The 57671-nt window shown below is 39.5% G+C and carries 53 protein-coding genes, 1 tRNA gene and 2 pseudogenes (1 of these 56 running past the window's edge); 27 read left to right on the forward strand and 29 right to left on the reverse strand.

Annotation, left to right across the window (positions count from 1 at the left end):
- Nucleotides 1–60: 60 nt before the first annotated feature.
- Nucleotides 61–441, forward strand: coding sequence for a winged helix-turn-helix transcriptional regulator (locus EGS71_RS08870; protein WP_001001259.1), 381 nt, complete (start codon nt 61–63; stop codon nt 439–441).
- A gap of 49 nt (nt 442–490) precedes the next feature.
- Here the strand turns inward: EGS71_RS08870 and EGS71_RS08875 are convergent, their stop codons facing one another.
- The 7 genes from EGS71_RS08875 to rplU form a co-directional block, all read right to left on the reverse strand.
- Nucleotides 491–964, reverse strand: a complete 474-nt coding sequence (locus EGS71_RS08875; protein ID WP_000582207.1) for a tRNA (cytidine(34)-2'-O)-methyltransferase — start codon at nt 962–964, stop codon at nt 491–493.
- Between the two features lie 76 nt (nt 965–1040).
- On the reverse strand, nt 1041–2414 hold the full coding sequence (cysG, locus tag EGS71_RS08880) for a siroheme synthase CysG (protein ID WP_000350922.1): 1374 nt from the start codon (nt 2412–2414) through the stop codon (nt 1041–1043).
- Nucleotides 2415–2481: 67 nt separating this feature from the next.
- Nucleotides 2482–3753 (reverse strand): serine--tRNA ligase, encoded by a 1272-nt coding sequence (serS, locus tag EGS71_RS08885; protein WP_000566834.1) that lies wholly within the window; start codon nt 3751–3753, stop codon nt 2482–2484.
- A 118-nt stretch (nt 3754–3871) separates the two neighbouring features.
- Nucleotides 3872–4660 (reverse strand): RsiV family protein, encoded by a 789-nt coding sequence (locus EGS71_RS08890; protein WP_001177768.1) that lies wholly within the window; start codon nt 4658–4660, stop codon nt 3872–3874.
- A 127-nt stretch (nt 4661–4787) separates the two neighbouring features.
- The gene (gene lolA, locus EGS71_RS08895) at nt 4788–5483 is read right to left on the reverse strand and encodes an outer membrane lipoprotein chaperone LolA (RefSeq protein ID WP_001056757.1); all 696 of its coding nucleotides are present in this window, start codon (nt 5481–5483) and stop codon (nt 4788–4790) included.
- A gap of 240 nt (nt 5484–5723) precedes the next feature.
- Nucleotides 5724–5981 carry a 50S ribosomal protein L27 gene (gene rpmA, locus EGS71_RS08900; protein ID WP_000201632.1) on the reverse strand — a complete coding sequence of 86 codons (258 nt, stop codon included), beginning with the start codon at nt 5979–5981 and terminating at the stop codon, nt 5724–5726.
- Between the two features lie 18 nt (nt 5982–5999).
- Entirely contained in the window at nt 6000–6311 is a 312-nt protein-coding gene (rplU, locus tag EGS71_RS08905) for a 50S ribosomal protein L21 (protein ID WP_000271409.1), read from the reverse strand.
- A gap of 96 nt (nt 6312–6407) precedes the next feature.
- Between rplU and EGS71_RS08910 the strand changes: the two genes are divergently transcribed.
- From EGS71_RS08910 to EGS71_RS08965, 12 genes and pseudogenes are all read left to right on the forward strand, one after another.
- Complete coding sequence (locus EGS71_RS08910) at nt 6408–6707, forward strand: hypothetical protein (protein ID WP_000667114.1); 300 nt, start codon at nt 6408–6410, stop codon at nt 6705–6707.
- A 47-nt stretch (nt 6708–6754) separates the two neighbouring features.
- On the forward strand, nt 6755–7732 hold the full coding sequence (gene sdsA / locus EGS71_RS08915) for an All-trans-nonaprenyl-diphosphate synthase (protein WP_000234081.1): 978 nt from the start codon (nt 6755–6757) through the stop codon (nt 7730–7732).
- A 14-nt stretch (nt 7733–7746) separates the two neighbouring features.
- A complete protein-coding gene (locus EGS71_RS08920) occupies nt 7747–9807 on the forward strand; it encodes a site-specific recombinase (RefSeq protein WP_000547886.1) in 2061 nt (686 codons plus the stop codon).
- Nucleotides 9808–9991: 184 nt separating this feature from the next.
- The gene (locus EGS71_RS08925) at nt 9992–10618 is read left to right on the forward strand and encodes a phosphatase PAP2 family protein (protein WP_002004370.1); all 627 of its coding nucleotides are present in this window, start codon (nt 9992–9994) and stop codon (nt 10616–10618) included.
- Between the two features lie 24 nt (nt 10619–10642).
- Complete coding sequence (gene adeI, locus EGS71_RS08930) at nt 10643–11893, forward strand: multidrug efflux RND transporter periplasmic adaptor subunit AdeI (RefSeq protein WP_000986590.1); 1251 nt, start codon at nt 10643–10645, stop codon at nt 11891–11893.
- A 12-nt stretch (nt 11894–11905) separates the two neighbouring features.
- Nucleotides 11906–15082 (forward strand): multidrug efflux RND transporter permease subunit AdeJ, encoded by a 3177-nt coding sequence (adeJ, locus tag EGS71_RS08935; RefSeq protein ID WP_000046678.1) that lies wholly within the window; start codon nt 11906–11908, stop codon nt 15080–15082.
- Nucleotides 15082–16536, forward strand: coding sequence for a multidrug efflux RND transporter outer membrane channel subunit AdeK (adeK, locus tag EGS71_RS08940; RefSeq protein WP_001174793.1), 1455 nt, complete (start codon nt 15082–15084; stop codon nt 16534–16536). The genes adeJ and adeK overlap by 1 nt, the downstream gene beginning before the upstream one ends.
- 184 nt (nt 16537–16720) lie before the next feature.
- Complete coding sequence (locus EGS71_RS08945; RefSeq protein WP_001055589.1) at nt 16721–17104, forward strand: transposase; 384 nt, start codon at nt 16721–16723, stop codon at nt 17102–17104.
- Nucleotides 17101–17436, forward strand: a complete 336-nt coding sequence (gene tnpB / locus EGS71_RS08950; protein WP_000619347.1) for an IS66 family insertion sequence element accessory protein TnpB — start codon at nt 17101–17103, stop codon at nt 17434–17436. The genes EGS71_RS08945 and tnpB (EGS71_RS08950) overlap by 4 nt, the downstream gene beginning before the upstream one ends.
- A gap of 74 nt (nt 17437–17510) precedes the next feature.
- A pseudogene (locus EGS71_RS08955) lies at nt 17511–19093 on the forward strand (IS66-like element ISAba25 family transposase).
- A gap of 50 nt (nt 19094–19143) precedes the next feature.
- A complete protein-coding gene (locus EGS71_RS08960; protein ID WP_000927245.1) occupies nt 19144–19494 on the forward strand; it encodes a YbjQ family protein in 351 nt (116 codons plus the stop codon).
- Nucleotides 19495–19501: 7 nt separating this feature from the next.
- Complete coding sequence (locus EGS71_RS08965; protein ID WP_000369287.1) at nt 19502–19936, forward strand: YbjQ family protein; 435 nt, start codon at nt 19502–19504, stop codon at nt 19934–19936.
- Here EGS71_RS08965 and EGS71_RS08970 read toward each other — a convergent pair.
- From EGS71_RS08970 to EGS71_RS08980, 3 genes are read right to left on the reverse strand one after another with little or no spacing between them, the layout of a single operon-like run.
- Complete coding sequence (locus tag EGS71_RS08970) at nt 19933–20367, reverse strand: nuclear transport factor 2 family protein (protein WP_000371762.1); 435 nt, start codon at nt 20365–20367, stop codon at nt 19933–19935. The genes EGS71_RS08965 and EGS71_RS08970 overlap by 4 nt on opposite strands.
- A 54-nt stretch (nt 20368–20421) precedes the next feature.
- Nucleotides 20422–21228, reverse strand: coding sequence for an SDR family NAD(P)-dependent oxidoreductase (locus EGS71_RS08975; protein ID WP_001086059.1), 807 nt, complete (start codon nt 21226–21228; stop codon nt 20422–20424).
- A 25-nt stretch (nt 21229–21253) separates the two neighbouring features.
- Nucleotides 21254–21931, reverse strand: coding sequence for a hypothetical protein (locus EGS71_RS08980; protein WP_000120765.1), 678 nt, complete (start codon nt 21929–21931; stop codon nt 21254–21256).
- Between the two features lie 196 nt (nt 21932–22127).
- Between EGS71_RS08980 and EGS71_RS08985 the strand changes: the two genes are divergently transcribed.
- Nucleotides 22128–25007 carry a valine--tRNA ligase gene (locus tag EGS71_RS08985; RefSeq protein ID WP_000128727.1) on the forward strand — a complete coding sequence of 960 codons (2880 nt, stop codon included), beginning with the start codon at nt 22128–22130 and terminating at the stop codon, nt 25005–25007.
- A 65-nt stretch (nt 25008–25072) separates the two neighbouring features.
- Here EGS71_RS08985 and EGS71_RS08990 read toward each other — a convergent pair whose 3' ends face one another.
- From EGS71_RS08990 to EGS71_RS09000, 3 genes are all read right to left on the reverse strand, one after another.
- Nucleotides 25073–25651 carry a class I SAM-dependent methyltransferase gene (locus EGS71_RS08990; protein ID WP_001003048.1) on the reverse strand — a complete coding sequence of 193 codons (579 nt, stop codon included), beginning with the start codon at nt 25649–25651 and terminating at the stop codon, nt 25073–25075.
- A 137-nt stretch (nt 25652–25788) separates the two neighbouring features.
- On the reverse strand, nt 25789–26805 hold the full coding sequence (locus EGS71_RS08995; protein ID WP_000006927.1) for a molecular chaperone DnaJ: 1017 nt from the start codon (nt 26803–26805) through the stop codon (nt 25789–25791).
- A gap of 95 nt (nt 26806–26900) precedes the next feature.
- Nucleotides 26901–27806, reverse strand: a complete 906-nt coding sequence (locus EGS71_RS09000) for an AEC family transporter (protein WP_001084916.1) — start codon at nt 27804–27806, stop codon at nt 26901–26903.
- A 116-nt stretch (nt 27807–27922) separates the two neighbouring features.
- Here EGS71_RS09000 and EGS71_RS09005 point away from each other — a divergent pair, with 116 nt between their 5' ends.
- The 3 genes from EGS71_RS09005 (at nt 27923) to EGS71_RS09020 (ending at nt 31150) form a co-directional block, all read left to right on the forward strand.
- Entirely contained in the window at nt 27923–28807 is an 885-nt protein-coding gene (locus tag EGS71_RS09005; protein WP_000144732.1) for a LysR family transcriptional regulator, read from the forward strand.
- Nucleotides 28808–29111: 304 nt separating this feature from the next.
- Nucleotides 29112–30299, forward strand: coding sequence for an ammonium transporter (locus EGS71_RS09015; RefSeq protein ID WP_002010839.1), 1188 nt, complete (start codon nt 29112–29114; stop codon nt 30297–30299).
- A gap of 152 nt (nt 30300–30451) precedes the next feature.
- Nucleotides 30452–31150 carry a phosphatase PAP2 family protein gene (locus tag EGS71_RS09020; RefSeq protein WP_000184466.1) on the forward strand — a complete coding sequence of 233 codons (699 nt, stop codon included), beginning with the start codon at nt 30452–30454 and terminating at the stop codon, nt 31148–31150.
- Here EGS71_RS09020 and EGS71_RS09025 read toward each other — a convergent pair.
- The 8 genes and pseudogenes from EGS71_RS09025 to EGS71_RS09060 form a co-directional block, all read right to left on the reverse strand.
- A pseudogene (locus EGS71_RS09025) lies at nt 31151–32484 on the reverse strand (sensor histidine kinase). It abuts the gene before it with no gap.
- Nucleotides 32485–32509: 25 nt separating this feature from the next.
- Nucleotides 32510–33184 carry a response regulator transcription factor gene (locus tag EGS71_RS09030; RefSeq protein WP_000161505.1) on the reverse strand — a complete coding sequence of 225 codons (675 nt, stop codon included), beginning with the start codon at nt 33182–33184 and terminating at the stop codon, nt 32510–32512.
- 14 nt (nt 33185–33198) lie between these two features.
- Nucleotides 33199–34848, reverse strand: a complete 1650-nt coding sequence (locus tag EGS71_RS09035) for a phosphoethanolamine transferase (protein WP_002015859.1) — start codon at nt 34846–34848, stop codon at nt 33199–33201.
- Nucleotides 34849–35027: 179 nt separating this feature from the next.
- Nucleotides 35028–36332 carry a DcaP family trimeric outer membrane transporter gene (locus tag EGS71_RS09040; protein ID WP_000362908.1) on the reverse strand — a complete coding sequence of 435 codons (1305 nt, stop codon included), beginning with the start codon at nt 36330–36332 and terminating at the stop codon, nt 35028–35030.
- A 237-nt stretch (nt 36333–36569) separates the two neighbouring features.
- Nucleotides 36570–38153 carry an IS66-like element ISAba25 family transposase gene (locus EGS71_RS09045; protein WP_001094424.1) on the reverse strand — a complete coding sequence of 528 codons (1584 nt, stop codon included), beginning with the start codon at nt 38151–38153 and terminating at the stop codon, nt 36570–36572.
- A gap of 74 nt (nt 38154–38227) precedes the next feature.
- Complete coding sequence (gene tnpB / locus EGS71_RS09050) at nt 38228–38563, reverse strand: IS66 family insertion sequence element accessory protein TnpB (protein WP_000619347.1); 336 nt, start codon at nt 38561–38563, stop codon at nt 38228–38230.
- Nucleotides 38560–38943, reverse strand: a complete 384-nt coding sequence (locus EGS71_RS09055; RefSeq protein WP_001055589.1) for a transposase — start codon at nt 38941–38943, stop codon at nt 38560–38562. Before EGS71_RS09055 ends, tnpB (EGS71_RS09050) begins: the two co-directional genes overlap by 4 nt.
- Before the next feature lie 433 nt (nt 38944–39376).
- Nucleotides 39377–40624, reverse strand: a complete 1248-nt coding sequence (locus EGS71_RS09060; protein ID WP_000489717.1) for an MFS transporter — start codon at nt 40622–40624, stop codon at nt 39377–39379.
- A gap of 127 nt (nt 40625–40751) precedes the next feature.
- Here EGS71_RS09060 and EGS71_RS09065 point away from each other — a divergent pair, with 127 nt between their 5' ends.
- The 4 genes from EGS71_RS09065 to EGS71_RS09080 all read left to right on the forward strand — a co-directional run bounded on the left by EGS71_RS09065 (nt 40752) and on the right by EGS71_RS09080 (nt 43813).
- Complete coding sequence (locus EGS71_RS09065; protein ID WP_000434846.1) at nt 40752–41378, forward strand: lysophospholipid acyltransferase family protein; 627 nt, start codon at nt 40752–40754, stop codon at nt 41376–41378.
- A gap of 67 nt (nt 41379–41445) precedes the next feature.
- On the forward strand, nt 41446–42363 hold the full coding sequence (locus tag EGS71_RS09070; RefSeq protein ID WP_000684978.1) for a patatin-like phospholipase family protein: 918 nt from the start codon (nt 41446–41448) through the stop codon (nt 42361–42363).
- 105 nt (nt 42364–42468) lie between these two features.
- A complete protein-coding gene (locus tag EGS71_RS09075; protein ID WP_000397558.1) occupies nt 42469–42930 on the forward strand; it encodes an NfeD family protein in 462 nt (153 codons plus the stop codon).
- 28 nt (nt 42931–42958) lie between these two features.
- Nucleotides 42959–43813 (forward strand): SPFH domain-containing protein, encoded by an 855-nt coding sequence (locus EGS71_RS09080; RefSeq protein ID WP_001143937.1) that lies wholly within the window; start codon nt 42959–42961, stop codon nt 43811–43813.
- A gap of 68 nt (nt 43814–43881) precedes the next feature.
- Here EGS71_RS09080 and EGS71_RS09085 read toward each other — a convergent pair whose 3' ends face one another.
- From EGS71_RS09085 to prpF, 3 genes are all read right to left on the reverse strand, one after another.
- Nucleotides 43882–44250: an MmcQ/YjbR family DNA-binding protein gene (locus tag EGS71_RS09085; protein WP_001012948.1), complete on the reverse strand. Its 369-nt coding sequence runs from the start codon at nt 44248–44250 to the stop codon at nt 43882–43884.
- A 59-nt stretch (nt 44251–44309) separates the two neighbouring features.
- A complete protein-coding gene (locus EGS71_RS09090; protein WP_000097119.1) occupies nt 44310–45221 on the reverse strand; it encodes a polyprenyl synthetase family protein in 912 nt (303 codons plus the stop codon).
- A gap of 158 nt (nt 45222–45379) precedes the next feature.
- Nucleotides 45380–46567, reverse strand: coding sequence for a 2-methylaconitate cis-trans isomerase PrpF (gene prpF, locus EGS71_RS09095; RefSeq protein WP_000011480.1), 1188 nt, complete (start codon nt 46565–46567; stop codon nt 45380–45382).
- A gap of 379 nt (nt 46568–46946) precedes the next feature.
- On the opposite strand from prpF, the gene EGS71_RS09100 reads away from it, so the two are divergent.
- A complete protein-coding gene (locus EGS71_RS09100; protein WP_002014084.1) occupies nt 46947–48302 on the forward strand; it encodes an amino acid permease in 1356 nt (451 codons plus the stop codon).
- 76 nt (nt 48303–48378) lie between these two features.
- Nucleotides 48379–48451: transfer RNA gene (locus tag EGS71_RS09105), tRNA-Arg, on the forward strand.
- A gap of 13 nt (nt 48452–48464) precedes the next feature.
- Here EGS71_RS09105 and hchA read toward each other — a convergent pair.
- The 4 genes from hchA to EGS71_RS09125 form a co-directional block, all read right to left on the reverse strand.
- Nucleotides 48465–49340, reverse strand: a complete 876-nt coding sequence (hchA, locus tag EGS71_RS09110) for a glyoxalase III HchA (protein ID WP_001095770.1) — start codon at nt 49338–49340, stop codon at nt 48465–48467.
- Between the two features lie 202 nt (nt 49341–49542).
- Nucleotides 49543–50541, reverse strand: coding sequence for an NAD(P)H-quinone oxidoreductase (locus tag EGS71_RS09115; RefSeq protein ID WP_001053072.1), 999 nt, complete (start codon nt 50539–50541; stop codon nt 49543–49545).
- Nucleotides 50542–50587: 46 nt separating this feature from the next.
- On the reverse strand, nt 50588–51481 hold the full coding sequence (locus tag EGS71_RS09120; RefSeq protein ID WP_001186879.1) for an AraC family transcriptional regulator: 894 nt from the start codon (nt 51479–51481) through the stop codon (nt 50588–50590).
- A gap of 158 nt (nt 51482–51639) precedes the next feature.
- Nucleotides 51640–52458, reverse strand: coding sequence for an undecaprenyl-diphosphate phosphatase (locus tag EGS71_RS09125; RefSeq protein WP_000426931.1), 819 nt, complete (start codon nt 52456–52458; stop codon nt 51640–51642).
- 355 nt (nt 52459–52813) lie between these two features.
- On the opposite strand from EGS71_RS09125, the gene EGS71_RS09130 reads away from it, so the two are divergent.
- A complete protein-coding gene (locus EGS71_RS09130; RefSeq protein ID WP_000799167.1) occupies nt 52814–53614 on the forward strand; it encodes a PaaX family transcriptional regulator C-terminal domain-containing protein in 801 nt (266 codons plus the stop codon).
- 106 nt (nt 53615–53720) lie between these two features.
- Nucleotides 53721–54713, forward strand: coding sequence for a fatty acid desaturase family protein (locus tag EGS71_RS09135; RefSeq protein ID WP_000993896.1), 993 nt, complete (start codon nt 53721–53723; stop codon nt 54711–54713).
- 42 nt (nt 54714–54755) lie between these two features.
- Here the strand turns inward: EGS71_RS09135 and EGS71_RS09140 are convergent, their stop codons facing one another.
- Nucleotides 54756–55790, reverse strand: a complete 1035-nt coding sequence (locus EGS71_RS09140; protein WP_000187145.1) for an AraC family transcriptional regulator — start codon at nt 55788–55790, stop codon at nt 54756–54758.
- Nucleotides 55791–55953: 163 nt separating this feature from the next.
- Between EGS71_RS09140 and EGS71_RS09145 the strand changes: the two genes are divergently transcribed.
- Both EGS71_RS09145 and EGS71_RS09150 read left to right on the forward strand, forming a co-directional pair.
- Nucleotides 55954–56652 carry an NAD(P)H-dependent oxidoreductase gene (locus EGS71_RS09145; protein WP_001023269.1) on the forward strand — a complete coding sequence of 233 codons (699 nt, stop codon included), beginning with the start codon at nt 55954–55956 and terminating at the stop codon, nt 56650–56652.
- Nucleotides 56653–57250: 598 nt separating this feature from the next.
- Nucleotides 57251–57671: the 5' portion of an OmpP1/FadL family transporter gene (locus EGS71_RS09150; RefSeq protein ID WP_000768267.1), read on the forward strand. It continues 1010 nt past the right edge of the window; 421 of the gene's 1431 nt are visible here — the first part of the coding sequence; it begins with the start codon at nt 57251–57253; its stop codon lies beyond the right edge, outside the window.

Here is a 57671-nt window from a genome sequence, read left to right on the forward strand (position 1 = left end):
TGTCAATTAGTTACCATTTGGTAACTATCCTATTTTTTTAGAAAAGAGAGGGTAAATTAGATGAATGAATGTCTAAAATATAATATTTTTCAACAACATTGCCCTGCTCGACTGTTTTTTGAAAAAATTGCAGACAAATGGGTTTTACTCATCTTAAATATTCTTGAGCATGAAACTCAGCACTTCAACTTACTTAAAAAAAATATTGAAGGGATTTCACCTAAAGTCTTGTCTCAGAAGTTAAAAATGTTAGAGAGAGACGGTTTTATCGAACGAAAAATTCAGGATACTTCCCCTATTCGTGTCGATTATTCCCTCACGCCACTTGGGCAAAATGTAGCTGCTATGGCATATCAGTTAAAAGAGTGGGCTGAAACTAATATTGAGCAAGTTTTAGCAGCCCAAATCATCTATGACGAAAAGATACTAGAACAAGCTTAAATAAAAATAAGGCCACTAAGGGCCTTATTTTTATTTAGAACTTAAGAAATTAACCTAATTTTTTAAAGCCTTGCTGACGCCATGCTTCATATACGATCACGGCAGTTGCATTAGATAAGTTTAAACTTCTTGAGTTTTCTGCCATTGGTAAACGAATCCATTGTTCTTGAGGGAACATCAGACGAACATGTTCAGGCAAGCCGCGTGTTTCTGGCCCCATCAATAAAGCCACAGGTCTATTTAAATCAACTGTATGAGGCGTAGCAGAACCTTTCGTAGTTAAAGGAAAAACATGCTCAACACCTTTTGCTTTTAGGTCCGCAAGACAAAGCTCTATGTTGTCCCAAATTTGCATTCTTGCCCATTCATGATAATCAAGCCCTGCGCGTTTAAGCTTTTTATCATCAAGTTCAAAACCTAAAGGCTTAACTAAATGCAATTGAGCGCCTGTATTCGCGCATAGACGAATAATATTACCTGTGTTAGCAGGAATCTCAGGCTCGTATAGAACAACATGAATCACTTAATTACTCACTTAAATTACTTATTGGTTAGCTCAGGCAATAATTACATCTCTTTTGCAGATATCAATAAGCCTACTAATTCCACTGTAACTGTTCACGCAAACGTACAACCTCACCAATAATTGTGAGTGTCGGCGCATGAATTTGATGTTCTGTCACTTTAGATGCAATATCAGCAAGTGACCCCACCACAACCTTCTGTTCAGGTGTCGTACCCTTTGAAATTAATGCAACTGGCATATCTGGACGTTGTCCATGCGCAATCAGCTGCTCACAAATACGCTCTAATCCCACCAACCCCATATACAGTACTAATGTCTGGTTTTCGTATACCAGCTCATTCCACGGTAACTCAGGAGAACCTTCTTTTAGATGGCCTGTAAGAAAGCGGACACTCTGGGCATAATCACGATGGGTAAGCGGAATACCTGCATAAGCTGAACAACCTGACGCAGCAGTAATACCGGGAACAACTTGAAATGGGACGCCAGCTTGGAATAATTCTTGGATCTCTTCGCCACCACGGCCAAAAATAAAAGGGTCTCCCCCTTTTAAACGACAAACACGTTTACCTTTTTTCGCGTAGTCAACCAATAATGCATTAATACCTTCTTGAGGAACACTATGGTTAGAACGCGCTTTACCAACATATATTTTTGTTGCGTCTCGACGGCACAATTCTAAAATAGGTGCAGAAACAAGACGGTCATAAATGACCACATCAGCTTGCTGCATTAAACGTAAAGCTTTTAAAGTAATGAGTTCAGGATCACCTGGACCTGCACCCACCAAATAAACCTCGCCTTTAGGTGCTTTCCACTCCTGCAGTGCTTGTTCAAGCATGCTATCGGCAACATCTAGATTGTCATTAAAAACTTGTTCTTTTAAGGGGCTTGCATACAAGTTTTCCCAAAATATACGGCGCTCATCTGGATTAGAAATTTTTTCCTTAACCTGATTGCGCCATTTTCCTGAAAACTCAGCTAACTTGCCCATGCCGTGTGGAATAGAGGTTTCTAACTGCGTACGGATTTGACGAGATAGAACAGGAGATGTTCCATTTGAAGCCACTGAAACAATTAATGGAGATCGATCAATAATCGCAGGCACCATAAAACGGCAATGTGGAATATCATCGACGCTATTTACAAGTAAATTGCGCGCTTCACACTGCTCAAAAACTGTTTTATTTACTTCTGCATCATTGGTCGCTGCAATAACTAAACGATAGGGTGTACTTAAAAACTTTTCAGCAAAAGCTTCAATAAACGACACGCCGCCTGTTGTTGTAATTAATTGCAGAAGCTGATCTTCAATTGCAGGAGCAACAACATCAATTATTGCTCCTGCCTTAGCCAATAAGGTTGCCTTGCGTAAAGCAATATGCCCTCCGCCCACAATCAGACAACGTTGCTGTTGCAACTTCAAAGAGATTGGAAAAATATCCACCTTAAACCTCTACATCAATCATCTGACTATGTTTAAGCAAAAACCGTGCACAATTTAGATGCAAAGCTTAATCAATAAACGTTGCACCACCCATATATGGGCGTAATACTTCTGGAATCTCAATTGAACCGTCTTCGCGTTGGTAATTTTCCATTACTGCAAGTAAAGTACGCCCTACAGCAAGGCCTGAACCATTTAGAGTGTGCACCAATTCGGTCTTCTTCTGATCCATACGGTAGCGTGCTTTCATACGACGTGCCTGGAAATCACCCATATTAGAGCAGCTTGAAATTTCACGGTAAGTATTTTGACTTGGAACCCAAACTTCTAAATCATAAGTTTTAGTCGCACCAAAGCCCATATCACCACCACAGAGCAAAATTTTGCGGTAAGGCAAACCAAGCGCCTGTAAAATGCCCTCAGCATGTGCAGTAAGCTCTTCAAGTGCCTGCATAGATGTTTCAGGCTTAACGATTTGCACCATTTCAACTTTATCAAATTGGTGCTGACGAATTAAACCACGTGTATCACGACCATAAGAACCTGCTTCACTACGGAAACATGGTGTATGAGCCGCATATTTTAATGGTAAGCGATCTGCATCAATAATTTCATCACGGACAAAGTTAGTGACTGGAACTTCTGCTGTAGGGATGAGGTAGTATTCTTTTTCGCCTTGAAGTTTAAATAAATCTTCTTCAAATTTTGGTAACTGACCTGTCCCACGTAATGAATCAGCATTTACCAAATAAGGCACATACGCTTCGGTATAACCATTCTTTAAAGTATGGGTATCGAGCATGAACTGAGTTAAAGCACGTTGTAGACGAGCTAAAGGGCCCTTCAACACACTAAAACGTGAGCCCGTGAGTTTAGTGGCAGTTTCAAACTCTAATCCGCCCATCCACTCGCCTAAATCAGTATGATCTTTGATTTCAAAATCGAACTGACGAGGTGTACCCCATTTTGAGATTTCAACGTTATCATTTTCATCTTTACCAGCTGGTACAGATTCGTCCGGCAAGTTAGGAATGCTAAGCGCTTTTTGCTCAATCTCGTTTTGTAGCTCTGATAAAGCAACTTCGGCAGCTTTAATTTCATCACCAATGGCTTGCATACGTGCCATGATTTCAGAAGCATCGCCACCGGATTTTTTAATCTGACCCACTTGTTTAGCACCGGCATTTCGCTCTGCCTGTAACTTTTCAGTTTTTGATTGCAAGTCTTTACGGCGAGTCTCTAAAGATGCCCATTCTTGAACATCTAACTGAACACCACGTTTTGCCAAAGCTGCATTAACGACTTCAATATTATTTCTGAGTAACTTAGGGTCGATCATAATCAATCATAATATGGGTAAAAAACTGGCTATAGTGTAAGCCCTTAACACTAAAAAATATAGTGATCATCTTCATAACGAATAGCTTTCACACAATTCTTAGAATAGATCTTATATTTTATAAGTTATAGTTCGGTACACTCGGTAAATACTCAGGTTTAATATATTTAGCTGCTTCAAAATATGGCAAGGTTAATTCAGACATACCTTCTGCATAAGAAGCTAATTCATAAATTGGATAGACAAAAACAATCCCATTTGCACCATAGTAGAAATTATCACTTAATTGCAGTTTTTCACGGCTAATATTGTGCTCTTGAAGCCAATTAGTATTTGCATCAAAAAGCGCATCAACTAACTGTTTTTCAACATCTGGCTTAATAAGTTCTTCAACGGTAATGTGCTTTTTATTTAGCAAGTCAAAATTTACAAACTCTTGATGTGACATACCATGTGCTGCCCCCGCAGAGTATGAATATGTCTGGAATGCAAAGGTTGCAAGGTTATAATTTTGCCCTAAATAACGGACATAGATTGCACTCTGACTTGAGCTCGGCTCCCCTTCCGGTACCTCAACAGGTTTATCAGCCAAATTTGCAAAAGCATTCGGGTCTGCTTTCTTTATACGGTTCGTAAAATAATCATTAATCCATTTTTGATTGGTTTGTACGGTCTGAAAATCATATTCAGTGCAGCCGTCTTCAAGACAAACTTTAGGTTTTGGCAGCTTTACCGGAACAACTTTTGCTTGAATGACAGGGACTTCAGCTTGCTTTTGCTCTTTTACTGAAGCACTAGAAGCCGGTTGTTCATCTTTAGCCGTAGATTTTGGCTGACAACCGCTCACCGCAACCATGGCAGCTAACATTGGAAGAATGAAAATAATTTTTTTATCGTAAAGTTGCATGTTAATCCCCGTAAACTCACTCCTACCACTATACAAAGCGTAAGTTTAAGACGGGGTTAAAAAATGTATCTAGGCTTGATATATAAAAAGAAAGCCATCGTAAAGATGGCTTTCTAAATAATCAGGCTTATTGATCAATAATATCGGTACCTTTCGGAGGCGTAAAATTGAAAGTTGAAGCCGGAATTGAGGCATTTACTTTAACATTCTTGAAACGAACATAAGTCGTTTGACCTAAAGAATCTTGCAATACCATGAGTGTAGGTGCTTTGTTGGCACCAAAACTAATCGTTAAGCTTTGGAAAGCTCCATCTTCTTTTTTAGGGAATAAAGTGAAATATAACTTAGATTTATCTGGCTGAGTTACTCGGTAAGACTTCATGATTTGGTTAGTATTACCAGAAAGTAATAAAGCCGGTGTATCAGCGACCTGATCATCTAGGCTTTGGCGCACAGCCTGTTGTAGATCAGGGTCATAAATCCAGACTGTTTTTCCACTTGTTACAATAGTTTGCTTAGAGGGACTTACAGTTTCCCAATAAAATTTCCCCGGACGTTCAACTTTCATTGAACCTTTAAATGTCTGGTTCATATGCTGAGCACTTAAGCCTTTTTTCTGTGCTACAGTTTTTGTATTCGCTTTCGTTGTCTGTTCAAAATCGGCAGTCAAACGCTGTAAGCCTGATAACTGATTTACCAGGTTCCCAATTGCCTGTTGCTCCGGTGCTGCTACGGGTGCAGCGAACGCTGTAGTACTCATTACAGGAGCAAGCACTGAGGCGCTGAGTGTAATAGCACACATGGTTTTACGAAGCATATTCATGTCATCACCTTTTTAGTTGCTGTAAGATAACTTGCTAGCCTTTCAATTAATCCAGCTAAACAAGCTCTTCATTCAAGACTTATATTAACCGACAAACTTTGTGCTAATCATTGAGAAAATAAGATATTTTGTTATGTTATTCATGTTGTTTGTAGAATTTCATTCATCATCATGAAGACAATATTGATGTATTTCCATAAAAAAAGCCCACAAAATGTGGGCTTTTTCTTAAGCTAAAACTTAAACAGTTTCAACTTTTACGTAGCGACGGCCAAATTGACCTTTCACTTCGAATTTTACTACGCCGTCAGCAGTAGCAAATAAAGTATGGTCACGGCCCATACCAACATTTGCACCAGCGTGGAATTCAGTACCACGTTGACGAACGATGATGTTACCAGCAGTTACAGTTTGACCACCGTAAACTTTAACACCTAACATTTTTGGGTTTGAATCACGACCGTTCTTCGTCGATCCACCGGCTTTTTTAGTTGCCATGTCTCTTACTCCTCGTGATTAGCCTGAAATACCAGTAATTTTCAACTCAGTGAACCATTGACGGTGACCTTGTTGTTTACGGTAGTGTTTACGACGACGCATTTTGATGATGCGGATTTTGTCGTGACGACCATGACCAATCACTTCTGCAGTTACTTTAGCGCCAGCTACAACTGGAGCACCGATTTGAATGTTGTCACCGTTTACAACCATTAATACATCATCAAATGTAATAGTTGCGCCAGATTCAGCCTTCAATAATTCAACTTTAAGGGTTTCACCCTCAACTACACGGTGCTGTTTACCACCGCTTTGGATTACTGCGTACATAACGTACTCCAATCAGCCCGTGTCGTCGTGCCGATAAAGGGATATATCGATCTTAAAACGAACGCCACTGGGGTTATACAAGGCGACAGATTTTAAGTGAAATTTGATCAAACGACAAGTGCTTTATCTTTAACTAAGCAACAGAAGCTATCATTCTTACATAATAAAAATAGCTTCAATTTGATTTTAGTACTTTTCATTGATTCTGAATGGAATTTAAAATACAGTTCCAGACACAACTTGCAACAAGAACAAGCTGTATTCATGTTGACGTTATTAAAATTTATTGTTTTGTCGGAAACACATGGTTTTGCCGAAATAAAAAACAAAAAACTCTTCATGAACATACAAATGATTAATATCAATTGCTTGTTTCCCTGTTTAATGCACTTTTAATTGATACACTAACGCCACTTATCTACCAATACGGGGTTTTTCTTCATATGGTCATCGATTTTAAGCAAGACATTCTCGCTCCTGTTGCTACAGACTTTGCTGCGATGGATCACTTGATTAATGAAGGAATTAGCTCAAAAGTCGGCTTGGTCATGTCAGTGAGTAAACATGTAGTTGAAGCTGGCGGAAAACGTATGCGCCCAATCATGTGTTTACTTGCAGCACGCGCTTGCGGCCTCGACAATATGCAAAATGCACAGCGTCTGGCAGCTATTATTGAAATGCTTCATACCGCAACTTTAGTGCATGATGATGTAGTTGATGAATCTGGACTTCGCCGTGGTCGTCCTACTGCAAATGCAACATGGAACAATCAAACGGCCGTATTGGTTGGTGACTTCCTTATTGCCCGCGCTTTTGACCTTTTGGTTGATTTAAACAACATGACCTTATTAAAAGACTTCTCAACAGGTACATGTGAAATTGCTGAAGGTGAGGTATTACAACTCCAATCTCAGCATCAACCGGATACAACCGAAGAAACATATTTAAAAATTATTCACGGGAAAACTTCTCGTTTATTTGAACTTGCAACCGAAGGTGCGGCTATTTTGGCTGGGCAAGAAGCTTACCGCGAACCTTTAAGATTATTTGCAGGCCATTTCGGAAATGCATTCCAGATTATTGACGATATTTTAGACTACACTTCAGATGCTGAAACATTAGGTAAAAATATTGGTGATGATTTAATGGAAGGTAAACCGACTTTACCGTTAATTTCAGCATTAGCACATTCAACCGGTGAAGAGCATGCCATTATTAGACGCAGTATTGCGACTGGTGGTGTTGACCAATTACCTAAAGTGATTGAAATTGTGCAAAAGTCTGGTGCTTTAGACTATTGCCAGCGCCGTGCCCAAGAAGAAACAGAAGCAGCACTGCAAGCCTTATCAATCTTGCCTGATACACCTTATCGTCAAGCGTTGATTAATTTAACTCGGCTTGCATTACATCGAATACAGTAGATATTATTTTGCCTATGCATATAAATTTTTCAGAACATTTTTTTAAAATCCAGAAACAGCTTGAAAACCCTCAAGCTGTTATTGACGAAAATATTCTCATTGACCTAGTCAATGCTTTACGGCCATCCGATCCTCAAGATACGGATGAAATAGAGCAAAAAATACAAGCTTTTATTGATAGTCTATTACTTACTCCTACCGCTCCAGCTCTTTTACAAACCTTTTTATTACGCCTCATTAATCAATATAAGCAAGTCAGCTTATATGCAGATAGTGGTATTTTGTCTTTAGATGGCTTCTGGAACCAGCTTGGGCAAAGACTTGGCGGTCACTTTCTGCCACTTATTGAAGATGCAAGTCAGCTTAAAATTCTGATTGGAAAAATTTTCTATTTAGAAAGTGATTCAATCTGGTTAAACAATGTCGATGACAAGGATTGGGCAACTTTGTTCGGACTTATTGGGCAAAGTAACAGTAATGTCGATGAAAAGCATGCCATTCAGCGAGAAATGATTAAGGCAATTACTGTCTTATCTTACCGTATTAGTGGTATCGGTCTTTATCCTGAATTTATTAATGCTCAACCTGAATTAACCGAATATGAATCGCCATTTTTGGTACAAAACCGTGAAATTATTGAGTTTATAGAGAAGTACAAAAAACAGGATATTTCTAGCAACGACATTGCTGTGCTTCCACCTCCTGATGCCTCTCAAGCATTTGTAATGCTAGAGCAGTGTCGAGACGTCGTTTTAAAAATACGCCGAGCGACCAAAAGAATCGGTGTAAGTTTAAGTTTGACCTATCTTTTGTCTTTACTTGAACAGTGTTTAGATCGGATTGAATTATTACTCTATCTAGTTGTAGACGATAGCGAGGGACGTTACGTTTCTTTAGGAAACTTAATTTCAGACTTAACTAAAGCACATTATAGTGAAAAAAGCGTCCGCTCGTTACTCAGCACGACCAGTGAGCTTATTGCCTTTCAAGTCACAGAAAATGCAAGCCGTACTGGTGAACACTATGTAAGTACAGACACTAAAGGCTTTTGGGGCATGTATAAAGCCGCTGCTGGTGCAGGTGTGATTATTGCCTGTATGGCCTCATTAAAAATTCTTGCTGCACGTATGACGATGGCTCCGCTCATGCAAGCCTTTACGTTCAGTATGAACTATTCACTGGGCTTTATTCTGATTCATGTATTGCACTTTACTGTTGCAACAAAACAACCCGCAATGACAGCTGCCGCACTTGCAGCCACAGTTCAGCAACGTAAAGGCTCTAAAACGGCACAAATTGCAGAATTAGCCGCACTTATTATCAATATTATTCGAACTCAGTTTATTGCTATTTTGGGTAATATCTCGATTGCAATTCCTACTGCTGCTCTTATTACCTTTGCTTGGCAGTTCTATCTTGATGAGCCTTTATTAACTCATACCAAGGCAACTTATCTATTACATAGCCTAAACCCTTTTACCTCATTAGCCGTTCCGCATGCAGCGATTGCTGGGGTGTGTTTGTTTTTATCTGGCCTAATTGCGGGCTACTTCGACAACATGGCAGTTTATAGAAAAGTAGGACCCCGTTTAAAAGCACATCGACGTTTAAGAAACTTATTTGGGCAAGAACGCCTGAACCGTTTTGCAGAATATATTGAACGTAATTTAGGGGCGCTCGCAGGTAATTTCCTATTTGGCGTAATGTTAGGAAGTATGGGAACAATTGGCTTTATTTTGGGCCTACCTCTAGATATTCGTCACATTGCCTTTGCGTCAGCGAACTTCATTCAAGGTTTAATGACTATTAATGGTAGTCCTGATATTGGCTTGATTATAGTTTCATTTTTAGGCGTACTCTGTATTGGTCTCACCAACTTATTTGTGAGTTTCACACTCACTATTATTGTGGCATTACGTGCACGTCGAGTTCGCTTTGAACAATGGAAGCCATTAGCCAAACTGGTCATGACCCATTTTCTTACCCGACCAAGTGACTTCTTCTGGCCACCGAAACAGCCTCTAGAATTAGAAGAAAATGCCCAAGCCAATAGTGGAAAAAAAGCAGAACATTAAATGTTTTGCTTTGTACACAAAATGTGATGTCCGTCAATTTTGTTGTGATTGTTTTTCCAAATGTTAAAAAAATTTCAAAATGAATTTACGATGATCTATCAGGCTTGAAAAAAAGTGTACTGGCAAGTACACTTTCAACGGCGTTCAATAGTGAAAAACTATATGAATAAGCAAAGGTGTGTTTATGCCCTATCTATTGCTTTGTATTGGTTGCGTTTTTTTAGGATTAGGTGTTCTTGGTCTTTTTGTACCAAGTCTTCAATCTTTGGACTTGCTCACCGTTCAAACATTGAGTCACCATCGTTTAGATTATCTTAATACTATAACCACCTTTCTTGCACGCGTAGGCGGCATGCCTTTTGTATGTTTTTTATCCTTTCTAGTATGTATATATTTAGCATGGTATAAAAAATATATTACTGTTATTTTCATTAGCTTGGGAGTTATTGGCAGTATCACCATGGGTTGGCTGCTCAAGTGGTGTGTTAACCGGCCTAGACCTCCTGAGGCATATCATATTGTTGAAAGTTACGGTGCATCGTTCCCAAGTGCACATAGTGTTTATGCATCAACACTGGCTTGTCTGGCAATGATTATGTTATGCCATAAGCACAACATTAACTCTCCTTATATTGTTTTGATCTCCTGTCTTTGGTTTGTGTGTATGGGGCTTTCAAGAATATATGCAGGAGTTCATTTCCCAACAGACGTACTCGCTGGTTGGGGCATTGGTTTTATTTGGATTGCACTGCTTTGGCTCTGGTTATTACAAACACAAAGTAGGTTAAGTAGAAAACAAATATATTTTTAGATTTTATCTAAACGAGGTGGAACAATGATGTCGGCTAAGCTTTGGGCACCAGCCCTTACTGCTTGCGCATTAGCAACAAGTATCGCGCTTGTTGGTTGTAGCAAAGGCTCCGATGAGAAACAGCAAGCTGCTGCTGCTCAGAAAATGCCGCCTGCAGAAGTAGGTGTTATTGTTGCTCAACCACAAAGTGTTGAACAAAGCGTTGAGCTTTCAGGCCGTACTTCAGCATATCAAATTTCTGAAGTTCGTCCTCAAACAAGTGGCGTGATTTTAAAACGTTTATTTGCTGAAGGAAGCTATGTTCGTGAAGGTCAGGCGCTTTATGAGCTCGACTCTAGAACGAACCGTGCAACGTTAGAAAATGCAAAAGCATCACTCCTACAACAACAGGCAAATCTAGCTTCACTACGTACCAAGTTAAATCGTTATAAACAACTTGTTTCTAGTAATGCTGTGTCTAAACAGGAATATGATGACTTACTTGGTCAAGTCAATGTTGCAGAAGCACAAGTTGCAGCAGCTAAGGCTCAAGTAACAAATGCAAATGTAGATCTTGGTTATTCTACAATTCGCTCTCCTATTTCTGGCCAATCTGGTCGTTCTTCAGTAACGGCTGGTGCTTTGGTTACTGCAAACCAGACTGACCCGTTGGTAACGATTCAACAGTTAGATCCTATCTATGTTGATATTAATCAGTCTAGTGCTGAGTTATTGCGTTTACGTCAGCAACTAAGCAAAGGCAGTTTAAATAACAGTAACAACACGAAAGTAAAATTAAAGCTTGAAGATGGTTCTACCTATCCAATCGAAGGGCAACTTGCTTTCTCTGACGCTTCTGTAAACCAAGATACAGGAACAATTACATTACGTGCCGTATTCTCTAACCCGAATCATTTATTGCTTCCGGGTATGTATACCACTGCGCAAATTGTTCAGGGCGTTGTTCCAAATGCTTACCTGATTCCTCAAGCTGCCATTACTCGTTTACCTACAGGACAAGCTGTAGCGATGCTTGTTAATGCTAAAGGGGTTGTTGAGAGCCGTCCTGTTGAAACCTCTGGTGTTCAAGGACAAAACTGGATTGTGACTAACGGCTTAAAAGCCGGCGATAAAGTGATTGTTGATGGTGTTGCCAAAGTTAAAGAAGGGCAAGAAGTATCGGCAAAACCTTATCAAGCTCAACCAACAAACTCTCAAGGTGCAGCACCAAATGCTGCGAAACCGGCTCAATCAGGTAAACCTCAAGCAGAACAGAAAGCAGCTTCAAATGCATAAGGGGTAGATTGAATGGCACAATTTTTTATTCATCGCCCCATATTTGCGTGGGTGATTGCATTAGTCATTATGTTGGCGGGTATTCTTACGCTAACAAAAATGCCTATTGCACAATATCCAACGATTGCACCACCAACCGTAACGATTGCTGCGACTTATCCTGGTGCATCGGCTGAAACAGTTGAAAATACTGTAACCCAGATCATTGAACAACAAATGAATGGTCTTGATGGCTTACGTTATATTTCATCTAACAGTGCTGGTAATGGTCAGGCATCTATTCAATTAAACTTTGAACAAGGTGTTGACCCTGATATTGCACAGGTTCAAGTTCAAAACAAATTGCAATCTGCAACTGCGCTTTTACCTGAAGATGTACAACGTCAAGGTGTAACAGTTACTAAATCTGGTGCGAGCTTCTTGCAAGTTATTGCATTCTATTCACCAGATAACAACCTGTCAGACTCTGACATTAAAGACTATGTAAACTCGTCAATTAAAGAACCGCTTAGCCGTGTTGCCGGTGTTGGTGAGGTACAGGTCTTTGGTGGCTCATACGCAATGCGTATTTGGCTTGATCCAGCTAAATTAACAAGCTATCAACTTACGCCTAGTGATATTGCAACTGCCTTACAAGCGCAGAACTCGCAAGTTGCTGTAGGTCAGTTAGGTGGTGCTCCGGCTGTACAAGGTCAAGTTCTTAACGCAACAGTAAATGCACAAAGCTTATTGCAGACTCCTGAACAGTTTAAAAATATCTTCTTAAAGAACACAGCATCAGGTGCTGAGGTTCGATTAAAAGATGTTGCTCGCGTAGAATTAGGTTCGGATAACTATCAATTCGATTCGAAGTTTAACGGTAAACCGGCAGCTGGTCTTGCAATTAAAATTGCAACAGGCGCTAATGCACTCGACACAGCCGAAGCAGTTGAACAACGTTTATCTGAACTACGTAAGAACTATCCAACAGGTCTTGCAGATAAACTGGCTTATGACACGACTCCATTTATCCGTCTTTCAATTGAAAGTGTAGTACACACATTAATTGAAGCCGTGATTTTGGTATTCATTGTCATGTTCCTATTCTTACAAAACTGGCGTGCAACGATTATTCCAACGCTTGCAGTTCCAGTAGTTGTATTAGGTACATTTGCGGTCATTAATATCTTTGGCTTCTCAATTAACACCTTAACCATGTTCGCTATGGTATTGGCAATCGGTCTTCTGGTCGATGACGCCATTGTTGTAGTCGAAAACGTTGAACGTGTGATGAGTGAAGACCATACCGATCCGGTTACGGCCACTTCTCGCTCAATGCAGCAGATTTCTGGTGCGTTAGTAGGTATTACCAGCGTATTGACAGCGGTATTCGTACCAATGGCTTTCTTTGGTGGTACAACAGGTGTAATTTACCGCCAGTTCTCGATTACTCTTGTAACTGCAATGGTTCTGTCGTTAATTGTAGCGTTGACGTTCACACCGGCACTTTGTGCAACTATCTTGAAACAGCATGATCCTAATAAAGAACCAAGCAATAATATCTTTGCGCGTTTCTTTAGAAGCTTTAACAATGGTTTTGACCGCATGTCGCATAGCTACCAAAATGGTGTTAGCCGCATGCTTAAAGGCAAAATCTTCTCTGGCGTGCTCTATGCTGTTGTAGTTGCCCTTTTAGTCTTCTTGTTCCAAAAACTCCCGTCTTCATTCTTACCAGAAGAAGATCAGGGTGTGGTCATGACACTTGTACAATTACCACCAAATGCAACGCTTGACCGTACCGGTAAAGTGATTGATACCATGACTAACTTCTTTATGAATGAAAAAGATACCGTGGAATCTATTTTCACTGTTTCTGGTTTCTCATTCACAGGTGTTGGTCAAAACGCGGGTATTGGCTTCGTTAAGTTGAAAGACTGGAGCAAACGTACGACACCAGAAACTCAAATTGGTTCATTGATTCAGCGTGGTATGGCATTAAATATGATCATTAAAGATGCATCATACGTTATGCCATTACAGCTTCCAGCAATGCCTGAACTTGGTGTAACTGCCGGATTTAACTTGCAGCTTAAAGATTCAAGTGGTCAAGGCCATGAGAAACTGATTGCAGCTCGTAACACGATTTTAGGTTTGGCATCACAAGATAAACGTCTTGTAGGTGTGCGTCCAAACGGTCAGGAAGATACTCCTCAATATCAAATTAATGTAGATCAGGCTCAAGCTGGTGCTATGGGCGTTAGTATTGCCGAAATCAACAATACAATGCGTATTGCATGGGGTGGCTCATACATTAACGATTTCGTTGACCGTGGTCGTGTGAAAAAAGTTTATGTTCAAGGTGATGCGGGCAGCCGTATGATGCCTGAAGACTTAAACAAATGGTATGTACGTAATAACAAAGGTGAGATGGTTCCATTCTCGGCGTTTGCTACAGGCGAATGGACGTATGGTTCTCCACGTCTCGAACGTTATAACGGTGTGTCATCAGTTAACATTCAAGGTACACCTGCACCTGGCGTGAGCTCTGGTGATGCCATGAAAGCAATGGAAGAAATTATTGGTAAGTTACCATCTATGGGCTTACAAGGTTTCGACTATGAATGGACTGGCTTATCACTTGAAGAACGTGAGTCTGGTGCTCAAGCGCCGTTCTTATACGCACTTTCATTGTTAATCGTATTCCTTTGCTTGGCTGCACTATATGAAAGCTGGTCAATTCCGTTCTCGGTTTTACTTGTGGTACCACTTGGTGTCATTGGTGCAATCGTATTGACCTACTTGGGCATGATTATTAAAGGAGATCCAAATCTCTCAAATAACATTTACTTCCAAGTAGCGATTATTGCGGTTATCGGTCTTTCTGCAAAAAATGCGATCTTGATTGTTGAATTCGCAAAAGAATTGCAGGAAAAAGGTGAAGATCTACTTGATGCAACCTTACATGCTGCAAAAATGCGTTTACGTCCAATTATCATGACCACCCTTGCCTTCGGTTTCGGTGTACTTCCACTTGCACTTTCAACAGGTGCCGGTGCAGGAAGTCAGCACTCTGTAGGCTTTGGTGTACTTGGTGGCGTACTCAGCGCGACGTTCTTAGGTATCTTCTTTATCCCTGTATTCTATGTGTGGATTCGTAGTATCTTTAAGTACAAACCAAAAACCATAAACACTCAGGAGCATAAATCGTGATGCAAAAAGTATGGTCTATTTCAGGTCGTAGCATTGCGGTATCTGCACTTGCGCTTGCTTTGGCAGCTTGTCAAAGCATGCGCGGCCCAGAACCAGTCGTGAAAACCGATATACCACAAAGCTATGCATATAACAGCGCTTCTGGTACGTCTATTGCTGAACAGGGTTATAAACAGTTCTTTGCTGACCCGCGTTTGCTTGAAGTGATTGATTTGGCTCTTGCCAATAACCGTGACTTACGTACAGCAACGCTCAATATTGAACGTGCTCAACAGCAATATCAGATTACACAGAACAACCAGCTTCCAACAATCGGTGCAAGTGGTAGTGCAATTCGTCAGGTTTCTCAAAGCCGTGATCCGAATAACCCCTACTCTACTTATCAAGTAGGTTTGGGTGTAACTGCTTATGAGCTAGATTTCTGGGGTCGTGTTCGTAGCCTTAAAGATGCTGCTTTAGATAGTTATCTTGCAACACAAAGTGCTCGTGATTCGACTCAAATCAGTCTGATTAGCCAAGTTGCTCAAGCATGGTTAAATTATTCGTTTGCAACAGCAAACTTAAGACTGGCAGAACAAACGCTTAAAGCACAGTTAGATTCTTACAATCTCAACAAAAAACGTTTTGATGTAGGTATCGACAGTGAAGTTCCATTACGTCAAGCACAGATTTCTGTAGAAACTGCGCGTAATGATGTAGCGAACTACAAAACTCAAATTGCTCAAGCACAAAACTTGTTGAACTTACTTGTAGGCCAACCTGTTCCACAAAACTTGTTACCTACACAACCTGTAAAACGCATTGCTCAACAAAATGTGTTTACTGCCGGTTTACCAAGTGACTTGTTAAATAACCGTCCGGATGTAAAAGCTGCTGAATACAACTTAAGCGCTGCGGGTGCGAATATTGGTGCTGCAAAAGCACGTTTATTCCCAACCATTAGCTTAACGGGTTCGGCTGGTTATGCATCAACTGACTTAAGTGATCTATTTAAGTCTGGTGGTTTTGTATGGTCAGTTGGTCCAAGCTTAGATTTACCAATCTTTGACTGGGGTACACGTCGTGCCAATGTAAAAATTTCTGAAACTGATCAGAAAATTGCATTGTCTGATTATGAAAAATCAGTTCAATCTGCGTTCCGTGAAGTTAATGACGCGCTTGCAACTCGTGCCAACATTGGCGAGCGTTTAACAGCTCAGCAACGTCTAGTAGAAGCAACTAACCGCAACTACACACTTTCAAATGCCCGCTTCCGTGCTGGTATTGATAGTTACTTGACTGTTCTTGATGCACAGCGTTCTTCATATGCAGCTGAACAAGGTTTGTTATTGCTTCAACAAGCAAACTTAAACAACCAAATCGAGTTATACAAAACTCTAGGTGGTGGTTTAAAAGCAAATACTTCAGATACAGTGGTTCACCAACCATCTAGTGCTGAACTTAAAAAGCAATAAGTTTTAAATCACTTTCTTATAAAAGCTCACTTCGGTGGGCTTTTTTATTGCAACTCATCTGAATATTTTTTATCTTGAAAGCTAAAGAAATTTAGATTGTAAGCATCCGGCTAACACAGCCTTACCAAGCGGTCCTATAAGCCTTAATTTAGTTCCCACCTAAAAACAAGTGGGGACTTAATCCATGAACATGGATATATATTCAGCAACACCTCCTGTTGCTAAAAAACGCAGAACATACAGCAAAGAATTCAAACTCAGTATTGTCAATGCCTGTAAAAATCCTAATACCTCGATCGCTTCGGTCGCACTGCAACATAGTATTAATGCCAACCTTGTCAGTCGTTGGATCAGGATCTTCAGCCATCATGAGGGTGCCGTGCAGGATCCTACTCATGTGAATCCAGCATTTATTGCTTTGCCTTACACTGCTGCAATCAGCCAACCTATTGATGAGAGGATCACGTTGTGTATCACCGTGCCTCATACGAATAATGATATTCAGCTAAAATGGCAGACATCAGAAATACCTGCCTTGGCAGAATTACTCAAGGCACTGGCAACATGATCCGTATCAATGAAATTTGGCTCTCTACCCAGCCCATGGATATGCGAGCAGGAATGGATACTGTCATGGCTCAGGTGGTGAGAGCCTTTGGCTACATCAAACCGCATTGCGCCTACCTGTTCTGTAATAAACGTGGTCATCGTATGAAAGTGTTGGTACATGATGGACTGGGCATCTGGCTGTGTGCCCGGCGTTTGGAACAGGGTAAATTTCACTGGGCTCAAGTTCACCAAGGTGAAACCGTGGCCCTCAGCCCGGAACAGTTACAGGCATTAATCCAAGGTTTGCCCTGGCAGAGAATTGGATTGCAGCAAGTGGTGAATATGCTCTAAACCAAGCTCGACCATTCTGCCATCCTCCAAACGTTCTATTTCATTCTCTTCATGACCTCAGGCATACTGCGGTCATGAATACGCTGCCTGACTTAAGCCAACTGACCCATGAACAACTGCTGGAATTCACCAGACAGTTGGCGATGCAGCATCAGTCTCTAGCACAATCAAACCAACAATTGGATGCCAAAGTTCAACATCTTTCTATTCTCAATCAAAATACGAGCATGAACTGGCGCTGTTTAAAAAGCACAAATTCGCCCAAAAGAATGAACACTTAACGGCAAAACAAATCCACCTATGGGATGAAGCGGTTGAAGAAGATATTGCTGCTGTTGATCTGGAATTAGAACGATTAAATGCAGATAAAACCGATGCAGCGACACAGAAAGCCAAAACCAATAAACCTAAACGTCGACCACTGCCAGATCATCTACACACCATCCGTATTGAGCATGAACCTGCATCAACCCAATGCACTTGTGGATGCCAACTCCGTCGTATCGGCGAAGATGTCAGTGAGAAACTGCATTTCAGACCGGCACAGTTCTATAAGGAACAGCATGTGCGTGGTAAATGGGTCTGTGATCAGTGTGACACTCTGACTCAGCAAGCGATGCCCGCCTATGTGATTGATAAAGGCATTGCTTCACCTGAATTGCTCAGCCATGTGCTGGTATCGAAGTATGCCGATCATTTGCCGCTGTACCGTCAACGTCTGATCTATCAGCGGGCGGGAATCGAACTTTCTAGATCAACTTTATCTGACTGGATAGGTCGCTGCGGTGTAGAACTGGAACCTCTGGCCAATGCCTTAAAAGAGGTGGTGCTGCAACAGCGGGTGCTGCATGCAGATGAAACACCGGTCACCATCATGCGGATGGGTGAGAATGAGAAAAAACCGAAGAAAGGTTATGTCTGGGCCTATGCCACCACACAGTACAATCCAGTTCAGGCGGTGATCTATGACTTTCAGGATAGTCGTTCAGGCCAGCATGCTGCAGAGTTCTTGAAAGGCTGGCAGGGCAATCTAGTCTGTGATGATTACAGTGGTTATAAAGCACGCTTTAAATCAGGCCAGGTCATAGAGGTCGGCTGCATGGCCCATGCACGTCGTAAATTCCATGAACTGCATGTGACCGGGAAAAGTCAGGTCGCTGAACAGGCATTGGTGCTGATTCAGAAACTGTATGCGATAGAAGCAGAACTCAGGAAAAAGACCGATGGTACAGCGGAAGACCGCCGCGAATACCGACAACAGCATAGTCAACCAGTGATGCAACAACTATATGAATGGCTCAACCAACATCATCTGACAGTGCCATCGAGTTCTCCCACCGCCAAGGCCATCAATTACACTCTGAAGCGTTGGCCAGCCTTAAGCCGCTATCTGGATGATGGCAATCTACCGATATGCAACAATTGGGTAGAGAATCAGATGCGTCCCTGGGCGTTGGGGCGCAAGAACTGGCTGTTTGCAGGTTCGCTGCGCAGTGGTCAGCGAGCGGCAAACATCATGACTTTAATCCAGTCAGCAAAGCTGAATGGGCTGGATCCGTATGCCTATTTAAGTGATGTGCTGAAAAGGTTACCGACACATAAAGTGACCCAGATTGAAGAGTTACTGCCGCACTGCTGGAAACCTAAATCGAATTAAAAAATAGGTATGGGATTCAGCGGACGCTTACTTTAGATTGATAAAAAACAATGTTATTAAGTAATTTAGAAAGTGTTCCAGGCCACCAAATTTTAAAGCAGCTTGATGTTGTTTACGGGAGTACCGTCCGTAGTAAGCATGTGGGTCGCGACTTGATGGCAAGTTTAAAGAATATTGTAGGTGGTGAACTTACTGGTTATACCGAATTATTAGAAGAATCTCGCCAAGAGGCTATGCAACGTATGATTGTAAAAGCCCAGCAACTTGGTGCCAATGCAATTGTGGGTATTCGTTTTTCTACCTCAAATATTGCCCAAGGTGCTTCTGAGTTATTCGTATATGGCACAGCAGTGGTTGTGCAGCCTCAAGCACCTCATCTGCCCGATCCATTTAATGCATAGGTAGAAAATGGACAATCTTATTTTTCAGCTTGTTATTTTTCTCATTCTTTTCAGTATTGGTTGGGCTTTTGGCCGCCATATTGAACGAAAACATTTAAATGAACTTCTAGAAAAAGAGCAACAATTTGCCCATATCAGAATTGATACCAATCGTTTTGCCACAAGCGACCAGTTGGGGCATTTTATTAGCAGTAATGTGGTTATTTCGCATGACTACTTTAAATATGTACTGGCCTCTATAAAAAATATTTTAGGTGGTCGGCTGACCAGTTATGAAAGTATTGTTGAACGTGCTCGCCGCGAGGCTATCGTACGGCTAAAACAACAAGCTCAAAGTGTCGGTGCCAATCACATTATGGGAGTTCGGCTGAGTACAACCGAACTGGGTATGCAAGGTGGAATGGTAGAGGTATTTGCCTACGGAACAGCAGTCAAAGATTAACACTGCCCCATAGCAGAAAAATGTATACGCGGATTGCCAATATTTTTAGTTAAGTGTTGGCAAATTCCGGTAATTTTCCATATGCCCTGTTGTTTTGCCAAAGTAAAATAATAGCGACCAAAAGAATGAAAATAATCATTTTCCGAAAAACGATAAATTTGATAATTACATTCTAACCATGCTTGATCTTGTTCAATCCGAATAAGAGGATTGCTTAAATTGTGCTGTAGCCGCAAATGTGACAAAGCTTGTTGCCGTGAACCTTTATATTCATGACAAGACACCACACATAAAGGCTCCCTTCTAAACTGCAAATAGTCCACCTCAAGTTGATCGGCCAACAACTCATCAAACGCATCCCAATTTTTCTGGTCAAAAACCAATTGAAAACGCGTAATGACCTCTAAAATACGATGGTAGTCTTGATCCATGGTGAACCTTCTATGCGGGTTTTTCCATCAATTTAGCACGGCGAAATCTTTTTTTTATTTCACTTTTGTTTTCCGGATCATTTTATAGAGTAGTTTCGGTGACATACGGGAAACCATCACGCCTAATTTTTCTTTAGTACCGCCCACTACAATATATTCCTGTCCTTGCATTAATGCCTTAACTGACTGTTCTGCAAAAACATCGGCTTCTAGCCCATTTTCGATTGCTTCATCTTGATGGCCTTGAGGTTGCCCTGCACCATTTAGTGCATTAAACGAAACATTAGTTTTTACAAAGCCCGGGAAAATAACCGAAACTTCAACGCCCTGATCGGCAACCTCGGCACGTAAACTGTTGGCCCACATGTGAATAGCAGCTTTAGCAGCCGAATAACTGGCACGGTACTGCGTACCTAAAAGCCCTGCTACACTAGAGACAAATACGACTCGGCCAGACTTTTGTTTTAGCATGGTCGGTAATACGGTTTTAGTTAAAGCGACTTGTGAAAAATAATCGACTTCCATAATGGCGCGTTCTGTTGCCATTGTGGTGTCTTGAATAAGAGCACGTTGACTTAAACCCGCATTATTAATAAGCCAGTCAATTCGTCCTTTTGCTTTTAAAATCTGCTCATAAGCCTCTTGAACTTGCTCTTGATTGGTAATGTCTGCAACTACCGACAAGTGCTGATCCGGATGGAGTAAACCAACGCGAACTTCTTCTAACTCTTCAAAGCGACGCGAAGTTAAAATCACTTGAGCACCTTGCAAAGCAAACTCACCAGCTAAAGCTTTACCTAAACCGGAAGAGGCTCCCGTAATCCACACCACTTTATTTTGCAAAGTATCAAGTTTGGCCATTTTAACTTCCTATTATCTTTTTAAATTATGCTGCTTGATGCATGAAGGCCAAAAAGTGGTTGATATAGTGAGTTGCTGTGGTCTGATCAACCTGCGTCCCCAATTTTTCCAAACGTTTATAGCCCAAATGCGTTGTCATATTAATGACCCCATTTAGGGTTTTATCGACAACCAAATTAAATTTTAAACGTTTTTTAGGTTCACGTACTAGGCTTGTTACACCTAAATCCACAATTTGAATCAAGGTCTGAAAAGCTTTTTCTACGCTTTGCATATTGCCCTCACGTATTTGTTCCGTCAGCGTTTGGGCCTGTTGTACAAGTTGAGGTGTGATCGGGTATGTAATATAAACCTCTTGCTCACGTTCTTTCATGAGTGAGGTCATATAATCAACTAAAGGTAAAAGTCTTTCATTACCGAAAAAAGAGACTGACCAAGGCATATATTTTCGGAAAGTATCTAAAATTTGCTGAAGAACTTTCTCGGACTCATACCGCTGTTTTTGAGTCATAGTAGAGTTGTCTTGCTCATCCTTTAACAATACAGAGAAAACTTGCTCAATAATTTCACAAGACAAATCGGAAAGAACGTCCCCCAATACTTTCGACTGGCTTTCTCTTACCCCAGCATGTAATTTCTCTCGAATTGAAGCAAATTGGGTATAGGTTGAATCGGAAATCTTTAAAAAAACTTTGTAACTCATATGTCGCATCCCTTTTCAATTCTTTTGTAATTTTTCTGCCGTGCCGCTACACGATTAAATTGTGATCCATGCTTCATAAATCTACCGTTTTTTGAAAAAAATACAAAACCGTTTATCTGTTTTCAGCACATTAATTTCGAGGCAATTTTTTGCTACAATAGATGCAATTTTTTATGCATATTCGATCTAAGCTACTATGACTGACGCTCAAACCGCTCAAAATATTGCCACCACCTACGATCCAACCGAGATCGAAAAGAAGTGGTACAAAACGTGGGAAGAACAAGGTTACTTCAAACCTTCTGGTCACGGTGAATCATTCTGTATCATGATTCCACCACCAAACGTCACTGGTAGTTTGCACATGGGCCATGGCTTTAACAATGCCATTATGGATGCCCTCACCCGTTATAACCGTATGATGGGTAAAAACACTTTGTGGCAACCGGGTACCGACCATGCTGGTATTGCAACTCAAATGGTTGTTGAGCGTCAACTTGGCTTACAAGGTATCACTCGTCACGATTTAGGCCGTGAAAAATTCATCGAAAAAGTTTGGGAATGGAAAGAGCAATCTGGCGGCACAATTACCAAACAAATTCGTCGTTTAGGTTCGTCTGTAGACTGGTCACGTGAACGCTTCACGATGGATGAAGGTTTATCAAACGCAGTGAAAGAAGTATTCGTTCGATTGCACGAAGACGGTTTAATTTACCGCGGTAAGCGTCTTGTAAACTGGGACCCTAAACTTCAAACTGCGCTTTCTGACCTTGAAGTAGAAAGCAAAGAAGAAAAAGGCTCACTTTGGCACTTTAAATATTTCTTTGAAGATAAATCAGTTAAAACTCAAGATGGCAAAGACTATCTCGTAGTTGCAACGACTCGTCCTGAAACTTTACTTGGTGATACTGCTGTTGCTGTTCACCCTGAAGATGAGCGTTATGCACACCTTGTTGGTAAAAATATTGTATTGCCAATCACTGGTCGTTTAATTCCGATCGTTGCCGACGACTATGTTGAAAAAGACTTCGGTACAGGCTGTGTGAAAATCACTCCTGCTCACGACTTTAACGACTACGAGTTAGGTAAACGCAATAGCTTGCCAATCATTAATATCTTCAACAAAAACGCCGAAGTTTTAGGTGAGTTTGAATATATTGCCAAAGCTGGTGAACAAATTTCTAAAACTATTACTGCCCCTGCAGATTATGCTGGTTTAGAGCGCTTTGAAGCACGTAAAAAATTAGTTGCTCAAGCGGAAGCTGAAGGCTGGTTAGACCAAATCCAACCGTATGACTTAAAAGCGCCACGCGGTGACCGTTCAGGCGTGATTATTGAGCCATTATTGACAGATCAATGGTACGTAAAAATTGCACCGCTTGCCGAGCCTGCAATTGAAGCGGTTCAAGATGGTCGTATTAAGTTTGTGCCAGAGCAGTACAGCAACATGTACATGGCGTGGATGCGTGATATTCAAGACTGGTGTATTTCACGTCAGCTTTGGTGGGGTCACCGTATTCCAGCTTGGTACGATGCTGATGGCAACATCTATGTTGGCCGTAGCGAAGAAGAAGTTCGCGCGAAAAATAACATCGTGGCTGATGTTGAGCTTAAACAAGACGAAGACGTACTTGATACATGGTTCTCATCTGCACTTTGGACATTCTCAACGCTAGGCTGGCCAGAACAAACGCCTGAACTCAAAACTTTCCACCCGACTGACGTGTTGGTGACTGGTTTTGACATTATCTTCTTCTGGGTTGCCCGTATGATCATGATGACCATGCACTTTATGAAGAATGAAGATGGTTCATCTCAAATTCCATTTAAGACGGTTTACGTTCACGGCTTGGTACGGGATGGTGAAGGTCAGAAAATGTCGAAGTCTAAAGGTAACGTTCTTGACCCATTAGACTTGATTGACGGTATTGATTTAGAAAGCTTAGTCGCAAAACGTACGACTGGCCTCATGAACCCGAAAGATGCTGCGAAGATTGAAAAATCAACGCGTAAAGAATTCCCAGAAGGCATTAATGCTTACGGTACTGACGCAGTTCGTTTCACGTTCTGTGCCCTTGCAAACACTGGTCGTGACATCAAGTTCGACTTAAAACGTGTTGAAGGTTACCGTAACTTCTGTAACAAAATCTGGAACGCAACTCGTTTCGTTCTGATGAATGTTGAAGGCCAAACTGTTGGTACCGACGCTCGCCCTGATCTATGGGAACTTCCAGAACAATGGATTATCAGCCGTCTGCAAAAAGCTGAAGCTGCTGTACACCAAGCGTTTGCAACTTACCGTTTAGACCTTGCTGCTCAAGCGATTTATGACTTTATCTGGAATGAATACTGCGACTGGTACGTTGAGTTAACTAAACCAGTTCTGAACGATGCGGAAGTTTCAGAAGAACGTAAAGCTGAAGTACGCCGTGTATTGCTTGCGGTCATGGAAGCATCATTACGTTTGGCTCATCCATTAATGCCATATTTGACAGAAGAAATCTGGCAAACACTTGCACCAATGCTTGGTCAAGGCGGCCCAACAATTATGACTGCTCAATATCCTATTCCTGAGCAAGCAAAAATCAATGAACAAGCTGAAGCAGATATGCAATGGCTTCAAGGTTTGATTGGTGCGGTACGTAACATTCGCGGTGAAATGGGCTTAGGTAATGCGCGTTTATTGCCAGTATTACTTCAAAACATTTCTGATGCTGAACGTGAGCAAATTACTCGTATTGAAGCGTTGTTCAAAGCATTGGCTAAAGTTGAAAGTATTGAGTTCTTAGGTAAAGACCAAGAACCACCGCTTTCTTCTTCAAGTGTTGTAGGTCATGCATCGGTATTTGTACCAATGAAAGGCTTAATTGACCCTAAAGCTGAGCTTGGCCGTTTGCAAAAAGACTTGGATAAAATCCAAAAGCAACACGATCAAATTGCAAATAAACTAGCAAATGAAGGCTTTGTATCTAAAGCACCAGCAGCGGTTGTTGAAGGTGAAAAAGCGAAGCTTGCTGAGTTTGCTGCTCAGTTAGATAAAGTTAAAGCGAATATGGAGCAAATTGCTGCGCTATAAGCTTTTTTAGTTGAATAAACCCAGAATCTGTGCAAACAGGTTCTGGGTTTTTCTATATTTAAAAATTAATTTTTTTGTAGAATCAGCATATGGAGATGCCATGATTTTATGCAACCATTCAATAAAGGTAAATTTTCATTCATTTCTTTATGAAACAATAAATTAAACTCATATAAAAATAAGTCGGCTATATCTTTATAAGTAAAACCTATAAATTTTTTAGGTTCTCTAATAACCCATTCATCTTGAGTTCCCAATAAATCAACTACCAGAATTCCGCCTTCAGGAAGTGCATTTGTCATTCGTTTAATTACACTATAAAAATAACTTGGGTTACAAAAGAATAGACTTGATGATGCAATAATTAAGCTTGCAGGTGGAAAATTAAAGTCTTCAAAAGATTCATGATAGAAAATAAATTTAGAGTCATCTTTAAATCTATCAGTACAGACTTTTTGCGCATCAATTGAAATATCAAAAGCATGAACATTAAATCCCTTTGAGAGTAGATAAGCAGATTCATTGCCAGCGCCACAGCCACAATCGATAGCAACTAAAGGTAAGTTAGGAAAATAACCTAAAGCCTTCTCTAAAATAGGTCTATGTTTAAGTTCTTTTGATAATTGAATAAATTTTTCATTCATAAATCCGATCTTTTAATTTTTATAATTTCCACACTATATTTTATAAAAAATCCAATCTCAACGATTTCCTATTTCAGAATTTATACCTTATCAAATCATCGGTAGTCTCATGGCTGCACATAAAACCTAGAAACTGATTAAAGCACCCCATGCCCCAATAACATCTCCACCCCACTTACCTTTTTCATATGCTTTAAACGTTCCTTTTCCCACTTCAACTGCTGCTTTAGCTCAGCACAATCAGCATCTACAGCTTTATAGACATCACTAATATGTACATGCTCTGCTTTCACATTCTTTGCTAATTGAAAAGAATCTAAAATCTCAGCAATTTGGCTTTCAAGCTGCTGACTTTGTGCATCCAAAGCCAGTTTATAAAACCGTAACTGCTCCGCAGATAATTCTTTAGCACCTAGCCCTTTATTCTGTTCAAGCTGTAACTGGAGTTTGAGTAAATAAAACAAATCCTGCTTTTCATAGGCCTGACTTGCTTGTTGGAACAACTCAGTTTTTTCTTCTTTTTTGGTTTCATCTTGCTCACGGTCTGGGTGAATCATTGCGGCAATTTTTAAATAAACTGTTTTGAGTGACTGAGCTGCCATTTGCTCAGCTTGTTCACGTTTTTGTTGCTGTCTTTGCTGTTTAGCTTGTTCCCGCGCTTGTTGTTGCTCAGCCGCATATCGTTCAAAGTCTTCTTCTAACTCTGCACGTTGATCAACGCTTTCTTCATATTCAGATTTTATTGGCTGAACTTTTTTATTCTTTTTTACCGATTCTCTCGCATGTTGCTGATAAAAGTTATCGATCTGTTTTACTAACTCCAACTGTTCAGCAGATAACATTTTTGAGCGCTTCAACATTTGTGCAAGCTGGGCAATTTTTTCATCGATTTGTTGTATATCCGCTTTAGAAAACTCATGGCTATGCAATATATTCCAAAGTTGCTCTAACTGCTGAAATAGCACTATATGTAAATCATTATACACAGGCATCAGTTTTTGGCGTATGTGCTGTTGAATCTCAGCTTGTGCATTTTGCCATGTGCTCAGGCTAACTTTTTGCTGTTCTATTTTATCAATCAGGCGATTCAGTTTTTTCTGCTGTGCAGACGGCTCAGACCTTTGCTGCAAGCTCACTTTGAGATCAAAGGACATACTTCATTCACCTGAAAAAGAAAAAAGTGTAGCAATAATCAGATGAGGAAGGTAGCCAACATTCTTTAAGTGTTAAAAAGCCTAAAATTTATATCTTAAGAAATCCACCAAATGACCAGTGGTAAAGTCACGGCAGCACATAAAGTTTGAAAGCTAATCACGGCTGCCATAAGTTGACTATCACCACCCAAAACTTTGGTTAAAATGTATGAAGCAGAAGCAGTCGGTAGTGCAAAGAAAATGACTAAAATTTGTGTTTGCAAACTTGGTAAATCAAACCACATGCAGACCATATAAGCCAAAGCAGGCACAGCTAAAAGTCGAGCAAACGTGTCTGCTGCCAATACCACAATGTCTTTTTTAATTTGCATAAACTGTAAAGCTGCGCCAACACATAACAACCCTAGTGGCAAACTCGACACTGAAAAAAGCTTAATAAACTGAGTAAAGCCTTCCCAAATAGGAATATGAAGCGCATTGACTGCGGCTCCAACCACACATGATGCAATCAACGGGTTTTTAAGGAGTGCAATCAAAACAGGTTTAATTGCCATGTGTTCTTTAGAGGTTAGAGCAAGCACCGAAATAACATTCACAAGCGGAATGCAAAGCGCCAATAAAATTGCCAGAATTGCCATTCCTTCACTTTTAAAAAGCGAAGTGACTAAAGCCAAACCAATATAGGTATTAAAGCGAACCATACTTTGTACATGCACACCAAAACGTGCGGGTGGTATGTGCCAAAACATTCGAAGTATGTATAAAAAAGCGGTCACTGCTAAAACCACAATTAACATCGCAATAATGGCTGTACTCAAGCTTTGTAAATCAATTTTTGCAGTCGAGAGCGTACTAAAAAGCAAAGCGGGGAATAAAATATAGTAATTGAGCTTCTCTGCCCCAGCCCAAAACTCATCACTAAAAAAACGATATTTTTTAAATAAGTATCCCGATGCAATTAGTGCAACTAAAGGAAAAAGAGATAAAACAATGCTATTCATTTCTTTTCTCGAGTTTTGTTGGGGCTTGCTAGTTTAGGAACTAGCTTGGCTTACTCATATATTAAAGATAATGAAAACTCATGATAAAATGAGTTTTTACTCATAATAAGTACAATATGACATTTACCCAGCTTGAAATTTTTGCACTCATTGCTGAACTAAAAAGCTTCACTGCTACAGCAGAAAAGCTGGGAATTTCACAATCGGCAGTTTCCCATGCGCTTAAATCATTAGAACAACAATGGGGCATTAACCTGATTTCAAGAACTCAAAGCGATATTGAGCTGACGACGACAGGTCAGCAGTTATTAACCCATGTAAAAGAGCTGTTGAGTATTTCCGATACCTTAGAAAAAGAAGTAGCTGCCATTCATGGTTTAAATGAAGGCACATTACGTATTGGTTCTTTTGGAGCTTCATCCTCTATTTATCTATTGCCTGAAATTTTAGAAGCCTTTCGGCAACGCTACCCTAAAATCGAGATTTATATTGATGAAGGTGAGGATAAAGAAGTGGCTCAATGGTTATTAGAACGGCGCATTGAGGTCGGTTTTTTGATTATGCCAGATGAGCGTTTTGATACATTTCCCTTAATTGAAGATCGTTTTGTGGTCCTAATTCCGAGTGGTTACCCGCTCGTGCAGCAACTCTATATTGATCCAGCACAGTTAGAAAATTGTCCTTTCATTATGACAATGGCGGGTAGTCGACATCAGGTCGAATTAATTTTAAAAAATTTTAATGTCAAACCAGATATCAAATTTTATGTGTCACAAATTTTGAGTATCGTCAGCATGGTTCACAATCAATTAGGGGTGTCCATTGTTTCTGATATGGTCATCACCAAAGAGCTACTCTCGCTTTATCCAAACGTAGTTAAACGCCCATTTAAACCGAACCTTAAACGCTCTATTGGACTCGCGGTCAAAAATAAAAAGCATATGAGTCCCGCTGCGAAAGCTTTTATTGAAGTCGCACAATCGGTTTGGTCAGATCATTAATTGAATATGAGCGAGTCTTTTTAAACTTTGATAACGAACTCTTTCAGGTCAATTTATAAGCACATTAGATGACTTGTAACGTAAAAAGCGCCCTTATTGCCCTATCTTGAAAAAATCAACGCACCATTTATCGCCAAAATCCTCTATTTCAATCCAAATTGGTGCGCTTATTGCATATTCACTTTTATGCAATTGAGTTTGTTTCGACAAACTTAGGTTTTTAGATTCCTTAAATCTATTTTGGTGCAATTTACAGACCCAGATTTGTTCCAAAATGGAATTTAGCACTTTTTTCGAGCATGCTATGCAAAATGTAGATCTATTTTTCTTATTACTTGGTGCAGTTTTGGTTCTTGCCATGCACGCAGGTTTTGCATTCTTGGAACTTGGTACAGTTCGCCACAAAAATCAGGTGAACGCGCTTAGTAAAATTCTGACTGACTTTGCCCTCTCCGCAATCGCATATTTCTTTGTTGGCTACTACATCTCTTATGGCCAGCACTTCTTCCATGATGGTACGGTTTTATCCAATGATCATGGCTATAACCTTATGCGTTGCTTCTTTTTACTCACTTTTGCTGCGGCCATACCTGCCATTATTTCTGGCGGTATTGCAGAACGCGCAAAAATGCGTTCACAAGCGATTGCCACACTCGCATTGGTTGCGCTGGTTTATCCGTTCTTTGAGGGAATGGTCTGGAATGGCAACTACGGTCTGCAAAAGTGGTTAGAAACAACTTTTGGCGCAGCTTTTCATGATTTTGCCGGTTCAGTCGTAGTACATGCTATGGGCGGTTGGATTGCACTTGCTGCTGTCATATTGTTGGGCGCACGTTCTGGCCGTTATAAGAAAGATGGTCGTGTAAGTGCTCACCCACCTTCTTCTATTCCATTTTTGGCACTTGGTTCATGGATTTTGATTGTAGGCTGGTTTGGCTTTAACGTGATGAGTGCTCAGCGTGTTGACGCAATCTCTGGTCTCGTTGCGATTAACTCCCTTATGGCAATGGTCGGCGGAACGATTACAGCAAATGCGATTGGAAAAAATGACCCTGGTTTCTTACACAACGGTCCACTTGCGGGTTTAGTCGCTATTTGCGCAGGTTCTGACATTGTTCATCCAGTCAGTGCTCTTGTGATTGGTGGTGCAGCGGGTGCCATGTTCGTGTATCTATTCACCTATACTCAAAACAAACTCAAAGTTGATGACGTTCTTGGTGTCTGGCCGCTACATGGTGTATGCGGTGCATTTGGTGGTATTGCCGTAGGTATTTTTGGTCAAAAATGGCTAGGTGGTTTAGGCGGCGTATCATTCCTCTCTCAGCTCATCGGTACAGCACTCGCGATTGCCATTGCACTGGCTGGCGGTTTCATTGTTTATGGCATCCTTAAAGCGACCATTGGCATTCGCCTATCTCAAGAAGATGAGTTCCGTGGTGCAGACTTATCTATTCATAAGATCTCAGCAAACTCTGAAGAAGGTATGTTTTAATACTTTCTAAAGTGCTTAAGGCGACGATACTACTCGTCGCTTTTTTATTTTTTATGGAAAATTGAACTTCTTTCACCAGTATAGTTTAAGAGCAATTTAAGGTTAATTTTATGTAATTAGTCACACCTATTGTCGATTGATATTGCATCAGAATGACTAATCAAAAACTTTTTTTCCAAATTAATATTCTCTTTCTTTTTTTCAGTTTTTTTATTCTTCTATTTGTATTTCCAGTCGGTGGGAAGATTGATATGTACCTCATCCAACCTTGGATTGATTCAACAGGTCATTTTTTCAATCGGGACAATTGGTATCTTGAAAGACTTAATCATGAAATTGTAAAACAAATCATCACCGCCGTTTATGTTATCTTTTTTGGTTTATGGCTTGCGTCATTTAAATTAAAAAAATTAAAACCTTATCGCTGGCAATATGGCTATATGTTTTTTGTCAGTATGCTCGGTAGCAGTATAGTTGGCCTAATAAAGTCACAATCTGCTCACGCCTGCCCTTGGAATATGGTTCACCCTAATACTTTAGGAAGCTATATTTGGGACTTTAGCGCTAAACATGGCCATTGTTTTCCAGGCGGTCATGCAAGTGCAGGTTTTATTTTAATGACAGGTTATTTTGTTTATCGTCTTGAACAACCTAAACGTGCTTACTTTTATTTATTCTCCGGTATTTTATTAGGTTTCATGATGGGTTGGGCGCAAATGATGCGAGGAGCACATTTCCTAAGCCATAACTTATGGACAGGCTGGGTCGTTTGGGCAATAAATATTTTATTTTATGCGATTTGTATTCATCGTTTTGAGTTCGAAAAACAAGTGAAACAAGAGCTTACGTAATCACGCTCTTGTTTCATGTAAATGTAAGACTTTAGGTAATTTCACTAATACAGAAAGACCGCCAAGCTCTAAGCTCTTATCGAGAGTTAAAGTCCCACCAAGCCTTTGAGTTGCACGATCTACAATAGATAAACCAAGGCCGCTTCCCACCTCAAGATGGTGATGCACGCGATAAAAACGCTTAAGGACTTTATCGTAATTTTCAGGGTCTATTCCTGCACCGCTATCTTCAATTTGAATACATGCGTAGTGATCTGGATCGGTATAAACTGAAATATTAATAACACCCTGATGCGGGGTGTACTTAATTGCATTATCAATTAAATTAAAAATAATCGAATGTACAGTAGGTTCAATACTATGCATTTCGATGGGTTCATTTCTAACAAAACCTAAATCGATTTCTTTTTGCATAGCCAAGTTAACCAACTGCTCCACACAATTTAATGCCACATCATTGAGTTGAAAATATCCAGTAGGCTCGACCATACTTAAAGTTACATCTTGCTTTGCCAATGCTAAAAGCTGAGTCACCAAATGCTGAATACGTGCCAAACCTTTGCTTAAGTTTTGCAATGATTCATGCTCGGGGAACTGACTTAGCAAAATCTTGGTTTGTAAGTTCAATGCAGTCACAGGTGTTCGTAGTTCATGAGCAGCATCGGCAATAAATTGCTTCTGTTCATTTTGAGCTTTAGAAATTCGCTCAAAATACGGTTCATTTCGTCAATAGTAGGTAAAAGCTCTTGAGGATAATCATGTACTTCAATTGGAGTGAGTTCTTCGGAATCGCGTTCTTTTAACTCATTTTTAAAATCATCTATTGGTTTTAAACCACGACGAATAATGGCTGCTAAAGCAAATATTGCAAAAGGTAAAATAATTAAATACGGAATAAACATACTGCCCGCAAGCTCCCAAGCGAAAGCTTCACGAACCCTCTCTTGCTGACTGACCTGAATCTGGTAATCCTTCAAAGGTAAAACATAAGTTCTGACTATACCTTGAGCGGTTTTATGAGAATAAAATCCCGCTTGCTCAACAGGTGGAACCAGCAAATGTAAATGATGAGACAAATGGGCCTGATCCTTATAAGCCCAAATATCGATAAACAGATCTTCTTCGTGGTAAGTTTTATGAAAATCGAACTTACTGCTTACAGTTTTTAAAGGGTGCTCAGCTGTTCTTTCCGCTAAATACTTCATTTGAGTATCTAGAATTTCATCGACTTCTTGAAGTGCAACCTTATAAGCACTAAAAATTAAAATACAACCTAAGATGACACTGAAAATTGAGGTGCCCCAAATCAGTCGTTTTTTTAATGAATAATGCACTTTTATGAAGTCCCGAAATTTTAAATTATGATTGCCCCAAACGGTAGCCCAGTCCTCGGATGGTTCGGATAAAATCTTTACCCAGCTTCGCTCTTAAATGGTGAACATATACTTCAATAGTATTACTGGTCACATCACTATCAAAATCATATAACTTATCTTCTAAGTTGGCTTTAGAAAAGATTTTATTTGGGTGAGTCATAAGTGGAATTAAGATTGCCCATTCACGATTTGATAAATCAATGCGTTGGCCTTTAAACGTCGCAATATGCTGTTCAACATTTAAAACCAGATCACCACTTTCTAATAGTTGATCTTGACTCGCAAGTTGAGCTTCTACTCCACTACGGCGTAGTAATGCATGAATACGGGCAAGCAACTCATCAAACTCATAAGGTTTAATTAAATAATCATCTGCACCCAAATTTAAACCATCGACACGGTTTTGTAATTGATCTCGAGCAGAAATAATTAATACTGGTGTTGCTGCTCTTTGACGGATCTGCTTTAAAACTTGCATACCATCCATCATAGGCAATCCTAAATCCAAAAGAATAAGATCAAATTTAGTCTTCGCCAATTGAGCCAAACCATCTAAACCGTTATTGACCCATTCCACCTCAAATTGATGATATTGCAGCAACGTGATCGTTGATTCTGCAATCATAAAATCATCTTCAATCATCAAGATTTTTGTCATGTTCTAGGCTCGCTTTAGTTTACATGGGCACAAGAGTGCAACATGTCCAGTTGAGGGTTGATGACCTGAGTTTTTACATCCAGTAAACTTAACAAACTTGGGAATAAATTATCCTGACTTAAATTTTGTTTAGTTTGTTGGCTTAAACAATTCACTTGAGCAAGATTATGTTGTTTCCAACTTTCAGAGAACCACATAATCATTGGTACATGTGTTTGTTGGCTCGGTGCGATTGCATAAGGTGAACCATGTAAATATAAACCATGTTCTCCTGTTGATTCGCCATGATCAGATAAATACCATAAACCTGTCTGATATTTTGATATTTCTTTTAGAGTATTAATCATTTGGCTTAATACATGGTCTGTATATACGATTGTATTATCATAACTATTTAGCAATTCGGTTTGCGAACAGCCCTGTATCGCATTCGTATCACAAGTCGGTTTAAAGGGTTGATATGCTTCAGGCGCACGCTTGTAATATGCAGGTCCATGACTACCCACCTGATGCAAAACAATCAAACGTGGGCGATCATCATCTTTGGCAATAGTAGCCAAATACTGCTTTAAGCTGTCAATGAGAATGTCATCATAACATTCGCCATCTTTACACCATTTTTTCTTTAAGTTTTCAGGAATCTGGTATTGCTCAACGCGATCACATGCACCTTTACAACCCGAGTTATTATCAATCCAAGTCACTTGGTAACCCGCACGTTTTGCAATATCTAGTAAACCTTCGCGGTGACTGGCTAATTGCTCATCATAATCTACACGTGGCATACCCGAGAACATACATGGCACAGAAACCGCTGTTGCCGTACCGCATGAGCTCACTTGAGAGAAATTGAAAATATCTTGTTTAGAAAGCTCCGGATTCGTATTTTTTGCATATCCATTTAGAGAGAAACTTTCGGCACGCGCCGTTTCACCTACAACAAGTATCATTAACTTAGGGAGGTTTTTGTGGACGCGCTGAACTTGATGAGCATCTTGTCCATATATCACAAGAGGCAGATTTTTCTTCGGAGCCTTCTTATGATAGTAAGACATAAGCGATGAAATACTATTTTGCGGTGAAATCATCCCTTTTAAATCACGATGCTCACGAAATATTGCAGCAAAATCGACATAGTAAGTAAAAAGTAAAACACCAACCACAGCAAATGAAGCTACCAGTGAAAATACTTTCTTCAATAACAACCGTGATACTTTTTCTTGTTTAAATTTAACCTGAGTAATTAAAAAAATGGGTAAAATAACAAAAAAAACTGTCCATAAAACAAAGCGTAAAGAGATTAAATCGGTAACTTCCGACACATCGGTCTGCACCATATTTTGAATTTGGTCGGGTGAAATAATGACACCCAATGTATTTACAAAATAAGAGCTAAAACCACCAATAAATATCAATAGAATTGCAAAGATTTTGGCAGTCCATTTCCAATTTAAGATTTGTAAAACCGCATAATAGGTAGCAACAAGAATGACGAGAGTAGCCGCTAAAAACAAAATAGCCTTTACTCCAAAATATGGAGTTAAAGTATGAACTTGATGATAAAAACCAATATTTAAAATTGCACCTAGCCAAATGGCTATAATGAGATTAAACATAAACAGGGAAATCTGTTTATTTCTTAAAGTTGAAAAAAAATTCAGCATCGTGAGTGACTACAATCTTTTTATGATGCTTTAATGTAGAAATTGAAACTTAAAAATGACTTAAATAAAAAATGATCTAATTCAAAGGCCTTAATACATCATTTTTTTTTAAATTTAACAAATAAAAAGACGAGGTTAAGTTTAACCTCGTCTTTTCTATTTTTAGCTAAAAATCGTTCTTAGAAACTATATTTAGCCATTAAACCAACACGGTTATCTTTGTAAGACTTACCAGCAAAGGTATCACGCTTACCGTTTACATACTCAACACCTAAATCAATTGGTTTAACTGGCGTATAGATAAAGTTAATCCACGCTTGTTGAACTTTTTCATTTGCTGATGCATTTAATCTTGCATAATCAGTGCCATCATCAGAGAACTGAGCACCATACGCTAAAGTAGAACGTAAGTTAGGCAGAATTTTATAAGTTCCACCCACTTGTACTGCTACAAATTCATTTTGCTCAATAGAATTCCCATCTACTGCGTAAGGAGAGTTACTACCATACAAGTAACTATTATCACCCACAACATATGATGCATCAGCAAAGAGTTTTAAAGGATCAGACACTTTAAAGTCAGTACCAACTGCAACGCCCCAACCAGTTTTATCATCATCAGCAAGTTGTGATTTATAATTTTCTACAAGAACACGAGCTGAAGCAGAACCTCTGCCTTCTGCATAGCCTTGAGTGATTTTAGCAGTTAATGCTGGTAGGCTATACTTAATACTATCACCTGTTACCGAAGTAGTACTATCACCTTTTTCAGCAGAAACAAATAATTGTGTAGTTGGGCCTAACTTGTAGTTATAACGTACTTGAGGTACACGTTTAGTACCACCACCAATGTTTGTCGAGAAGTCGATCATTTCTGGTGCATGGTTAGATAAGAAGTTTGAAGTCGTTTGACCAAACAACCAGTTGTTATAAGTTAAATAAGCATGGCGAATACGCAATGAACCATTTGAATCTGTGGTTGAACCAGCAAAGTCGACTTCGATTTTACCACCAACTTTGTCGTCTCCAACAGGTGTATTAAAATCTAAACCTAGGCGTGTTGTTTTAGCAGTCGCACGTAATTTATCATGTGTTTTACCGTCTGACTTACTTACATCACCAAAGTCGTTATCTGCACCTTCAATAATATAGTTAGCATCGCCACGAACAAAACCATAAAGGTTCACATCAGCGCCAGCTTTAGACTTAAATCCTGCTAATGGAGAAGCAGGTGCTGCCACAGGTTGAGGTTGCGCTTTTACTTCAGCTAACTGTACTTGCTGTTGCTGCTGTACTTGTTGCTGTTGTTGCTGTACTTGACGTTGTTCTTGAACTAATGCTTTTAATGCTTCAACTTCTTGACGAAGCTTTCGAATTTCCTCTTTATCAGAAGTTGCCGCATTTGCCCCACTCATCATTAAAGCTGTTACTGTAATAGCTAAACTTTTAACAACAAACGATTTACGATTAAGGAATAGATCCATCAAAGACTCCTAAAAATATATTTTATGCTGCCTGTCCATGCCAAGTTGACTCGTGTGACCATTAAGCACTAAAGAATCAACCATCCTCCAAATTTGATTGCATTAATTTTATTACCGCAATCAAAACCAATTTTAACGCTGGGTAAGATTAAAAATTCCGGTCCAAAAGAATCAGCATTTACTTTTTGGTTTACAGAACCTTTACCGTAAGCGTCCGCTGAATCCCATACCTATTTTTTAATTCGATTTAGGTTTCCAGCAGTGCGGCAGTAACTCTTCAATCTGGGTCACTTTATGTGTCGGTAACCTTTTCAGCACATCACTTAAATAGGCATACGGATCCAGCCCATTCAGCTTTGCTGACTGGATTAAAGTCATGATGTTTGCCGCTCGCTGACCACTGCGCAGCGAACCTGCAAACAGCCAGTTCTTGCGCCCCAACGCCCAGGGACGCATCTGATTCTCTACCCAATTGTTGCATATCGGTAGATTGCCATCATCCAGATAGCGGCTTAAGGCTGGCCAACGCTTCAGAGTGTAATTGATGGCCTTGGCGGTGGGAGAACTCGATGGCACTGTCAGATGATGTTGGTTGAGCCATTCATATAGTTGTTGCATCACTGGTTGACTATGCTGTTGTCGGTATTCGCGGCGGTCTTCCGCTGTACCATCGGTCTTTTTCCTGAGTTCTGCTTCTATCGCATACAGTTTCTGAATCAGCACCAATGCCTGTTCAGCGACCTGACTTTTCCCGGTCACATGCAGTTCATGGAATTTACGACGTGCATGGGCCATGCAGCCGACCTCTATGACCTGGCCTGATTTAAAGCGTGCTTTATAACCACTGTAATCATCACAGACTAGATTGCCCTGCCAGCCTTTCAAGAACTCTGCAGCATGCTGGCCTGAACGACTATCCTGAAAGTCATAGATCACCGCCTGAACTGGATTGTACTGTGTGGTGGCATAGGCCCAGACATAACCTTTCTTCGGTTTTTTCTCATTCTCACCCATCCGCATGATGGTGACCGGTGTTTCATCTGCATGCAGCACCCGCTGTTGCAGCACCACCTCTTTTAAGGCATTGGCCAGAGGTTCCAGTTCTACACCGCAGCGACCTATCCAGTCAGATAAAGTTGATCTAGAAAGTTCGATTCCCGCCCGCTGATAGATCAGACGTTGACGGTACAGCGGCAAATGATCGGCATACTTCGATACCAGCACATGGCTGAGCAATTCAGGTGAAGCAATGCCTTTATCAATCACATAGGCGGGCATCGCTTGCTGAGTCAGAGTGTCACACTGATCACAGACCCATTTACCACGCACATGCTGTTCCTTATAGAACTGTGCCGGTCTGAAATGCAGTTTCTCACTGACATCTTCGCCGATACGACGGAGTTGGCATCCACAAGTGCATTGGGTTGATGCAGGTTCATGCTCAATACGGATGGTGTGTAGATGATCTGGCAGTGGTCGACGTTTAGGTTTATTGGTTTTGGCTTTCTGTGTCGCTGCATCGGTTTTATCTGCATTTAATCGTTCTAATTCCAGATCAACAGCAGCAATATCTTCTTCAACCGCTTCATCCCATAGGTGGATTTGTTTTGCCGTTAAGTGTTCATTCTTTTGGGCGAATTTGTGCTTTTTAAACAGCGCCAGTTCATGCTCGTATTTTTGATTGAGAATAGAAAGATGTTGAACTTTGGCATCCAATTGTTGGTTTGATTGTGCTAGAGACTGATGCTGCATCGCCAACTGTCTGGTGAATTCCAGCAGTTGTTCATGGGTCAGTTGGCTTAAGTCAGGCAGCGTATTCATGACCGCAGTATGCCTGAGGTCATGAAGAGAATGAAATAGAACGTTTGGAGGATGGCAGAATGGTCGAGCTTGGTTTAGAGCATATTCACCACTTGCTGCAATCCAATTCTCTGCCAGGGCAAACCTTGGATTAATGCCTGTAACTGTTCCGGGCTGAGGGCCACGGTTTCACCTTGGTGAACTTGAGCCCAGTGAAATTTACCCTGTTCCAAACGCCGGGCACACAGCCAGATGCCCAGTCCATCATGTACCAACACTTTCATACGATGACCACGTTTATTACAGAACAGGTAGGCGCAATGCGGTTTGATGTAGCCAAAGGCTCTCACCACCTGAGCCATGACAGTATCCATTCCTGCTCGCATATCCATGGGCTGGGTAGAGAGCCAAATTTCATTGATACGGATCATGTTGCCAGTGCCTTGAGTAATTCTGCCAAGGCAGGTATTTCTGATGTCTGCCATTTTAGCTGAATATCATTATTCGTATGAGGCACGGTGATACACAACGTGATCCTCTCATCAATAGGTTGGCTGATTGCAGCAGTGTAAGGCAAAGCAATAAATGCTGGATTCACATGAGTAGGATCCTGCACGGCACCCTCATGATGGCTGAAGATCCTGATCCAACGACTGACAAGGTTGGCATTAATACTATGTTGCAGTGCGACCGAAGCGATCGAGGTATTAGGATTTTTACAGGCATTGACAATACTGAGTTTGAATTCTTTGCTGTATGTTCTGCGTTTTTTAGCAACAGGAGGTGTTGCTGAATATATATCCATGTTCATGGATTAAGTCCCCACTTGTTTTTAGGTGGGAACTAAATTAAGGCTTATAGGACCGCTTGGTAAGGCTGTGTTAGCCGGATGCTTACCCTTTACCTTAACTTCATGTTGTAACGAATCCTACACAACTCTCTTATCTTATAGAATGATTAAATCATTATTTCATTATTCTTTTTTAGACTTTAGGCTAATATCCAATCTAAATGAATATTTTTTTGCCAGTCTTATTTGATTCACATGATTTTTCTTGTTATTCGCATCCACTTTTCTCCTTGCAGCTTCCTTTTGCTTTCCAAACAAGATGGCACAATTAATAAGCCATTTAAATAGCCAAAAATATACATTTTTAAAAGATTGGCTAAAAATATAAGTATGATTTTTTAGTGCAGCTTAGTTATATTTAAGTCTCTTTATTTCATCTACTTAATATTATTTTTTATACAGTTTTAGCAGCTTTCCATAAGTAAATAGGAATTAAAAAGAGTACCGCAATACTGACAATAGCTATCAAATAATGGAAATAACCAAGCGTATCTGCAATGACTCCACTAAAGCTGTAAAGACCACCACTGACTGTCGCCATGACTGAAACCTGAAAAGTAAAATCGGTACCCGCATAGTTTTTTCGACTGTAATGCATAACCAAAGTTAACATCACGACCAGTAGCATGGCAGCAAAAGCATCTTCCAGGGCATTTACGGCATAGATAAGCCATGCATTTATTTTTATCTTTTGTTCATAAGCATAAGCCAAATACGCATAGCCCCCTAAACTCATAATTTTTAATATTGAAAAAGTCATTAATGCTGTAGACCTAGAAATATGTTTTAACATCCAGCTAGCACTAAGTGCCCCCAATAAAGCAGCAACAGCCCCAAGCATGGTGATGTAAATACCAATTTGAGTAAAACTTAACCCCATATCCACCATTAAAGGTTTAAGTAATGACCCGGCTAAACCATCTGCAACCTTAAAAGTTATAAGGACGATTAACCAAGAACGAAGTTCCTTATTTTGAGAGAAGTACCCCAAGTAAGCTTTAAGCTTTGTAACTAGACTTGGTTGGCTATATTGATGAGGTGAATGAGAAGTATGAGATGGCTCTTTAAATAGTAAAATAGGTAAGGTATTAATAAAGACTAAAGCGGCTAATAATAGAAAAGTTGGTTGCCATGATAACCAGTCTAGGCACCATAACACGGCTCCCCCGCCTACAATAAAACCAAGTCGTGAACCTACAACCTGAAAAGTATTTCCCCAATGTTGCTGATCGTGTTGCAATAAATTGACCGCTAAAGCATCGGTCGCGATATCTTGAGTTGCGCCTGTTAAGTTCATAAATAACAGCGTAATAAAAAAAATAAAGAGATAAAGAGGCTGATCTAAAATTTGTATAGGGAAAAAAGATAAAATACAAAGTACACCCACCGTCAAAAACTGAGCAGGTAAAATCCAGCTACGATAGTGACCTAAATGCGAGATGGCAAGTCGATCTACCCACGGCGCCCAAAATATTTTGATTGACCAAGGCAACATGAGCAGCCCAAAACCACCAATATGGGCAAGAGACACACCTTGAGCTCTTAATATGACAGGTAATGCATGCGTCATAAAACCTACAGGCAAACCTTGTGCCCAATATAAGGAAAAGAGCAAAAGATAAAGATTTTGCTGTCGGAACATATATACCTACTTTTATTTATTTGTGCGGTAATAACATGAAATACCATGCGTGGTCTTACATTTTGCCAATGAAGCGCAGATTTCAAAAGATTAAGATAAAACAAAGGATGATTTAAAACTTAAAAATATGGAACAACATTTCCCTAATCTACCGTCTCAGGTTCCCCAACGTGGTAATGCTTTAAGTCGAGCATTATTTAAAAAACTCTTTTTGGCACAAGGTTGGACCATAGAAGGTGAAGTTCCCAACTTTCCTAAAGCTGTAGCCATTATTTCTCCACATACCTCCAATATTGATGGTTGGTATGGTTTTCTTGCCATTTTTGGACTCGGTATTCAAATTACGGTGCTAGGTAAAGACAGTTTATTTAAGCCACCTTTTAAACGGGTTTTAGATTGGGCGGGCGTTATTCCTGTAAAACGTGACTCGGCCAATGGTCTGACTGAACAAGTCGTTGCGACTATTCAACAGTATGACAAGATTTGGATTGGAATGGCGCCAGAAGGCACACGTAAGAAAGCAAAAAAAATGAAGAGTGGTTTTTACCATATTGCTGCAAAAGCCAATATTCCTATTGTGATGTTTTCTTTTGATTATGACCGTAAGACTATTCACTGCTTAGGCTATTTAACTCCAAGCGGAAATTATGATGAAGATCTCGCCAAGATTTTTGAATGTTATGAAGGAAAAATATCACCGAAAAATCGTAATTGGCTTGCAGAGCCTTTACAAAATCTTGTGAAAAAAGCCTAGCAAAAATTGAACGAATCTGGTCTGATGGGCCATCTTAATTTATCTTGCCATAGATTGTTTTTCAAAGATGAAAATTGCTCAATTTGTCAGTATCGGATTTATCTCTTTAGCCCTATTCGGCTGTGATAAGTTCAGCAAAACACCAACACCGACCACTTCAGTTAAAGCGCGCGAACCAGTGATCGCACTTGCATTGGGTGGCGGTGGAGCAAAAGGATTTTCACATATTGGTGTTATCAAGGTTTTAGAATCACATGGTATTAAACCGAAAATTGTTACGGGTACAAGTGCCGGTAGCTTCGTAGGCAGTATCTATGCCAGTGGACAAACGCCTTATCAACTCCAAAATCTTGCGCTCAAATTGCAAGAGTCTGATATCCGCGATTTAACACTGAATCGCCAAGGTATTATTCTTGGACAAAAGCTACAGGACTATGTTAACCGTAACGTAGGCAATAAACCGATTGAGAAATTCCCAATTCGTTTTGCAGCGGTAGCAACTCGTCTTGATAATGGCCAAAAAGCAGACTTTATTAAAGGTAATGCAGGACAAGCTGTTCGTGCATCATGCAGTATTCCAAATGTGTTTGTACCAGCAACCATTGGTAAGCAGAAATATGTAGATGGCGGACTGGTTAGCCCAATTCCGGTCAAAACAGCACGTGATATGGGTGCTGATATTGTGATTGCAGTTGACATTTCTGCACGTCCGGCAGGAAACCGACCTGCGAATATGTGGGGATTGCTTGATCAAACCATTAATATTATGGGTCAACAAAGTATTAATGAAGAGTTAAAGCAAGCTAACGTGGTGATTCAGCCTAAAGTTGGGCACTTAGGTACACTCGATTTAAAATCAAGTAATGAAGCTATTTTAGAAGGCGAAAAAGCTGCTCAAGGTCAAATTCGCCAAATTGAAACTGCAATTGCAAACTTCAAAAAATCTCCAGCTGCATTTAAGCCTGCGCCACGTCCTAAATTTTAATTGAGGTGGTTTTTTTCTATCCACACTCTCCATCATCTGCTACAGTGGTAAAAGTGATATGAAATCACTTTTACCCATCATAAAGACATATAAAAGAGCAGATCTATGGAGTTTGTTGTAGAACCTTGGCACTGGTTTGTATTGGGTATCTTACTTATTCTTTCTGAGCTGATTCTCCCTGCCTTTGCCGCTCTCTGGTTTGGTATTGCAGCCATAATGGTTTGCTTTCTCTATTGGTTATTTCCAGATATCAGCCTTACTACTCAAATAGTGCTGTGGATTGTGTTATCGGTGCTATGTACGCTTCTCTGGTTCAAATTTATTAAGCCTTTATCTATTGATAAAACTAAAGCAGGTTTACCTCGAGAAGCGACGATTGGGCAAATTGGTATGGTGATTCAGACCGAACTTGCTCATGACCAAATTATTGTTCGTTTCCCTATGCCTATTTTAGGGGCCGATGAATGGAACTGCCGAAGCACCATCCCTGTTAAGGTCGGTGATCGGGTTCGAGTCATTGATATTTCGGGTAATGACTTAATTGTTCAGCCCCACAGCACTTCATAAACATTAAAGATAAAGAGAGGTTATTTTCATGCCAGTTGGTACTATTATTGTTTTAGCCTTTTTGGCTTTTGTTGCTATTACCATTTTTAAAGGGGTACGTATTGTTCCTCAGGGTTATAAATGGATTGTTCAACGTTTAGGAAAATATCATTCTACGCTTAATCCGGGGCTTAACTTCGTTATTCCTTATATCGATGACGTGGCCTATAAAGTCACTACTAAAGATATTGTGCTTGATATTCCATCACAAGAAGTCATTACCCGTGACAATGCTGTATTACTCATGAATGCCGTGGCGTATATCAATCTGACTACACCTGAAAAAGCGGTGTACGGTATTGAAAACTATACATGGGCCATTCAGAACCTTGTACAGACTTCACTACGTTCAATTGTCGGTGAAATGGATCTAGATGATGCCCTATCTTCACGAGATCACATTAAAGCTAAACTAAAAGCTGCGATTTCTGATGATATTTCAGATTGGGGGATCACCTTAAAAACAGTAGAAATTCAAGATATTCAGCCATCTTCCACCATGCAAGCTGCCATGGAAGCTCAAGCCGCTGCTGAACGTCAACGTCGTGCTACAGTTACCAAAGCTGATGGTGAGAAACAAGCTGCAATTTTAGAAGCAGATGGTCGTTTAGAAGCATCTCGCCGTGATGCCGAAGCGCAGGTTGTTTTAGCAGAAGCTTCTCAAAAAGCGATTGAAATGGTAACAAGTGCCGTAGGTGATAAAGAAATTCCTGTTGCTTACCTGTTAGGTGAACAGTACGTCAAAGCAATGCAAGATATGGCGAAATCAAGCAATGCTAAAACTGTTGTGTTACCTGCCGATGTTTTAAATACCATACGTGGCATTATGGGGAAGCATAATTAATTTAATTGCTTCAAATAAGCCATTGAAATCAAAACGGCGACAATCATGTCGCCGTTTTTTCTTTTATATTATTGGTTGTTTAATCTTTTCTGATCTTTCAAAGGAAGCTTTTTTACGACTAAGTCATAAGAGTCGCGAATCAAATCTCGGAGAAAATCGCTTGTTAAATTTTTATGCGGTTTAATCGAAATCCAGTGTTTTTTATTCATGTGATAGCCGGGAATAATAAATGGATAGAGTTCCTGATATTCCTGACTTTTATAAGGGTCACATTTGACATTAATCATTTTTACGCCAGACACTTCCACTGTCAGCATAAACATTTTTTCTAAAATTTTAAAAACTTCATACTCTGGACCAAATGGATGAGTTTGCTCACTAAAAGGGAGATTACGCGCCGCCTCTATTGCGAGTTGATGAAGCTGTTCACCATTCATTCTTTTCTCCTGTATTCATTAAGTCTGAATAGAAGTAGGAAGATTGATTTATGTTTTTATTAATTAGTACGAGCTAACAGGAATTGTGAAATCTCAACTAATTCTTTTGCATTTTCACCGAAATGCGCTAAAGCTTCGAAAGCTTGATCATGCAATTCTTTGGCATATACTTGTGCTTGCTCTAGTCCCATTAGAGCAGGATAAGTCGATTTTTGTACTTGTTCGTCTTTACCAGCGGTTTTACCCAAGGTTTCGGTACTCGAAGTAATATCGAGAATATCGTCTAATACCTGAAAAGCCAAACCAATGGTCTGCCCATATTGACGCAACTTTGGAATTGCTTGATCTGTTCCAGAGAAGATAGTCACTGCACCCATCATAATGGCCGCCTGAATGAGCGCACCGGTTTTATTGCGATGAATATTTTCAAGTTCGTCTTGAGTAATTTGCTTGCCTTCAGCTTGTAAATCTAATACCTGTCCAGAGACCATTTTGGAGCTGGCAGTTGCTAAAATCTGCATTTGTTTTAATACAATTGCGGCATCGGTGCCCTGCCCTTGTTCATCAAACAAACGGCTACCTAAAACCTCAAAAGCCATTGATTGTAAAATATCGCCTGCAAGCAAAGCAGTATCTTCACCAAACGCAACATGACAAGTCGGCTGACCACGACGCAGTAAATCATTGTCCATACAAGGCAAATCGTCATGTGCTAGTGAGTAACAATGAATAAGTTCAACTGCAACCGCAGCACGGCGAGCCGCAGCAAAATTCGGATTTGGCTGTAAAGAAGCCGTGGCATAACACAAAGCCGGACGCACACGTTTTCCACCGAGCATAACTGCATGGTGTACAGCGCTTTTTAAAGGTTCGGGAATTGAGAATGCAGCCAGTGTCGTCAATAAATCTTGTTGAATACGTTGTTGAGCTTGTTTTAAAACATCCGCATTAACTTGAGAGAGTGATGACACAGTCGCCTCGTAAAATCAGTAGAGAAATTTTATTGAATGTGATGAAACATTCATGTGCTACATCATACACGATTCACTGTAAAAAGTGCGTGATGAGTTATAGATGTCAGAAGTAAAAAGCCTCTCTAGGGTAGAGAGGCTTTTCATTTAAATGACTTTTAGAAACTGTCACCCGGAATGCATACCCAACCTTCCATCAACACACGCGCACTACGACTCATAATAGCTTTTTTCACCACCCATTGGCCATTTGTAAGTTCAGCTTGGGCACCAACACGTAATGTTCCAGATGGATGTCCAAAACGTACTGCTTCACGCTCTCCTCCGCCAGCCGCTAAATTTACTAAAGTGCCTGGAATCGCAGCCGCTGTACCAATTGCTACCGCTGCTGTTCCCATCATGGCATGGTGAAGTTTGCCCATCGACAAAGCTCGAACGAGTAAGTCGACATCGTTCTCTGAAACGTTTTTACCGCTTGAAGCTGTGTAATTTTTTGGTTTAGAGACAAAAGCAATTTTTGGTGTGTGCTGACGTGCGGCTGCTTCTGAAATATCTTTAATTAAGCCCATCTGAACTGCACCATAGGCACGAATTTTTTCAAAACGTGCTAATGCTGCTGCATCACCATTAATATGATCTTGTAATTCAGTACCTTCGTAGCCTAAATCTTCTGCATTTAAGAAAATGGTTGGAATACCAGCATTAATAAATGTGGCTTGAAAACTACCAATCTCTGGAACATCTAATTGGTCAACAACATTCCCTGTCGGGAACATATCACCACCCTCTTCACCATCATCGGCAGGGTCTAAAAACTCAATTTGAACTTCAGCGGCAGGGAAAGTTACCCCATCTAGTTCAAAGTCTCCAGTTTCTTGAACTTGGCCATTGGTGATAGGTACATGCGCAATAATGGTTTTTTGAATATTTTTTTGCCAGATTCGAACAGTACAAAGGCCATTTTCAGGAATACGATCGGCATCAACCAAACCATTTGAAATTGCAAATGAACCAACCGCAGCTGTCAAATTACCGCAGTTACCGCTCCAATCTACAAAAGGCTGATCTATTGAAACCTGCCCAAACAAATAGTCGACATCATGGTCTGGCTGTGTACTTTTAGCGAGAATAACGGTTTTACTGGTACTCGAAGTCGCTCCACCCATTCCATCAATTTGTTTTCCATAAGGGTCTGGGCTACCAATGACACGTAGCAAGAGTTGATCTCTTGCTTGACCTGCGACTTGAGCTTTTTCCGGCAAATCATCAAGTTTAAAGAATACACCTTTACTGGTTCCACCACGCATGTAAGTTGCTGGAATTTTAATTTGCGGTACGAAGCTCATATCAACTGTTATCCTTACTATTGTGTTTTTATATCTCAAAACAAGCAGACTTGTTTAGTCATTCGCTTCATCTTAAATCGTTTTATGATCAAGAGATAGCACTCTACTTTTATACATCAATCGTATTGACGCGGGTTTATTTTGGAAATTTCAATTCATGCCTGCAATGACCGAATAAAGTAAAATCATAAGAAAAAAAGTCTATCAAAAAATATATTTTTGGAAGATTTTTCAACCAATTTAACACGATTAAAAGCAAGCTTATGATTTTAAATATTTTTTATAGTTACTTTACAGTCACCCCTTGTTCAATTGTAGTCTAGGCTAAAATAAATCCATCTATTAGAATAATTTACTTATTCATTGTGAGTGAAGACCTTTGACCAACGAATCTTCTACACTTCAACGAGGACTAAAAAATCGACATATCCAATTAATTGCTATGGGTGGAGCAATTGGTACCGGATTATTTTTAGGCTCGGCGCAAGTGATTCAATCTGCGGGACCATCCATTATTTTAGGATATGCCATTGGTGGCTTAATTGCTTTTTTAATTATGCGCCACCTGGGAGAAATGATTGTTGAAGAACCTGTTGCAGGATCGTTCAGCCATTTTGCGTATAAATACTGGGGAAAATTTCCCGGATTTTTAGCTGGATGGAATTATTGGATGCTCTATGTTCTGGTTGCGATGAGTGAACTCACCGCGGTAGCCAAATATATTAATTACTGGTGGCCTCATATTCCAGCATGGACTTCTGTCTTATTTTTCTTTGTCGTGATTACGGCAATTAACCTAACAAACGTCAAATTTTATGGTGAGTCCGAATTCTGGCTCGCTATTATTAAAGTTGCTGCGGTTATCTCTATGATTGTTTTTGGCCTTTATTTGCTATTTACAGCAGATGTAGGTTCAAGCATTTCGTTTAGTAACCTTTGGTCTCATGGTGGATTTTTTCCAAATGGCTTTAGTGGCCTCTTCTATATGTTGGCTTTCTTGATGTTCGCCTTTGGTGGTATTGAACTGATTGGTATGGCCGCGGCGGAAGCAAAAGATCCGAAAAAAACCATTCCAAAAGCAATTAACCAAGTTGTTTTCCGTATCTTGATTTTCTATATCGGTTCACTAGCGATTTTACTTTCATTAGTACCGTGGAACCAATTAGATCTAGGCGGACTCGATAAAAGTCCATTTGTTATGATTTTTAGTCAAATGGGTATTGGTTGGGCTGCACACTTACTGAACTTTATTATTTTAACCGCTGCTCTCTCTGTTTATAACAGTGGGATGTTTGCAAATAGCCGTATGCTTTACGGTTTAGCTCAACAAGGCAATGCACCAAAAATTTTCAAGAAAGTAAATAAACAAGGTGTACCTGTACCAGCAGTTTTGCTATCGGCATTACTCATTTTTGGCTGTGTTCTTTTAAATTACTTTGTACCAGAAGATGCTTTAAGCCACTTAATGTACATTGTTGTTGGAGCACTGGTATTGAACTGGGCGATGATCAGTATGACTCACCTTAAGTTTAAATCAGCAATGAAAAAACTCGGTCAAAAAACTCACTTTCCTGCACTTTGGGCACCGTTTAGTAACTATTTGGTTTTAGGTTTTATTGCTGTAGTACTCTACATTATGTGGAGTCAGGGCTTTAAAGAATCAGTGATGATGATTCCTATTTGGATCATTCTCATGTTTATTTTGTTTAAAGTACTCAATGCCAAAGAACAGTAATCTAACAGCTTGTACTTAAAACTATAAAAAGTCATTGCCTCGGCAATGGCTTTTTTGTTTATAATCAGAAAATTATGCGCCCTTAGCTTAACTGGATAGAGCAGTTGCCTCCTAAGCGACCGACGTGGGTTCGAGTCCCGCAGGGCGCACACTTTTAGTGAATTAATCCTTCACTTCAGCCAACAATGTTTCAGCTGCAAGTTTGCCTAAATTATTAGAAGCAAGCGGACTATCGCCCGTTAACAATTTACGGTCTCGATGACATTGACCAGTAATGCCAGTGTTCAAAATCTTCACACCGAGTTTTTCAAGGTTTTCACCGACTAACCACGGTAAAGCTCCAGGCATGTAACCAATATCAATATTCGCTCCCTTATCTAACGAATCAGGGAATACACAAATTTGATAATCTTTAAAAATATAATTCTCAGGCTGTTCATCTACTGCGGCAGCCAGTAACGAAGCTGGACCATGACATAACGTAATAATAAATTTGTCTTGTTCAACTGCCCATTTAAGAACTTTCTTCACTTCAAGGCTATGCGGAATCTTCGCTAATACCCCATGCCCACCCGGAATAAATACAGCCGCATATGAAGAGTTTTCACCGACTACATTTTCTAAAATATCGGCAAGTTTTAACGGATTTTTTAATTTATCTGCATATTTCTGGAAAGTATCTAATACTACTTGTTCTTGCTTTGGCATTGCCCACATTTCAAGTTTGGCTGGATTACCTGAAAGTGTCGCAACGTCAATTTCAAAACCAGCATTATCTAAATGGAACATTGGCAAAAGCATTTCTACTGGATGGTTTCCAGTAGAAAAGAACTTACCGTTTTGCATCTGGATATAGCGTTCATCAGTTGCAATCATTAAAACCTTTTTATTGCCCGCATACGGCGTTGGATAGGTTGTGCCATCGTAATCTGTTTTAGGAGAAGTATATTGACTCAGTGAATATGGTGATGGGAAGAACGCATTATCTTCAGCTAAATCTGGAGTTGGATTTTTATCATTTGATGCTGGGGTATTCATGGTTACCATCCTTTAGAATTGAAGAGCGAAATAACAGCTTTAAGACAGTTATTATTTCTTATTAAATGTATATTCAGATCAAGAAACAGGTGCAACAAGCCAATAGAATTTGGCAATTTTTATATAGAAATAGGCACAATTAATAATTATAAAATTTCAGTTTAGGCAAACATGTCATTCACCTAAACTGTCACAGATAAGATTAAGCATTCATCTCTAAAACGATCTTTCCAATATGGTCGCCCTGCTCCATACATGCATGAGCACTTTGTACATCTGAAAAAGCATACGTTTTATAGATTTGTGGTAAACACTTGCCTTGCGCTAATAACGGCCATACATGTTCATGTAAAGATTGAGCAATCTGTGCTTTTTCTTGGCTATTACGCGCTCGCATCGTTGAGCCTGTAATCGTTGCGCGTTTTAAGATCAGTTCCTGCAAGTCAAATTCTTTTGCAATTCGACCTCCCATAAAGCCAATAATGACAAGTCGGCCATCACGTTTTAATAGATTTAAGTTTTTCTGAAAATAAGAACCACCCACAATATCCAAAATAACATCAACACCTTGTTCTTGAGTATGGTTCAAAATTTCCTGCTCAAAATCTTGGGTTTTATAATTAATTGCTGTGGTTAAGTCAGAGAGTGCTTCAACTTTATCTTCACTACCAACAGTAGCAAAAGTTTTAATACCTAAAGCATGGCAAATCGCTAAAGCTGTGGTTCCGATCCCACTTGCACCACCATGAATCAGGGCAGTTTCATCTTTCTTTAAACGGCCAATATCAAATAGATTTGCCCATACCGTAAAAAAAGTTTCCGGAATCGCAGCAGCTTGAGTAAATGATAAATTCTCAGGTATTGGTAATACTTGAGTTGCAGTTACCGCACAGTATTCTGCATACCCGCCACCATTGGTTAAAGCACAAACCTTGTCCCCGACTTTAAACTGTTGCACTTGCTCACCCACAGCAACCACTACTCCGGCGACTTCAAGTCCAGGGATTTGAGTAACCCCTTTAGGCATTGGATATAACCCCATACGCTGTAAGACATCAGGGCGGTTAATTCCAGCGGCTTTAACCTCAATTAAAACTTCATCAGCTTGAGGTACCGGAACATTTGAATCTTGAAGTTTTAAAACCTCAGGTCCGCCAGGAACCGTAATTTCAACAATTTTCATGGTTGTCGGAAGATTCATTGATATGCTCCATGTTTGGTTTATATTTAAGACGTGTTGATTTACTTTAGTTTGTTGATAATTTAGGTGGAACTCCAAACAGCCGCTTAAACTCTCGACTAAACTGTGAGGCACTCACATATCCTACCTCATAGGCAGCTTCTGCAACGCCCATTTGGTTATTTAGGATTAGATCACGTGCCTTATGTAATCGAGTAATTTTGATGTACTGTAATGGAGAATAGTTGGTAACTTTCTTAAAAGCTTGATGAAAAAGCGAAACGCTCATTCCTGCTTGTTTAGCCAACTCCTGAACTGTTAAGTTACGATAATAATCTCTTTGAATAATTTCACAAATCGTATAAATCACTCCACTTCGGCTCATAATAGCCGAAAGGTTCTGGATAAAATCACTACCGCCAGCTTGTAAAACCCGATAAATAAGTTCGCGTTTCACCTGCTCTCCTAAGATTGCAGTATCTTGCTTGGAACGAAGTAAGTTCAACAAACGTAAAGCAACATCAGATATGACCGCGTTCATTTCAATAATATTTAAACCACAGCTCAGTTTTATCTCTTTGTTATCAAGGTCTTCTATAAGTGGCCGCTGCTCTTTATCCATTTTAGTCGCCAGCTCAGCCATCATTTGAGGTTCAAATTTAATCGCAATTGCAAGCATTGGTTCACGCTCAACCAAGGTATCGCAATCAAAAGGAATAGCAATTGAGATAAATAAACACTGGCCTTGTTGAAACTTAAAAATATCTTTTCCAATATAAGCCCGTTTTACACCCTGAATGACTAAAACAATGGAAGGCTCTTGCAATACGGCAACGGGCTGTGTGGAATGATCTACCCTCATCAGGGTGATATTTGAAATATGAGTGGGATATAACCCCTCTTGAGGAGCCAAATACAAAAAAGCCTCTACCAAACTTTTCGTCAAGTCATTCTGTTGCATTGCTTTATTTTTTACGGGCTATTTAAGATTTACTATATCAATCAAACTAAAAGGAAAAAGTATTTCTTGGTAGTACTTTGTATAAATAAGCAAGTTAAAGCTATTTTTAGGCATAAAAAAACCTAGATTTCTCTAGGTTTTTATCCTTAATCTGACTATTAAGCAGATAAGTTAAAGAACATAGCAGCAATTAGGATAATTACACCTAATACAATTCGATACCACGCAAATACACGTAATGTATGACGCTCAACGAAGAGTACGAGTGCTTTTACAACCAATAAAGCAGCAATAAATGCCGCAACAAAACCCACTCCAATATTAACCATATTGTCTGAAGTCAACACATCAGCATTTTTAATTAGGTCAAATGTCGCTGCACCTAGCATGGTCGGCATTGCAAGGAAAAAAGAAAACTCTGTTGCAGCTTTACGAGACAAGCCAGCAAACATCCCGCCTACAATTGTCGCACCTGAACGAGAGGTTCCAGGAATCATCGCAACACATTGAGCCAGACCTACTAAAAGCGCCTGTTTAAACGTGATCTTGGTCGCATCATCTGTTTTATGTTCAAATTGTTTAGATTCAACCCAGAAAATAATAAGCGCGCCGACAATCAGAGCAATCGCAACTACAATTGGGCTAAATAAAACACTTTTAATAAAATCTACAGCTAAAACGCCAATAATCACTGCCGGGAAAAAAGCAATTAAGACACTAATGGCAAAATGGCGTGACTCGACATCACCACTAAAAAAACCTTTGATTAAGTTAATGATTTTCTGACGATATAACCAACACACTGCCAGAATAGCACCTAACTGGATCACTACTTCAAAGACACGACCACCATCTGAATGGAAATCGATAATATGACCAAATAAAATTAAATGACCAGTACTCGAAATAGGTAAAAATTCAGTTAAGCCTTCAACAAAGCCTAGAAACAGTGCTTTTATAACTTCAAAATTTTCCATAACTTGCTCAAAGAAAGTTAGTTAATCACTAGAACGATCTAAAATTTATTTTATTGCCACAGTTAGCCTTTTATTTAGCTCAACACATGTTCAATATCAGATCATTTCTAGCATTTGTGGTTATTGCCTCTAGTGAAAGGCAGTTTATTTAAAGTGCGATAATGTATCACATCATAATGACAAACTTAGGTTAACTATCGTAAAAAGATAAAACTTGGTTAAAAATGGCCAAATTTTCTTTTGTTATAGATGAGTCTTTTACAATAGATGAGTTTAGAAAATCATCTTAAAAAGTCCTTAAAAAAACATGTTATTATTCCAATTAAATACAACTCATATCAAAAATTCAGACTGAATGAAAAATACCAAAATTAACGCACGTCATCTTATTATCGACCTCTTTCTTTCTTCCGCTTATCCTCAGCTCAGTATCAAACAAATTTTGGTTGCAGCTAAACTTTTTAACTTAAGTGAAAATGGTATTCGAGTTGCGACAACACGCTTGTTAAATGAAGGTATGATCCAGAGCGTAGAACGCGGAATCTATCAACTTTCTCCATCTGCAAAAGATTGGGCGAAAGTTATTCTCAATCGTAAAAATGGAATTAAACAAACTAAAGAATGGCAGCAGCATTATCTTGCCGTGTTTACAGGAACTTTAGGCCGCATAGATCGAACAGCACTAAAAAAACGGGAACGTGCACTTCGTCAATTTGGTTTTAAAGAGTTAGAAACTGGTATTTACATCCGCCCAGACAATTTAGCTTATAGCTTTGAAAAAACCTGTGATGAGCTTGTTTTAGCAGGGCTAGAGAAAGAAGCAAAAATTTGTATTATTCAGCATGTCGACTCAACAACACTTAAGCAAATTTTTTCTTTATGGGATACCAAACAACTCGAAAAAAATTATGAAATGTATAGTCGAGATATTACGCACTGGCTTGAAAATTATGCTCACTCCCCTTTAAACGATGCAGCAGTCAAGGCACTTCTTTTAGGAAGGGAAACAATTGCCTTACTCATGAATGACCCATTATTACCAGAGCCATTTGTAAATGAATCTGCTCGTAATCAATTTGCTCAAGATGTACAGCAACTAGATGCAATTGGCCAAAAACTTTGGAAAAAAATATATGAACAGGAATTAAATTTATAGCCATCTGATTTATTTTTTTACAAACAAATATTTCACTTTTTAAATTTTTATGACTATATTTGTAATATAAAATATGGATACCAAACTCTAATTTGGGAGAATAAAAATGAATGCACAGGTGAGTGTTACCGATCTATTTAGCAGAAAAGAAATACAAGAGCTTACAGAACCTTCAGATGCATATGGCGCTTGGGCCGTTGCTAGCACATGGGCTGTTATTGGAGGAACATTTGCCAGCTTAATTATGATGTGGGATTACTTACCGAGTTGGGGGAAATTATTAGCATGTATGCTTGCTCTAGCTGTTTTAGCTGGCCGTCAGTTATGCCTCGCAATTTTAATGCACGATGCATCCCATAAAAGTTTATTCAAAAATAAGAAAATAAATGATTTCGTTGGGGAGTGGCTATGTGCCCGCCCAATCTGGAACGACCTACAAAAATATCGTGTGCACCATGTTCGTCATCACGCCAAAACATCTACACCAGATGACCCAGATCTTTCTTTAGTTGCAGGCTTTCCTGTCAGTAAAAAATCTCTTACTCGTAAATTCTTACGCGACTTAACCGGTATAACAGGATTAAAGTTTAGCTTAGGCCGTGTGTTGATGGACCTTGATGTCATGAAATGGACTGTAGCCAATGATCAAATCTGGTTAGACCGCAGTGATAAAAAATTTGTTGACTATGCAAAGAGTATTGCAAAAAACAGTACAGGCGCTATTGCAACCAACCTATTACTTTATGGTGTTTTAAAAGCATGTGGTCAACAACGTTTTTATTGGTTATGGCCTTTGGCTTATTTGACTCCATTTCCATTATTTTTAAGAATCCGTTCAATGGCAGAACATGCAGGTATGCAAACCAGCAATACTGCTTTAACTAACACTCGTACTACACGTGCAGGTTGGATTGCGAGAAGCTTTGTGGCCCCTATTCATGTCAATTACCATATGGAACATCATTTAATGGCGTCTGTTCCATATTTTAAATTACCGCGTATGCACAAAATATTAAGAGAACGTGGGCATGTGCCCACTCCACCGAGCTATTTTGAAGTAATTCATACACTTTCATCAAAACAAGAGTTAACAAATTAAAATAGGGTTAGAAGACCACTTTCAAATTTGTGGTCTTCTTGATTATTCACTTATATCTAAATTTTTTAGTTTTAACTGAGTTTGATAATACTTCGGTGTTACACCCATCCAGCGCTTAAATGCACGAGTGAAATGGGGTGTATCGGCATAGCCTAAACTTAATGCCACAGCTTCAATTGACATTAAACTATTTTGCAAAAGTTCTTGTGCATATTGCTTTCGAGTTAAATCAACTAATGCTGAGAAACTTGTATTCTCTATTGCCAAATACCGCTGTAGGCTACGTTCTGACATATTCATCATTTGGGCAACTTGCTTAACTTTTAATATTTCCCCCTGACTATTGATCAATAATTTTTTTATTACTTGGCTAATTTCTGCTTTCCATCCACTTCGTAACTTCAATTTATCAATATCTTTTTTACACTGTGCTTTCAGTAAAGGTGCCAGCATAGGATCAGCCGTGAGTACAGGCTGCATTAAATATTCTTTTGGAAAAATCCAAATATTATGTTTTTGCTCAAATAAACAACTTACCCCTAATTTATCTTTTATTTTTGAAAAACCTATTGGTTCGGACATATTCAATTGCACTGTACCTAAAGAAGATAACCCTGTTAGATGTTTTGCGATGTGAACAAAACCTAATAACAAAAAAATAGTCGCATCTGAACTTAATTGAAAACTTTTTAAAGGTTGTTGAATAGACCAGTAAACATCGTCTTGCTCTTGCTTTAACTCGGGTTTAAAGGCATCACAACGCGAACCAATAAATTGTTCAAGTATTTTTAAAGCCTCTCCAAGATTTGCAGACACCATAGCTGCCATACCGACAGAACCATAACAAGAAGCTTTCATTTCCAATGCAAAATAACCCGCTAATGCTGGCTCATGAGTGAGTTGAATCGCATGCTCAAGTAAGTTATTTAAGGTATTAAACTCAACATACCAATACGGTTTTTTTAATTGTTCTGGTGTTACTCCACTACCCTCTAAAAACTGCTCACAAGAGATACCTCTGCGCTTAACGATCTCTGCTAATAAATTAATATAAGTTCCGGGTAATTCTGGAGTCATGAGCGGCCCATTAGAAAGCGTAATTGTGGCATTAAATGGTAAAAACTGTCAGTTTTTGAACTATGCCATACTTTTAAATTCAGGCATAGTCACTTAAGACAAACTGACTTAACTCTCCGACATTCCACTAAAAACTAATCTTATCTTTAAGAGTAAAGCCACTATGAATATCCTGATTGTTCATGCTCATCCAGAACCTCTGTCTTTTACAAGTTCCCTAAAAACAACAGCACAGCAAACCTTTAAAAAATTGGGCCATCAAGTAGAAATTTCCGATTTATATGCAATGCAGTTTAATCCTGTTGCCTCTAAGGAAGATTTTTTAGAACTCAATCAACCTGATTATTTTAACTACGCATTAGAACAGCGAAATGCCACAAAACAACAACTTTTGTCTCCTGATATTCAAGTAGAAATTGACAAAGTAAAACGTGCAGATCTAGTTATCTTGAACTTTCCACTTTATTGGACTTCTGTTCCAGCAATTTTAAAAGGCTGGATTGATCGTGTATTTGTCTCTGGACTTTTTTATGGGGGTAAGCGGTTTTACAACCATGGTGGCATGGCAGGTAAAAAAGCAATGCTCTGTTTAACACTCGGTGGTAGAACACATATGTTTGGGGAAAATTCTATTCACGGACCAATTGAACATTATCTATCACCGATTCAACGCGGTACTTTGGCTTATACTGGCTTTGAAGTTCTTCCCCCATTCATTGCCTACCATGTACCTTACATTAGCCAAGAAGCACGTGAAACTATTCTTGAGGACTATGTCACTTATCTCACTCACCTTGACCAACTTGAACCATTAAAATTTCCTAAACTTGAAGAATTTGATGAAAAGTTATATCCCCTCTAATGCTATATTTTAAATCTAAAAGGCGCGATAACCGATTTCTTTTCTATTTCGGTTATCCCTTAAATAAAGCAAGCTTAAATCCAGCAATTAATTCCTCAAAAAATTTGACCAAATAGTAAAGGAAATACTCTCAATTTTTATCAAGCAAATAACAATATAAAACCGAATCAATAATATACATGTGTAGAGAAACTAGACATATCCATTAAAAATGATGACCAATACTCATTTCATAATCAATCAATTCATATTTTTACAAAAAAATCTTTGACCATTTTTCTTGGATTTATGACAAAAATGCCATAAAAACAAGCAACTTTAATAATAGATAAAAAATATAAATATCAATTATTTAAATTAATTAAACAACAAAAATATTCCTTCATATTTCATTCATTATTGCCATTTTTTGTATAAAAAGTGAGTACTCTGGAGTTCATAGAACAGATTTACTCTTAGTGTAATTATGCTATTTTTGTTACATGGAGTTATCAATGCTTTGAAACTTGTAATTCAAAGCACTGAAGGCAACACAGTTTAAACGGTTTAACTCTGTTACTTTTAAAAAAATGTCTTGAAGTTCAAGGAAAGATTAAAAATGAAATTAAAACATCTGAGCACTGCAATGATTTTAGCAACGCTGCCTGCAACTGGGGTTTTTGCAGCAGCTTTAGATCGCTCTGGACAGTCAATGTCTGCGTTCTTCCAACCTGGCAATTACTTTGAAGCAGGTATTTCTGTTCTAGATCCTGATGTAGCTGGTAAAGAAGCTGGATCTAGTGCCACACGTCGTGATATTGGCGATATGGCGAATGACTACTACTTCCCAAGTGCTGCATTAAAATTACAAATTAATGACCAATTTTCTTTCGGTCTACTCTACGATCAACCATTTGGAGCAGATGCAGAATATTCAGGTAATAACGTATTCGTTTCTCAGCCAGGTTCTGATTCTGTTTTATCAGCCACTGCGATTGATGGGATTGTCACTAAAAAAGCAACTGAAGCTTTGCAAGCAC

The sequence above is a fragment of the Acinetobacter sp. FDAARGOS_559 genome, assembly GCF_003940475.1.
In the GTDB taxonomy this organism is placed as follows: Bacteria; Pseudomonadota; Gammaproteobacteria; order Pseudomonadales; family Moraxellaceae; genus Acinetobacter; species Acinetobacter baumannii.

Excerpts from the sequence above, each read along its gene's own strand:
- EGS71_RS08870 (WP_001001259.1), top strand. The coding sequence starts at position 61 with ATGAATGAATGTCTAAAATATAATATTTTTCAACAACATTGCCCTGCT.
- serS (WP_000566834.1), bottom strand. The coding sequence starts at position 3,753 with ATGATCGACCCTAAGTTACTCAGAAATAATATTGAAGTCGTTAATGCA.
- EGS71_RS08890 (WP_001177768.1), bottom strand. The coding sequence starts at position 4,660 with ATGCAACTTTACGATAAAAAAATTATTTTCATTCTTCCAATGTTAGCT.
- lolA (WP_001056757.1), bottom strand. The coding sequence starts at position 5,483 with ATGAATATGCTTCGTAAAACCATGTGTGCTATTACACTCAGCGCCTCA.
- rpmA (WP_000201632.1), bottom strand. The coding sequence starts at position 5,981 with ATGGCAACTAAAAAAGCCGGTGGATCGACGAAGAACGGTCGTGATTCA.
- rplU (WP_000271409.1), bottom strand. The coding sequence starts at position 6,311 with ATGTACGCAGTAATCCAAAGCGGTGGTAAACAGCACCGTGTAGTTGAG.
- sdsA (WP_000234081.1), top strand. The coding sequence starts at position 6,755 with ATGGTCATCGATTTTAAGCAAGACATTCTCGCTCCTGTTGCTACAGAC.
- EGS71_RS08920 (WP_000547886.1), top strand. The coding sequence starts at position 7,747 with ATGCATATAAATTTTTCAGAACATTTTTTTAAAATCCAGAAACAGCTT.
- EGS71_RS08925 (WP_002004370.1), top strand. The coding sequence starts at position 9,992 with ATGCCCTATCTATTGCTTTGTATTGGTTGCGTTTTTTTAGGATTAGGT.
- adeI (WP_000986590.1), top strand. The coding sequence starts at position 10,643 with ATGATGTCGGCTAAGCTTTGGGCACCAGCCCTTACTGCTTGCGCATTA.
- adeJ (WP_000046678.1), top strand. The coding sequence starts at position 11,906 with ATGGCACAATTTTTTATTCATCGCCCCATATTTGCGTGGGTGATTGCA.
- adeK (WP_001174793.1), top strand. The coding sequence starts at position 15,082 with ATGCAAAAAGTATGGTCTATTTCAGGTCGTAGCATTGCGGTATCTGCA.
- EGS71_RS08945 (WP_001055589.1), top strand. The coding sequence starts at position 16,721 with ATGAACATGGATATATATTCAGCAACACCTCCTGTTGCTAAAAAACGC.
- tnpB (WP_000619347.1), top strand. The coding sequence starts at position 17,101 with ATGATCCGTATCAATGAAATTTGGCTCTCTACCCAGCCCATGGATATG.
- EGS71_RS08960 (WP_000927245.1), top strand. The coding sequence starts at position 19,144 with ATGTTATTAAGTAATTTAGAAAGTGTTCCAGGCCACCAAATTTTAAAG.
- EGS71_RS08965 (WP_000369287.1), top strand. The coding sequence starts at position 19,502 with ATGGACAATCTTATTTTTCAGCTTGTTATTTTTCTCATTCTTTTCAGT.
- EGS71_RS08970 (WP_000371762.1), bottom strand. The coding sequence starts at position 20,367 with ATGGATCAAGACTACCATCGTATTTTAGAGGTCATTACGCGTTTTCAA.
- EGS71_RS08975 (WP_001086059.1), bottom strand. The coding sequence starts at position 21,228 with ATGGCCAAACTTGATACTTTGCAAAATAAAGTGGTGTGGATTACGGGA.
- EGS71_RS08980 (WP_000120765.1), bottom strand. The coding sequence starts at position 21,931 with ATGAGTTACAAAGTTTTTTTAAAGATTTCCGATTCAACCTATACCCAA.
- EGS71_RS08985 (WP_000128727.1), top strand. The coding sequence starts at position 22,128 with ATGACTGACGCTCAAACCGCTCAAAATATTGCCACCACCTACGATCCA.
- EGS71_RS08990 (WP_001003048.1), bottom strand. The coding sequence starts at position 25,651 with ATGAATGAAAAATTTATTCAATTATCAAAAGAACTTAAACATAGACCT.
- EGS71_RS08995 (WP_000006927.1), bottom strand. The coding sequence starts at position 26,805 with ATGTCCTTTGATCTCAAAGTGAGCTTGCAGCAAAGGTCTGAGCCGTCT.
- EGS71_RS09000 (WP_001084916.1), bottom strand. The coding sequence starts at position 27,806 with ATGAATAGCATTGTTTTATCTCTTTTTCCTTTAGTTGCACTAATTGCA.
- EGS71_RS09005 (WP_000144732.1), top strand. The coding sequence starts at position 27,923 with ATGACATTTACCCAGCTTGAAATTTTTGCACTCATTGCTGAACTAAAA.
- EGS71_RS09015 (WP_002010839.1), top strand. The coding sequence starts at position 29,112 with ATGCAAAATGTAGATCTATTTTTCTTATTACTTGGTGCAGTTTTGGTT.
- EGS71_RS09020 (WP_000184466.1), top strand. The coding sequence starts at position 30,452 with ATGACTAATCAAAAACTTTTTTTCCAAATTAATATTCTCTTTCTTTTT.
- EGS71_RS09030 (WP_000161505.1), bottom strand. The coding sequence starts at position 33,184 with ATGACAAAAATCTTGATGATTGAAGATGATTTTATGATTGCAGAATCA.
- EGS71_RS09035 (WP_002015859.1), bottom strand. The coding sequence starts at position 34,848 with ATGCTGAATTTTTTTTCAACTTTAAGAAATAAACAGATTTCCCTGTTT.
- EGS71_RS09040 (WP_000362908.1), bottom strand. The coding sequence starts at position 36,332 with ATGGATCTATTCCTTAATCGTAAATCGTTTGTTGTTAAAAGTTTAGCT.
- EGS71_RS09045 (WP_001094424.1), bottom strand. The coding sequence starts at position 38,153 with ATGAATACGCTGCCTGACTTAAGCCAACTGACCCATGAACAACTGCTG.
- tnpB (WP_000619347.1), bottom strand. The coding sequence starts at position 38,563 with ATGATCCGTATCAATGAAATTTGGCTCTCTACCCAGCCCATGGATATG.
- EGS71_RS09055 (WP_001055589.1), bottom strand. The coding sequence starts at position 38,943 with ATGAACATGGATATATATTCAGCAACACCTCCTGTTGCTAAAAAACGC.
- EGS71_RS09060 (WP_000489717.1), bottom strand. The coding sequence starts at position 40,624 with ATGTTCCGACAGCAAAATCTTTATCTTTTGCTCTTTTCCTTATATTGG.
- EGS71_RS09065 (WP_000434846.1), top strand. The coding sequence starts at position 40,752 with ATGGAACAACATTTCCCTAATCTACCGTCTCAGGTTCCCCAACGTGGT.
- EGS71_RS09070 (WP_000684978.1), top strand. The coding sequence starts at position 41,446 with ATGAAAATTGCTCAATTTGTCAGTATCGGATTTATCTCTTTAGCCCTA.
- EGS71_RS09075 (WP_000397558.1), top strand. The coding sequence starts at position 42,469 with ATGGAGTTTGTTGTAGAACCTTGGCACTGGTTTGTATTGGGTATCTTA.
- EGS71_RS09080 (WP_001143937.1), top strand. The coding sequence starts at position 42,959 with ATGCCAGTTGGTACTATTATTGTTTTAGCCTTTTTGGCTTTTGTTGCT.
- EGS71_RS09085 (WP_001012948.1), bottom strand. The coding sequence starts at position 44,250 with ATGAATGGTGAACAGCTTCATCAACTCGCAATAGAGGCGGCGCGTAAT.
- prpF (WP_000011480.1), bottom strand. The coding sequence starts at position 46,567 with ATGAGCTTCGTACCGCAAATTAAAATTCCAGCAACTTACATGCGTGGT.
- hchA (WP_001095770.1), bottom strand. The coding sequence starts at position 49,340 with ATGAATACCCCAGCATCAAATGATAAAAATCCAACTCCAGATTTAGCT.
- EGS71_RS09115 (WP_001053072.1), bottom strand. The coding sequence starts at position 50,541 with ATGAATCTTCCGACAACCATGAAAATTGTTGAAATTACGGTTCCTGGC.
- EGS71_RS09120 (WP_001186879.1), bottom strand. The coding sequence starts at position 51,481 with ATGCAACAGAATGACTTGACGAAAAGTTTGGTAGAGGCTTTTTTGTAT.
- EGS71_RS09125 (WP_000426931.1), bottom strand. The coding sequence starts at position 52,458 with ATGGAAAATTTTGAAGTTATAAAAGCACTGTTTCTAGGCTTTGTTGAA.
- EGS71_RS09130 (WP_000799167.1), top strand. The coding sequence starts at position 52,814 with ATGAAAAATACCAAAATTAACGCACGTCATCTTATTATCGACCTCTTT.
- EGS71_RS09135 (WP_000993896.1), top strand. The coding sequence starts at position 53,721 with ATGAATGCACAGGTGAGTGTTACCGATCTATTTAGCAGAAAAGAAATA.
- EGS71_RS09140 (WP_000187145.1), bottom strand. The coding sequence starts at position 55,790 with ATGACTCCAGAATTACCCGGAACTTATATTAATTTATTAGCAGAGATC.
- EGS71_RS09145 (WP_001023269.1), top strand. The coding sequence starts at position 55,954 with ATGAATATCCTGATTGTTCATGCTCATCCAGAACCTCTGTCTTTTACA.